At 49.5% G+C, this 41,266-nt stretch carries 36 protein-coding genes; 29 read left to right on the forward strand and 7 right to left on the reverse strand.

Annotated elements, in window-relative coordinates:
* Window positions 1-439: 439 nt before the first annotated feature.
* From mraZ to lpxC, 17 genes are all read left to right on the forward strand, one after another.
* The gene (gene mraZ / locus M0R47_RS15600) at window positions 440-907 is read left to right on the forward strand and encodes a division/cell wall cluster transcriptional repressor MraZ (RefSeq protein ID WP_292556470.1); all 468 of its coding nucleotides are present in this window, start codon (window positions 440-442) and stop codon (window positions 905-907) included.
* A gap of 16 nt (window positions 908-923) precedes the next feature.
* On the forward strand, window positions 924-1,898 hold the full coding sequence (gene rsmH, locus M0R47_RS15605; protein ID WP_292556472.1) for a 16S rRNA (cytosine(1402)-N(4))-methyltransferase RsmH: 975 nt from the start codon (window positions 924-926) through the stop codon (window positions 1,896-1,898).
* A gap of 24 nt (window positions 1,899-1,922) precedes the next feature.
* The gene (gene ftsL / locus M0R47_RS15610) at window positions 1,923-2,171 is read left to right on the forward strand and encodes a cell division protein FtsL (RefSeq protein WP_292556528.1); all 249 of its coding nucleotides are present in this window, start codon (window positions 1,923-1,925) and stop codon (window positions 2,169-2,171) included.
* Between the two features lie 135 nt (window positions 2,172-2,306).
* Complete coding sequence (locus M0R47_RS15615; RefSeq protein ID WP_292556530.1) at window positions 2,307-3,950, forward strand: penicillin-binding transpeptidase domain-containing protein; 1,644 nt, start codon at window positions 2,307-2,309, stop codon at window positions 3,948-3,950.
* Window positions 3,951-3,984: 34 nt separating this feature from the next.
* Window positions 3,985-5,487 carry a UDP-N-acetylmuramoyl-L-alanyl-D-glutamate--2,6-diaminopimelate ligase gene (locus M0R47_RS15620; protein ID WP_292556474.1) on the forward strand — a complete coding sequence of 501 codons (1,503 nt, stop codon included), beginning with the start codon at window positions 3,985-3,987 and terminating at the stop codon, window positions 5,485-5,487.
* Window positions 5,484-6,896 carry a UDP-N-acetylmuramoyl-tripeptide--D-alanyl-D-alanine ligase gene (gene murF / locus M0R47_RS15625; RefSeq protein WP_292556475.1) on the forward strand — a complete coding sequence of 471 codons (1,413 nt, stop codon included), beginning with the start codon at window positions 5,484-5,486 and terminating at the stop codon, window positions 6,894-6,896. The genes M0R47_RS15620 and murF overlap by 4 nt, the downstream gene beginning before the upstream one ends.
* Before the next feature lie 3 nt (window positions 6,897-6,899).
* Window positions 6,900-7,982 (forward strand): phospho-N-acetylmuramoyl-pentapeptide-transferase, encoded by a 1,083-nt coding sequence (mraY, locus tag M0R47_RS15630; RefSeq protein ID WP_292556477.1) that lies wholly within the window; start codon window positions 6,900-6,902, stop codon window positions 7,980-7,982.
* Between the two features lie 5 nt (window positions 7,983-7,987).
* Window positions 7,988-9,427, forward strand: a complete 1,440-nt coding sequence (gene murD, locus M0R47_RS15635; RefSeq protein WP_292556478.1) for a UDP-N-acetylmuramoyl-L-alanine--D-glutamate ligase — start codon at window positions 7,988-7,990, stop codon at window positions 9,425-9,427.
* A 109-nt stretch (window positions 9,428-9,536) separates the two neighbouring features.
* Window positions 9,537-10,697 (forward strand): putative lipid II flippase FtsW, encoded by a 1,161-nt coding sequence (gene ftsW, locus M0R47_RS15640; protein ID WP_292556480.1) that lies wholly within the window; start codon window positions 9,537-9,539, stop codon window positions 10,695-10,697.
* Window positions 10,690-11,760 (forward strand): undecaprenyldiphospho-muramoylpentapeptide beta-N-acetylglucosaminyltransferase, encoded by a 1,071-nt coding sequence (murG, locus tag M0R47_RS15645; RefSeq protein WP_292556482.1) that lies wholly within the window; start codon window positions 10,690-10,692, stop codon window positions 11,758-11,760. The genes ftsW and murG overlap by 8 nt, the downstream gene beginning before the upstream one ends.
* 67 nt (window positions 11,761-11,827) lie before the next feature.
* Complete coding sequence (gene murC, locus M0R47_RS15650; RefSeq protein WP_292556483.1) at window positions 11,828-13,288, forward strand: UDP-N-acetylmuramate--L-alanine ligase; 1,461 nt, start codon at window positions 11,828-11,830, stop codon at window positions 13,286-13,288.
* A complete protein-coding gene (murB, locus tag M0R47_RS15655) occupies window positions 13,285-14,157 on the forward strand; it encodes a UDP-N-acetylmuramate dehydrogenase (protein WP_292556485.1) in 873 nt (290 codons plus the stop codon). The genes murC and murB overlap by 4 nt, the downstream gene beginning before the upstream one ends.
* On the forward strand, window positions 14,154-15,086 hold the full coding sequence (locus tag M0R47_RS15660) for a D-alanine--D-alanine ligase (protein ID WP_292556487.1): 933 nt from the start codon (window positions 14,154-14,156) through the stop codon (window positions 15,084-15,086). Before murB ends, M0R47_RS15660 begins: the two co-directional genes overlap by 4 nt.
* Before the next feature lie 71 nt (window positions 15,087-15,157).
* Window positions 15,158-15,889, forward strand: coding sequence for a cell division protein FtsQ/DivIB (locus tag M0R47_RS15665; protein WP_292556489.1), 732 nt, complete (start codon window positions 15,158-15,160; stop codon window positions 15,887-15,889).
* Between the two features lie 28 nt (window positions 15,890-15,917).
* Entirely contained in the window at window positions 15,918-17,144 is a 1,227-nt protein-coding gene (gene ftsA, locus M0R47_RS15670; protein WP_292556491.1) for a cell division protein FtsA, read from the forward strand.
* A 36-nt stretch (window positions 17,145-17,180) separates the two neighbouring features.
* Complete coding sequence (gene ftsZ / locus M0R47_RS15675) at window positions 17,181-18,350, forward strand: cell division protein FtsZ (RefSeq protein WP_292556493.1); 1,170 nt, start codon at window positions 17,181-17,183, stop codon at window positions 18,348-18,350.
* A 94-nt stretch (window positions 18,351-18,444) separates the two neighbouring features.
* Window positions 18,445-19,368 (forward strand): UDP-3-O-acyl-N-acetylglucosamine deacetylase, encoded by a 924-nt coding sequence (gene lpxC / locus M0R47_RS15680; RefSeq protein ID WP_292556494.1) that lies wholly within the window; start codon window positions 18,445-18,447, stop codon window positions 19,366-19,368.
* Between the two features lie 31 nt (window positions 19,369-19,399).
* Here lpxC and M0R47_RS15685 read toward each other — a convergent pair whose 3' ends face one another.
* Window positions 19,400-19,909, reverse strand: coding sequence for a DciA family protein (locus M0R47_RS15685; RefSeq protein ID WP_292556496.1), 510 nt, complete (start codon window positions 19,907-19,909; stop codon window positions 19,400-19,402).
* A 215-nt stretch (window positions 19,910-20,124) separates the two neighbouring features.
* On the opposite strand from M0R47_RS15685, the gene M0R47_RS15690 reads away from it, so the two are divergent.
* The 6 genes from M0R47_RS15690 to hypB all read left to right on the forward strand — a co-directional run bounded on the left by M0R47_RS15690 (window position 20,125) and on the right by hypB (window position 26,501).
* On the forward strand, window positions 20,125-21,954 hold the full coding sequence (locus M0R47_RS15690) for an NAD(P)H-dependent oxidoreductase subunit E (protein ID WP_292556497.1): 1,830 nt from the start codon (window positions 20,125-20,127) through the stop codon (window positions 21,952-21,954).
* A gap of 2 nt (window positions 21,955-21,956) precedes the next feature.
* Complete coding sequence (locus tag M0R47_RS15695) at window positions 21,957-22,682, forward strand: 2Fe-2S iron-sulfur cluster-binding protein (protein ID WP_292556499.1); 726 nt, start codon at window positions 21,957-21,959, stop codon at window positions 22,680-22,682.
* Window positions 22,672-23,211, forward strand: a complete 540-nt coding sequence (locus tag M0R47_RS15700) for an NADP oxidoreductase (protein WP_292556501.1) — start codon at window positions 22,672-22,674, stop codon at window positions 23,209-23,211. The genes M0R47_RS15695 and M0R47_RS15700 overlap by 11 nt, the downstream gene beginning before the upstream one ends.
* 101 nt (window positions 23,212-23,312) lie before the next feature.
* Window positions 23,313-24,812, forward strand: coding sequence for a Ni/Fe hydrogenase subunit alpha (locus M0R47_RS15705; RefSeq protein ID WP_292556503.1), 1,500 nt, complete (start codon window positions 23,313-23,315; stop codon window positions 24,810-24,812).
* Window positions 24,805-25,299, forward strand: a complete 495-nt coding sequence (locus tag M0R47_RS15710; protein WP_292556504.1) for a hydrogenase maturation protease — start codon at window positions 24,805-24,807, stop codon at window positions 25,297-25,299. Before M0R47_RS15705 ends, M0R47_RS15710 begins: the two co-directional genes overlap by 8 nt.
* Window positions 25,300-25,727: 428 nt before the next feature.
* A complete protein-coding gene (gene hypB, locus M0R47_RS15715) occupies window positions 25,728-26,501 on the forward strand; it encodes a hydrogenase nickel incorporation protein HypB (protein WP_292556506.1) in 774 nt (257 codons plus the stop codon).
* Window positions 26,502-26,644: 143 nt separating this feature from the next.
* Here the strand turns inward: hypB and M0R47_RS15720 are convergent, their stop codons facing one another.
* The 5 genes from M0R47_RS15720 to M0R47_RS15740 all read right to left on the reverse strand — a co-directional run bounded on the left by M0R47_RS15720 (window position 26,645) and on the right by M0R47_RS15740 (window position 32,624).
* On the reverse strand, window positions 26,645-26,974 hold the full coding sequence (locus tag M0R47_RS15720) for a hypothetical protein (protein ID WP_292556507.1): 330 nt from the start codon (window positions 26,972-26,974) through the stop codon (window positions 26,645-26,647).
* A gap of 95 nt (window positions 26,975-27,069) precedes the next feature.
* Window positions 27,070-27,474 carry a large-conductance mechanosensitive channel protein MscL gene (gene mscL, locus M0R47_RS15725; protein WP_292556508.1) on the reverse strand — a complete coding sequence of 135 codons (405 nt, stop codon included), beginning with the start codon at window positions 27,472-27,474 and terminating at the stop codon, window positions 27,070-27,072.
* Window positions 27,475-27,604: 130 nt separating this feature from the next.
* Window positions 27,605-27,958 (reverse strand): hypothetical protein, encoded by a 354-nt coding sequence (locus M0R47_RS15730; protein ID WP_292556509.1) that lies wholly within the window; start codon window positions 27,956-27,958, stop codon window positions 27,605-27,607.
* A 491-nt stretch (window positions 27,959-28,449) separates the two neighbouring features.
* Window positions 28,450-31,545: an EAL domain-containing protein gene (locus M0R47_RS15735; protein ID WP_292556511.1), complete on the reverse strand. Its 3,096-nt coding sequence runs from the start codon at window positions 31,543-31,545 to the stop codon at window positions 28,450-28,452.
* A gap of 26 nt (window positions 31,546-31,571) precedes the next feature.
* Complete coding sequence (locus tag M0R47_RS15740; RefSeq protein WP_292556513.1) at window positions 31,572-32,624, reverse strand: phosphate/phosphite/phosphonate ABC transporter substrate-binding protein; 1,053 nt, start codon at window positions 32,622-32,624, stop codon at window positions 31,572-31,574.
* Between the two features lie 247 nt (window positions 32,625-32,871).
* Between M0R47_RS15740 and phoB the strand changes: the two genes are divergently transcribed.
* The 6 genes from phoB (at window position 32,872) to M0R47_RS15770 (ending at window position 39,420) form a co-directional block, all read left to right on the forward strand.
* Entirely contained in the window at window positions 32,872-33,588 is a 717-nt protein-coding gene (gene phoB / locus M0R47_RS15745) for a phosphate regulon transcriptional regulator PhoB (RefSeq protein WP_292556515.1), read from the forward strand.
* Between the two features lie 5 nt (window positions 33,589-33,593).
* Complete coding sequence (gene phoR / locus M0R47_RS15750) at window positions 33,594-34,874, forward strand: phosphate regulon sensor histidine kinase PhoR (protein WP_292556517.1); 1,281 nt, start codon at window positions 33,594-33,596, stop codon at window positions 34,872-34,874.
* Window positions 34,875-35,053: 179 nt separating this feature from the next.
* On the forward strand, window positions 35,054-37,630 hold the full coding sequence (gene clpB, locus M0R47_RS15755; protein WP_292556519.1) for an ATP-dependent chaperone ClpB: 2,577 nt from the start codon (window positions 35,054-35,056) through the stop codon (window positions 37,628-37,630).
* 134 nt (window positions 37,631-37,764) lie between these two features.
* A complete protein-coding gene (locus M0R47_RS15760) occupies window positions 37,765-38,010 on the forward strand; it encodes a type II toxin-antitoxin system prevent-host-death family antitoxin (RefSeq protein ID WP_292556520.1) in 246 nt (81 codons plus the stop codon).
* Window positions 38,010-38,390 carry a type II toxin-antitoxin system VapC family toxin gene (locus M0R47_RS15765; protein ID WP_292556522.1) on the forward strand — a complete coding sequence of 127 codons (381 nt, stop codon included), beginning with the start codon at window positions 38,010-38,012 and terminating at the stop codon, window positions 38,388-38,390. Before M0R47_RS15760 ends, M0R47_RS15765 begins: the two co-directional genes overlap by 1 nt.
* A gap of 268 nt (window positions 38,391-38,658) precedes the next feature.
* Window positions 38,659-39,420: a DUF2971 domain-containing protein gene (locus tag M0R47_RS15770; protein WP_292556524.1), complete on the forward strand. Its 762-nt coding sequence runs from the start codon at window positions 38,659-38,661 to the stop codon at window positions 39,418-39,420.
* Window positions 39,421-39,516: 96 nt separating this feature from the next.
* Here M0R47_RS15770 and uvrB read toward each other — a convergent pair.
* A partial coding sequence (uvrB, locus tag M0R47_RS15775; protein WP_292556526.1) for an excinuclease ABC subunit UvrB occupies window positions 39,517-41,266 on the reverse strand: 1,750 nt, incomplete at its 5' end.

A 41,266-nucleotide genomic window follows, 5' to 3' on the forward strand; every position in this document is an offset into this window, starting at 1 on the left:
GCTTGAGCTGCAGGGTGACTTGCAGCCTAGATGAATGACTGTTCTCGACAGAACCCGGCTTATAGGCCGACTCTTTCTTCCTTTTTCGAGCTTTTCGCTCAGTATTTTAAATCCCTAAACACGCAAAAGCCGTTTGATAATTATTGCGCCAGTCCTTTTTGATCCAGTCCTCATTTTTTACTTAAAAATTCAAAGTTTCGATAGCTTTTATACTTAAAGTTATTTCTCGCTAGATTAATTAACTTTTTGATAAAGAATAGAAATTATTTTGACATATTTTATGCAATTTTGTTCTGTTCGGATTGTGATGTAAGTCATTGTCGAAAAAGAAAGAATCTAAATGAAATCATTCTTGACTAGGGGTTATTAGAAATCTATAGTGGTCACAAGTGGAAAAAAGTGGGAAAAAAAGGTTTTTTTTGGAAATCTGGGGTAAATCTTGTTTCGAGGCATTAGCTCAATCAATCTGGACGGCAAAGGACGTCTTGCAATTCCTACCCGTTATCGGGAGGAGTTACAGGAATGTTGCGAGTGTCAGATGGTTGTGACAGTTGCCGTAAATGAGCGATGTGTTGGAGAGAATGGTTGCTTGTGGCTTTACCCGATGCCTGAATGGGAAAAACTTGAACAAACGATCAGTAAATTACCTACGTTGAATAAAATGGCAGGCAAGTTAAGGCGGTTTGTTATCGGGAATGCATCTGAATGCGAGATGGATGGGCAAGGACGTTTATTGCTGCCGGAAAAATTAAGAACATTTGCAAATGTGGACAAGAAAGTTGTCCTGGTTGGTCAGCTTAATAAATTTGAACTCTGGAATGAAGAAGCCTGGAGGGCAAAAGAGAGTGAATGGCTGGATGGTGACGATAATGAAGGGTTGGAAGACTTAGGCTCCTTATCCTTTTAATGCGGGAGATTTGTTAGTGGTACATTTGCCCGTGATGCTTGCAGAAGCCCTGCAGCAGTTGGCGATTAAAGAAGACGGCGTTTATTTGGATTGTACTTTTGGTCGAGGCGGACACAGCCAGGGAATTTTGAATCTATTAGGGCCATCCGGACGGCTATTGGCATTCGATAGGGACCTGGACGCAATTAATTCCGATTATGCGCAGGCCATGCTGGACGACAAACGGTTTAAGCTGAAGCATACGCCTTTCTCAGAGCTGGAAAATATAGTTGCAAGTGAAGGTTTGGCTGGAAAGGTCGACGGCATATTGATGGACTTGGGGGTGTCATCGCCCCAGTTGGACAATCCCGAAAGAGGCTTCAGCTTCTTGCGCGATGGGCCGTTGGATATGCGGATGGATGGCAATGCCGGCGTTACGGCTGAGCAGTGGTTGGCCGGCGTTGCTGAAGAGGACTTGGTTAAGGTTCTATTTGAATACGGCGAGGAGCGATTCGCACGACGCATAGCTCACGCGATTATTGAAAAGAGAGTTAACGCGCCAATTGCAACAACCAGAGAGTTGGCAAAGCTTATTGAAGACGTCGTGCCAATCAAAGAGAAACACAAGCATCCGGCAACCCGTAGTTTTCAGGCAATTCGGATAGAAATTAACAGCGAATTAGATGAGTTAAAAGCCGTTTTGCAACAGTCCGCCAGGATTTTGAAGCCATCTGGACGTTTGGTGGTTATTTCGTTCCATTCATTGGAAGACCGAATCGTTAAGCGCTTTATCAGAGCTGAGTCCGGAGCCAAGTATAACCCCGGAAGGCTGCCTATTAAGGAAATCGACATTGCTAAAGGCGTTTTGAAGAAAACGGGTAAAGCTCTAAAGGCAGGCCCGCAGGAAATTGCCCAGAACCCAAGAGCACGAAGCGCAATCATGCGAGTAGCCGAGAAAGTTTCGGCAACTGCTCCCTGCGTTGCTCTACCTCTCCCATCCATGGGGTCGTAAGTGGCAATAAAACGATATTTAGGGATGGGGGCGCTGATATCGGTGCTGTTGATATCTGCTCTTACTGTAATCTACAGCAAATATCAGTCCCGGTTAATTTTTATTGAGATTCAAAAGCAGGAAAGAGCGTTGGATCAGTATGAAGTGGAATGGGGGCAGCTGCAATTGGAGCTGACAACCTTGGCGGAACAGAATCGGGTAGAGCAAGTGGCGAGGAAACAATTGAAGCTGGTTATGCCGTTGCGGGAAAAAATTGTTTATATAAAGCCGTAAATGATTCATTTTCAACGCAGAAATACAACAAATAAGCCAGCCGGCAATTTTTCAGGACGATCGCACCGGTTCTCTACCGGCTCCGACACTTCTACCATCCATAGCGGCCGAAGGAAAATCGTGGTCGTTTTTATAATGGCCTGCATGGCGGTGCTGATAGGTCGGGCTGTCGATTTACAGGTGCTGAATAAGCAGTTTCTTAAGGATCAGGGAGATATGCGCCATGTCAGTGATGTGCCTGTTTCGGCATATAGGGGCATGATAAAGGACAGGAATGGTGCGCCGTTGGCGATTAGTACGCCTGTCGAGTCCATTTGGATGAATCCGCAAGAGGTTGATCCGGCAAAAGAACACGAAATCAGGCAAATGGAAAGCTTGTTGAATTTACCGAAAGGAAAGACCGTTGAGCTGATGAAAGGCGATGCGCATAGGCAGTTTGCTTATATTGCTCGCCAGGTTAGCCCGGTGGTTGCCGATCAGGTCAAGGCATTGAAACTTGCGGGGATTTATTTCGAGCGGGAGTTCAAGCGTTTTTATCCGGCAGGAGAGGTTTCCGCGCATTTAGTCGGTTTTACCGATATTGATGATGTGGGTCAGGCCGGGCTTGAATCGGGATATGAAAAATCGCTAAAAGGAATTCCAGGTAGCAAGCGGGTTATCAGGGATGGACAGCGACGAATTATTGAAGATGTAGAAAATATAAAAGAGCCGGTTGCAGGCAGGAGCCTGGAGCTAAGCATTGATCAGCGCATCCAATACTTGGCGTATCGTGAGTTGCAACTGGCCGTTAACCTTAACAAGGCCAAGTCAGCGGCGCTGGTGGTATTGGATGCACAGAACGGGGAAATTCTGGCGGCAGTGAATCAGCCGTCGTTTAACCCGAATAGCCGAAAAAGTTTAAAGGAAAGCCTGTACAGGAATAGGTCGTTAACGGATGTATTCGAACCCGGATCAACGATTAAGCCATTTGTCGTTGCAGCCGCCTTGGATGGAGGATATGTCAAGCCTAATGAAGTTTTTGAGACCCACGGGTTTATTGAGATCGGGCATCATCTGGTTAAGGATGTGCATAATTACGGAACACTGGATTTGACTGGGGTTTTAAAAAAGTCCAGCAATGTTGTGGTAAGTCAGATGGCATTGCGCATGCCTCCGGAATATTTTTGGGGAATTTATAACAAGCTGGGTTTTGGCGTTGCTGCCGGCTCGGGTTTCCCCGGAGAAGCCAATGGAAGTTTGCTTGATTACCGGAACTGGCATGATTTTGATAGGGCGACTTTGTCGTTCGGCTACGGTGTCAGCACTTCGGCACTTCAGCTGGCAAGAGCTTACACGGCATTGGCGGATGACGGTATTTTACATTCGGTCAGTTTGTTCAGGCGGGATGAGGATGTTGATCAACAACGAGTGTTTTCAGCCAAGACAGCCAAGAGAGTCAGAACCATGCTCGAATCTGTGCTTATGAAAGACGGCACCGCTTACGAAGGCAGAGTCGATGGCTACAGCGTAGCCGGTAAAACCGGGACGGTAAAAAAAGCCGGCGCCGGAGGCTATGTTGAAAAAAGTTATTTTTCCGTTTTCGCCGGTATGGCCCCTGCCAAGAATCCGCGATTGATTATCGTGGTTATGGTTGATGAGCCTTCCGCAGGACAATATTACGGCGGGATAGTCTCGGCCCCGGTATTTTCCAAAGTGATGGCGGGAGCGTTGAGAATGTTGGAGGTTGCTCCTGACCAGCAAGATAACATGCCTATCTTGTTGACAAGAAAAGGCCGCTAACATGATGGCTTCCAGGGATGCAGAAGGTGGAGTAATGCCGGAGCAATTGCCAGCGCTGAAAGATTTGCTAAGCGGGCTGGCGACGTTCCCAGAGCAATGCAATATGCCGGTTAGCGGATTGGCTTTGGACAGCCGGGAGTTGGCTTGCGGCGATGCATTTGTGGCATTGGCCGGGGCCAAGCAACATGGTTTGGTACATGGCGAACAGGCTATTAGTAACGGGGCTTGTGCAATTATTTTTGATCCGGCCGGGAATGGAAAGCAGTTGGCAGAGATCTTGCATCGTAGCGTATCTGCTTCTGTACCGATGATTGCGGTGGAAAATCTGGGTTTAAAGCTGGGCGAACTGGCCGCGCGTTTTTATGGCGATCCATCCCGGTCTATGGCCGTTATCGGCATTACCGGCACGAACGGCAAAACGTCCTGCAGCCAGTTTCTGAGCCAGATGCTTGATGATTGCGGAATTATAGGGACACTCGGCTGGGGAGAGTGGGGCAATCTCAACAAGACATTGAACACCACGCCGGACGCGCTGGCAATCCAGAAAATACTGGCCGAGTTATTAAAGAACAAAAAACGCATGGTAGCGATGGAAGTATCCTCGCATGGCTTGGAGCAGGGCCGGGTTAACGGGGTGGCGTTTAAGGGCGCGGTATTTACCAATATCAGCCGCGATCACCTGGATTATCACGGCACGATGGAGGCTTATGTACAAGCCAAGCTGGCGTTATTAAAACAGCCTGGTTTAGCTTTCGCGGTAGTGAATTTGGATGATGTTTACAGCGGGCAGATTATTGCCGCAGTCCCCGAATCGGTGCAGCTATGGACTTTTAGCGCCAAGGGGCAAGCATCGGATTCAGGCGAAAGTGTTCAAGCAGAAAATATAGTCCATAAAACGGATGGCATCGAATTTGATGTGCGCTGTAAAGGGCAAGTTAAGGGAATAAAAGTACCATTGTACGGAGACTTTAATGTAGAGAATGTGCTGGCCGTGTTAGCCGTCATGAGGGCTATGGATATTCCGTTGGCCGAAGCGGCTAAAAAACTTGCCGGTATAAAGCCGGTTGATGGCCGGATGGAGCGATTTGGGACGGAGAACGATCCATTGATTTTTGTGGATTATGCGCATACTCCCGACGCTTTAGACAAAGTTTTATCCAGCTTGCGCAAGCATTGCAAGCAGGCTTTGTGGGTGGTTTTTGGTTGCGGTGGAAACAGGGATACGGGCAAGCGTCCGCAAATGGGAAAAATTGCAGAATTTTGGGCGGATCATGTGGTTGTTACCGATGACAACCCGCGTTATGAAAACGGACTGGATATAGTTAACGATATTTTGGCAGGCTGCAAAACAGCCAAAATTGAAGTCATTCAAAACAGAGAGCAGGCGATACAAAAAGTGGTAACAAGTGCAACTAAAGGTGATTGCATCGTGATTGCGGGCAAAGGCCACGAGCAATACCAGGAAAGCAATGGCGTGCGCGTACCTTTCAGTGATCGACAAGTCGTGATGGACGCGTTGGGCAGGCGGAACAAATGAATATGATGCTGAGCGAGATTGCAGCATGCGTGCACGGAAAGCTGGTCGGGGAAGATGTTGCCATCTCATCGGTCAGTATAGACACAAGAGCGATAAAGCCGGGACAACTCTATGTTGCCATTAAAGGCCATAATTTCGACGGTAATGAGTTTGTGGCAGAGGCAGCGCAAGCAGGAGCCGTAGGGGCAATCGTACATCAAGGCATTGCCACGACCGCCAAGGATGGTGGAAGTGTCGCAATCAGTAGGGAACTGATGCGACCAACGATACCGCATATCGTTGTTGACGATACGCGGCTGGCATTGGCTGAGCTGGCAGGAGTTTGGCGAAAGAAAGCGACAGTGTCGGTCGTTGGCATCACCGGCAGCAACGGCAAAACAACCGTCAAGGAAATGGTGGCGGCGGTATTGAGCGTCAATGGCAAGACGCTGTTTACCCAAGGCAATTTGAATAATGAAATCGGCGTACCTTTGACTTTGTTAAGGCTGAACGAACAGCACCGGTACGCAGTCATCGAGATGGGCGCAAACCATCCGGGCGAAATTGAATATAGCAGCCAATATGCACAGGCGGATGTAGCGATCATTACTAATGTAGGGGCCGCGCATATAGAGGGTTTCGGCAGTGTAGACGGTGTCGCCAAAGCGAAAGGGGAAATTATCCAGACGCTTAAGCAAGACGGCGTGGCGGTTCTTAATCGTGATGATGTCTATTTCGACTATTGGAAATCAACAGCCGGCACAAGGAAAGTTATATCGTTCGGGATGGATGGACGAGCGGACGTGACAGCGCACTCTATCAAAGCGGAAATTGTTGATCATGCATTCGCCACGACCTTTGAATTAGTGGCGCCGGAAGGTGCATTGGCAGTACAGCTAAAGCTGGCCGGGCGACACAACGTCGTTAACGCACTGGCAGCAGCAAGCGCATGTCTGGCATTGGGCATTGATTTACAACAGATTAAACAAGGGTTGGAAAGCGTAAAACCGGTTACAGGACGTTTGCAGTCATTGGTAAGTCGTTTAGGCAATATCGTTATCGATGATACCTACAACGCCAATTCGGCGTCGCTTATAGCGGGACTGGACGTGTTGGCGAACTGTGAAGGCAGACACTGGCTGGTTTTAGGGGCTTTTGGCGAGTTGGGGGCTGAAAGCCCGAAAATACATGAACAAATGGGTGGAGTCATTAAATCAAGCGGTGTCGTACGTCTTCTGGCGGTCGGTTCTGATACTCGAAATACGGTAAAGGCTTTCGGTGAAGGAGCGACTTTTTTTGATACTCAAAACGATTTAATTGAAGTGTTAAGGCAAGAACTTAAAGGTGATGAAGCGATTTTGATCAAGGGGTCAAGGGCTCAGCGCATGGAGAATGTAGTAGCCGCATTGGTTGAAAACTTCAGGAAATAATTAATGTTACTTTATTTTGCAGATTATTTGATGACATTTGACGGCGGTTTCCGGGTTTTTCATTACCTGACATTTCGCGCCATTCTTGGGGCCTTAACCTCCCTAGTCATTTCTTTTGTTGTCGGACCTGTGATGATCAGAAAACTGAGCAGCAACAAGATCGGGCAAAGCATCCGCGAATTGGGCCCCCAATCGCATTACGAAAAGAAAGGTACGCCTACCATGGGCGGAGCGCTGATACTGATCGCTATTGCGTTCAGTACCCTGTTGTGGGCCGATCTGAGCAACCGCTATATATGGGTGATTTTGTTGGTGACCCTGGGTTACGGCATTATCGGTTTTATCGACGATTATAGAAAAGTGATCAAGGGCAACAGCGACGGCCTGTCAGCTAAAGCCAAATATTCCTGGCAATCGCTCATAGGTTTAGTGGCGGCTGTTTTTCTGTACAAAACCGCAATTTTGCCGGTGGAAACGCAATTGATCGTCCCGTTCTTTAAAGACGTCATGCTGGACATGGGCTGGATATACATAATTTTGACCTATTTTGTGATTGTCGGAACCAGCAATGCGGTCAACTTGACCGATGGGCTGGACGGACTGGCGATTATGCCGACTGTGATGGTCGCCACCGGCCTGGGAATTTTTGCTTATTTATCGGGACATGTGACTTTCTCGCAATATCTGGCAATACCCTATTTGCCTAATGCGGGAGAGCTCATCGTATTTTGTGCTGCTTTGGTTGGCGCCGGTTTGGGTTTTTTATGGTTTAACGCCTATCCCGCAATGGTATTTATGGGCGATGTCGGCGCGCTGGCGTTGGGCGCGGCATTAGGCGTGTTGGCGGTGCTGGTCAGGCAGGAAATCGTACTGGTGATTATGGGTGGGGTGTTTGTCATGGAAACGGTATCCGTGATTATTCAGGTCGCCTCTTTCAAAATGACCGGAAAGCGTGTTTTTCGTATGGCGCCGATACATCATCATTTCGAATTGAAGGGATGGCCGGAACCCCGCGTTATCGTGCGATTCTGGATTATTACCGTCATCTTGGTGCTGATCGGTTTGGCAACCTTGAAATTGAGGTAAGAAAAATGAATAAGGTTCACGCCCCTATGCATAGTTCAAAAAGCAAAACAGCCATCACCGCATTGTTGAAGAAGAATTTTGCTTTGGATCCGGAAACATCCAAAATTTTAGTGGTGGGTCTTGGCAATACGGGAATTTCGGTCGCGCATTATTTGCAAGGCCTGGGTTTCAAATTTGCCATCATCGATAGTCGCGCCAAACCCCCAATGATGGATGAGTTTTTTGAGCAAATGCCCGATACGCCGGTGTTTACCGGAGGGTTTGATGAGGCTGCGTTTAAGGTGGCGACGCATCTGGTGGTCAGTCCCGGAGTGTCGCTGAATGAACAGTCGATAATGAAAGCCATCGCCAACGGCTCGAAAATAGTCAGTGATATTGACTTGTTTGCCTGCTCTGTCAACGCGCCTATTGTTGCAATCAGCGGCTCCAACGGTAAAAGCACGGTGACTACCATGTTGGGTGAAATGGCCAAAGCGACCGGGATGAAAGTGGGCGTAGGCGGAAATTTGGGAACGCCGGCTCTGGATTTGCTGGAGCTAGACGCGCAACTCTACGTGCTGGAACTGTCAAGCTTTCAACTGGAGCGGACCTCAGCCTTGAACGCAGCCGCAGCGACTGTGCTTAATGTCAGCGCTGACCATTTGGACAGGCATGTTGATTTAGTCGAATACGCACGGGAAAAACAAAGAGTTTTCAGAGGCGACGGCATCATGGTCATCAATGCCGATGATCCCGTAGTCTCTGCCATGCAGGATGACAGCAGAAAGGCTTATACCTTTTCGATTAACAAGACAGCCGATTTTCATCTTGACTATCAGGGCGAGACAGAATGCCTGATGCACAATAAAACCTGCCTGATGCCGCTGGCTGAATTGCCGCTTGAAGGCAGGCATAACGCCGCCAATGCCTTGGCGGCATTGGCGCTGGGTGTGGCCATGGGGCTGGATGAGCGGATCATGTGCGAAGCCCTGCGACGATTTAAAGGGCTCAGTCACAGGATGCAGCGTGTCGCGGAAATACGCGGTGTTACCTGGGTTAATGACTCAAAAGCGACCAATATCGGCGCCTGCGTTGCCGCTTTACAAGGTTATGCCCGCAAGGTGATTCTGATTGCCGGCGGTGACGCGAAAGGCGCCGACATGAACGAATTGACGCCGGCGATCAAGGAAAAAGCTAAAAGCGTAGTGTTGATGGGCAAGGATGCGGGCTTGATAAAGCAGGCTCTGGATGGTTGCGTCCCTGTCTATTCGGCGGACAACATGGCGCAAGCGGTACAGATTGCGGCGGGCCTTGCCGATGCCGGCGAGAGCGTTTTACTGTCTCCTGCTTGCGCAAGTCTCGATCAGTATAAAAACTATCAGGATAGGGGCGAGAAATTTACCAAGGCAGTATTGGCGTTGGTTGACCGCTCAAGCAGTTATCCGCCATCCGTGGCGGCCGTATGAGCACGCAGCATTGGTTGCTTACAGATTGTAGCGCCTCCGCTTTTTTGTGTGGCCGGTCACGTTTGTTCCTTACAAATTGTGACACTTCCACCTTCCTTGGTGGTCGTAAATGAGATTGCCGCTAGCACGAATTGGCCGATTTCATTTAGATCCAGTGTTGTTGATCGTAAGCACTAGCCTGTTGTTGATCGGCTATGTGATGGTGGCATCCGCATCATTGCACCTGGGCATAAAAATGACAGGTAACGGTTTGTATTATCCGGTCAGGCAGTTATTCCACATCGGCTTGGGATTGTTCTTTGGCGGGATCGTGGCGGCCGTTCCAATGCGGGTCTGGGAAGAGAATGGCCCCCAGCTGTTTCTGGCGGGATTGCTGTTGCTGGTCATCGTGCTGATCCCCGGTTTCGGCGTAAAGGTAAACGGCAGCGTGCGCTGGCTATCGATTGCGGGAATGAGGATACAGGTATCCGAAGTGGTCAAGTTTTTTTCCGTCATCTATATGGCCGGGTATGTAACGCGTTATCAAGAGTCAGTGCAGAATGCGGCTTTTGGGTTAGTCAAGCCGTTGGGACTGTTTTCGGTGGCCGGCTTTTTGTTGCTGCTGGAGCCGGATTTCGGTTCAGCCGTAGTGATTATCATGATAGCCATGGGCATCATGTTTCTGGCCGGCGCGAGATTATCGCAATTTATCGTGCTGCTGGCGGTCGTTGGCGTACTGGCTATGTTGCTGGTTTATTTCTCGCCGTACCGTTTGGTTCGGGTCACCAGCTTTATGGACCCTTGGGCCGACCCTTTGAAAACCGGATTTCAATTAGTGCAGGCGCTTATTTCGTTCGGGCGCGGAGAATGGTTGGGCGTGGGCTTGGGTAGCGGTATACAAAAATTATTTTATTTGCCCGAAGCGCACACCGATTTTTTGTTTTCAGTGATAGCCGAAGAATTGGGTTTATTGGGCGTGGTTACTGTGATTGGCTTGTTTTCAGTGTTGGTTTGGCGCACTTTTGCAATAGCCCTGGCCGCCGAACAGGCCGGTCAACGGTTTTCAGCCTTTGTCGCTTATGGGCTGGGGATTTGGTTCGGTTTTCAGTCATTCGTCAACATGGGCGTCAATATGGGAATCTTGCCGACCAAAGGCCTGACTTTGCCGTTGATGAGTTATGGCGGCGGCAGCATGATGATTATGTGCTGTGCGGTTGCGTTGTTATTTCGGGTGCAAAGCGAAACCGCTGAGATCAATGCCGGTACGCCAAAGAGAAACCGTCATGGCTAAACGCATCGTAATTATGGCCGGAGGAACCGGCGGGCATGTGTTCCCGGCATTAGCGGTAGCTCAAAGATTGATTGAAAAAGGCTGGCAGGTAAGCTGGCTGGGCACGCAGAAAGGGTTGGAAGGCCGAGTAATTCCCGAGCAGGGCATAGAGATCGATTGGTTATCGGTTGCCGGCGTACGCGGCAAAGGTGTGCTGTCGAAAATAAGCGCCGGGTTGTTGCTAATCAAAGCCTGTAGTCAGGCCTTGAAAATATTGCGCCAGCGTAAACCCGACGTGGTGTTGGGGATGGGCGGGTTTGTCGCCGGTCCCGGCGGGTTGATGGCAAAACTGTTAGGCATACCGCTGGTCATTCACGAGCAAAACCGGGTGCCCGGAACGACTAACCGGCTGTTGGCGCGGATGGCCAATCAAGTGTTGGAGGCATTTCCGGACAGCTTTAATAAAAAAGTTAAGGCCAAATTTACCGGCAATCCGTTAAGAAAACAGTTTATTGGCTGCGCTGAGCGCAAAGTGGCGCACCAAGGCATTAACATATTAATCGTTGGCGGCAGCCAAGGGGCCCAGATATTAAACGAAGTCGTGCCTGATGCGCTTGCAGTCCTAAGCGCCGACCTGGCGAATGGAAACACGGTGCAAATAAAACACCAAACCGGCGCAGCGATGCAGAAGCAAGTCCAGAACAGGTATAAGGAACTAGGCGTAAATGCGGAAGCCAGCGCCTTTATAGAAGATATGGTATCGGCCTATCAATGGGCGGATCTGATGATTTGCAGGTCCGGCGCAATGACTGTCAGTGAAGTCGCAGCCGCAGGGGTTCCGGCTATTTTTATACCGCTGCCGAATGCGATTGACGATCATCAAACAGCCAATGCCCGGTATTTAGCTGATGCAGGCGCCGGATTGATATTGGTGCAAAAAGATTTGAACACAGCAACGCTGGTAGAGCATATAACAAAAGTAATTAACCAATTGGATGTCATGAGTAAAACTGCAAAAAAATACGCACGTTTGGATGCGACTGAAACCGTTGCCGGTGTTTGCATGGCTGAGGCGGGATTATGACAAATCGACAGGAAAGACGATTTGCAGGGCGCAGTCGCTCGCAGGGTAGCGTACTGGGAGGTATGTTATGACCATCCCTAAAAGCCAAATGCCCGCCCAGGCTTTGGGTAATGTCGACCGGATACATTTTGTCGGCATAGGCGGAACCGGTATGAGTGGCATTGCCGAGGTGTTGTCGAACCTCGGTTATCACGTCTCGGGCTCGGATATTAAAGAAAGCGCGGTAACCCAACGATTGGCAAGTTTAGGCGTGACCATCAACATCGGGCATAAGCGCGAAAACATTGCAGAGGTTGACGTGGTGGTCGCATCCAGCGCGATTGACCGCAGCAATGAAGAAATAGACGAAGCTTATATTCAAAGAGTACCGGTCATTCCGCGCGCGGAAATGCTGGCTGAGTTGATGCGTTTTCGGTTCGGCATTGCCGTTGCCGGAACCCACGGCAAGACCACAACCACCAGTTTGACGGCGAGTATGCTGGCCGAAGGCGGGCTTGATCCCACTTTTGTGATCGGCGGACGCTTAAACAGCGCCGGTAGCAATGCCAAATTAGGCCTAGGTCATTATCTGGTCGCCGAAGCCGATGAAAGCGACGCGTCGTTTTTGTATTTGCAGCCGATGATGGCGATAGTCACCAATATTGACCAAGATCATATGGCGACTTATGAAGGCAGTTATCAGCGGTTAAAAGATACGTTTAAAGAGTTTTTACATCATCTGCCTTTTTACGGGCTGGCGGTAATGTGCCTGGATGACGAAGGCATCAGGGCGATCCTGCCGGATATATCCAAGCCGGTAACGACTTATGGTGTTCATGAAGATGCCGACGTGCGCGCCACTAATATTAAGCAGGTGGGCATGCACACTTCTTTTGACGTCATACGAAGAGGCGACTATCCGTTGTTGCAAGTCACCTTGAATATGCCTGGTTGGCATAACATGCTTAACGCGCTGGCGGCTATTAGCATAGCCACTAAGCTGGCGGTCGATGACGCCGCCATTATCAAGAGCTTGGGGGCGTTTAAAGGCGTAGGCAGACGGTTCCAAATTAACGGCGACTTGCCGATGGATGGCGGCAAGCTGACTTTGGTTGATGACTACGGACATCATCCGCGCGAGATTGCCGCGACACTTGAGGCCTTGCGTCAGGCTTGGCCGGATCGGCGCAAAGTCATTGTCTTCCAGCCGCATCGGTACACGCGTACCCGCGATTTATTCGAAGATTTCGTGCAAGTGTTGTCGACCGTTGACGTGCTGATCCTGATGGATGTGTATTCCGCAGGCGAAACCTCGATCCCCGGTGCGGACGGTAGGGCATTAAGCCGTGCAATCCGTGTGCGTGGACAGGTTGATCCGGTATTTGTCGAAAACTGGGAAGAATTGCCGCAAATATTAGCGGGCATCGTAAACGCAGAGGATGTGGTCCTGACCATGGGTGCGGGCAATGTCGGGCAGATTGCCGCACAGTTGCCGCAGTTGCTGGCAGAAGCGTTGCAAGGCAAGGCCTTAGCAGGAAGTGAGAATTGAAAGGTCGGTTGCTAGTGCATGAAAAACTGGCGAAATATACCAGTTGGCGCGTCGGCGGCCCTGCGGATCGGTTGTATATCCCGCAGGATCGGCAGGACCTGATCGGATTTATAGCGGCATTGCCTGATTCGGAGCCGGTATTCTGGATGGGTCTGGGCAGTAATTTGCTAGTCAGGGATGGCGGTATACGCGGTACGGTGATTAACACTAAAGGACGATTAAAAGAGATGCGCTTGACCGACAACGGCTCGGTTTATGTTGAAGCGGGCGTTCCTTGTGCACATGTGGCGCGTTTTTGCGGAGAGAACGGTTTAATCGGGGCGGAATTTTTGGCTGGCATACCCGGCACCATGGGCGGAGCCTTGAAGATGAACGCCGGAGCTTTTGACGGGGAAACCTGGGCGATCGTCAAAAGCGTAGAAATGCTCGATACGGCGGGCAAGGTAACGCATAGAATGCCACAGGATTTCAAGGTGAGTTATCGCTCGGTAAAGGGCTTTGAAAACGAATGGTTTCTATCCTGCGAGCTGGCTTTGCAGCAAGGCGATACGGAAGCAAGCCAACAGAAGATCAAAGGTCTACTGGAAAAGCGAGGAGCAACCCAGCCGACCAATCAACCCAGCTGCGGGTCGGTATTTAAAAACCCCGAAGGCGACTATGCGGCCAGGCTGATAGAGCAGATCGGCTTAAAAGGCTACACCATCGGCGGCGCTTGTGTGTCGGAAAAGCATGCGAATTTTATCGTTAATACAGGTAATGCAACGGCAGCGGACATTGAAGCCCTTATTCATTATGTCCAGGATAAAGTTGAACAACAGCAGGGGATAGTCTTGCAGACAGAAGTTTGTATGGTAGGTGAAGCAATATGAAGGCAATGGTGATAAACAAGCCAGAGCAATTCGGTCGTGTCGCGGTAATGATGGGCGGTTCGGCAGCTGAAAGAGAAGTATCGTTAAGAAGCGGTGCGGCCGTTTACGAAGCTTTAAAACGTAAAGGCGTTGACGCGATTGCCATTGATGTAACGGGCAGCCCAATCGATGCATTGGCAGGGCAACAGATAGATAGAGTATTTAACATTATCCACGGCCGCGGCGGCGAAGACGGCGTATTGCAAGGAGTCCTGGAAGTGCTGGGGATTCCTTATACCGGCAGCCGGGTCATGGCATCGGCATTAACGATGGACAAGCTCAGGACCAAGCTGTGCTGGCAGGGTTACGGCCTGATTACACCAAAATGGCATGTGTTGAAAGATGAAGCCGATATTGATGCTTGCATCGAAAAGCTGGGCTTCCCTGTTATCGTCAAGCCGGCGCAGGAAGGCTCCAGTATAGGCATGAGTAAAGCCACTAACCGTAGCGAGCTGCAACAAGCCTTAACCGTGGCGGCAAAATATCGTTGCGACGTTTATGCGGAAGCGTGGGTGACCGGTAAGGAATATACCGTTGCGGTACTGGATGGCGAAGCGTTGCCGGTTATTCGCCTGGAAACCCCGAATGCCTTTTACGATTATGAAGCGAAATATCAGGCGACGACCACGCAATACCACTGCCCTTGCGGGCTGAGCCAGGACCAGGAACAGTTTATAAAGAACTTGGCTGAAACGGCTTGCCAGGTTGTTGGCGTTAAAGGTTGGGGGAGAGTCGATGTGTTTATCGATGATTTGGGGCAGTATCAGCTGATTGAGGTTAATACCGTTCCCGGCATGACTGACCACAGTTTGGTGCCGATGGCGGCCAGGCAGGCAGGCATGGATTTTGACGAATTGGTCTGGCGCGTTCTGGAAACCAGCTGCGGATAATGAGTCATGCGTAGCTCTTCCAGCCATGTTTCCTTACAGGCAACTGCAAATCAGTTTCAGGCGGAATTGTGATGGCCGTTGTAAAAGCCATGATCACAATGTTGCTGCTGGCTGGGCTGGTCTGGATGGTGGGATACGGCGTTAAGAGTATCCCGATTAAGTATGTGAGAACCGAAGGGGTTTTTCAGTACCTCAGCAAGGATGAGATAAAGACGGCTTTGCAGCCGTTGGTGATGAGCAGTTTTTTCGATGCCGATATGCAGGCTATTCATCAGGCTGTTTCGGAATTGGCTTGGGTAGATACCGTTTCGGTTAAACGAGTTTGGCCCGATGCGATTGATATAAAGATACGTGAAAAAAAGCCCTATGTGCGCTGGGGGCAACACAGTCTGGTCAGTACACGGGGCGAAATAATTACACCCAAGAATATAGATCAATTTAAGTATTTGCCCATATTGCAAGGCCCTGATCAGCAACAGTTGAAAACACTGGAAATAATGAAGGGCGTTAACACGGCATTAGCCGACCAGTCCATGAAAATGGCGGAGTTTGCGATTAATGACCGGTGGGCGTGGAAGATTAAATTAACAACGGGTTTGGAAATACTGTTGGGACGAAATGAACAGTTAAAGAAATTACAAAGGTTTTTGAAAACGCTGGAAGTCTTGGAACAAGAGCAGGTTGAGAAAATGGCAATAGTCGATTTGAGATATCCCAACGGATATGCAGTTTCATGGAAGCCGGATACTGAGGAAATCGACTGGAAAAAAATTGCCGATCCGCAACATGAAATAGACGGCTAATCATATAAGGTAATACAGAGTAAACAAAATGGCGAAAAAAGCAGAGCGTAATTTAATAGTCGGACTGGATATCGGCACGTCAAAGGTTGCCGCTATTGTTGGGGAGATTACCAGTGATGGCAATATAGAGATCATCGGTATTGGATCGACGCCATCGCGCGGTTTGAAAAAAGGGGTTGTGGTCAATCTGGAGTCAACAGTGCAATCCATCCAACGCGCTATTGAAGAAGCGGAATTAATGGCGGGATGTCAGATCCGGTCGGTTTATGCGGGTATTGCGGGCAGTCATATCAGAAGCCTTAATTCTCACGGCATCGTAGCCATAAAGGATAAGGAAGTAACCCAGTACGATATCGACAGGGTGATAGATTCCGCCCGTGCTGTGGCAATTCCTGCGGATCAGAAGATTTTACATATTCTGCCGCAGGAGTTTGTGATCGATCTCCAGGAAGGCATCAAGGAGCCAATCGGGATGTCGGGCATTCGCTTGGAGGCCAAGGTTCATATGGTCACCGGCAGTGTCAGTGCTTCGCAGAATATCGTCAAATGCATTCGGCGTTGCGGCTTGGAAGTTGATGATATTGTGCTGGAGCAATTGGCATCCTGCAATTCCGTACTCACGGATGATGAAAAAGAATTGGGCGTTTGCCTGATTGATATTGGCGGCGGAACTACGGATATTGCGATTTTTGTAGATGGCGCCATAAAACACACCGCAGTGATCCCCATCGCCGGTGATCAGGTGACCAATGATATTGCTGTCGCCTTGCGTACGCCGACCCTCAATGCCGAGGATATTAAACGAAAATATGCCTGTGCTTTAACGCAGTTGGCAAATGTGGATGAAGTTATTGAAGTGCCTAGCATCGGAGATAGAGCGCCTCGCAAGATTTCAACGCAAAACCTGGCCGAGATTATTGAGCCTCGGTATGAAGAATTAATGCTGTTGGTTCAGTCGGAACTAAGACGGAGCGGCTATGAGGAATTAATTGCCGCCGGGGTAGTGTTAACGGGGGGGAGTTCAAAGGTTAGAGGATTGATCGATTTGGCGGAAGAAATTTTCCATATGCCGGTGCGTATGGGCGGGCCGCAAAATGTGACAGGATTGACCGAGGTGGTAAAAAACCCGATTCACTCTACAGGGGTCGGGTTATTAATGTATGGGAAAGAACATCAAGGTGTTGGTCGGAGCATTGATTCTGACGGCCCCAGCGTGTTCTCAAGAATGAAGAACTGGTTTCAGGGTAATTTTTAATAGATTTGTAACTAATTAAGGGCAACGGCAATGGCTATGAAATATGAATTAATGGATATGAGCAATGAACATGCTGTCATCAAAGTGATTGGTGTCGGCGGCGGTGGTGGCAATGCGGTCAGCCACATGGTGGGAAGTCTTGTGGAGGGGGTTGAGTTTATCTGTGCAAACACCGATGCGCAGGCATTAAGAAAACTAAATATTGATACGATTATTCAGTTAGGCGTCGAATTAACCAAGGGTTTGGGTGCAGGCACCAACCCTGAAGTTGGCAGAATGGCCGCGGACGAAAACAAAGAGCGTATCAGGGAAGTTTTAGAGGGGGCCGATATGGTGTTCCTGACCGCAGGTATGGGCGGCGGCACGGGTACCGGCGCGATTCCTGTTATAGCCGAAATTGCCAGAGGCATGGGTATTTTGACGGTTGCCGTGGTGACCAAGCCGTTTGCGTTCGAAGGCAAAAAGAAGCTGGCAACTGCGGAGCAAGGTATAGCGGAGCTTGAAAAGTTCGTTGACTCCTTAATCACCATTCCAAATCAAAAATTATTGCCGGTGCTGGGTAGCGACGTGTCTTTGGTCAATGCCTTTAAAGCGGCTAACGATGTGTTGTTGGATGCTGTTCAGGGGATTACCGAGCTTATCGTCCATCCCGGCATGATTAACGTCGACTTTGCCGATGTCAGAACGGTCATGTCCGGCATGGGCGCTGCAATTATGGGTACAGGCTCGGCAAAAGGAGAATACCGGGCTCGCGAAGCGGCTGAGAAAGCCATTGCCTGCCCATTGCTGGAAGATATTAATTTGCAAGGCGCGCGCGGTATTTTGGTTAACATTTCTGCCGCCGATATGGGCATTGCCGAGTTCGATGAAGTGGGTAATATCGTTCATGAGTTTGCTTCGGAAGATGCAGTTATAAAAATCGGCATGTCCATCAATCCTGAGTTAGGCGATGAGATCAAAGTGACTGTTGTCGCCACAGGAATGGGATTACCGTCGCGCGTGGTTAAAATTGCGCCAAAATCAACCGCTGGATACATTAATCAAAATGCGGCAGGGGAAACAAGCTATGAAGGCTTGGATAAGCCTACGGTTATGCGCCAAGCCAAAACCGAAGGCAGAGAAACCCGTTTTGGCGCTCAACCTAAAAAAGACATGGATCTAGATTATCTGGACATTCCGGCCTTTTTAAGACGTCAAGCCGACTAGTGAGAGCACGTAACATACAATCAGTCTCCATTTTGGAGGCTGGTTGTGGTAATATTTGCGATTTTTGCCCTCCTTATTTGGCGTTATTGATTTTATGATTAAACAGCGAACTTTAAAAAACACAATCAGGGCAACAGGTGTAGGACTGCACACAGGCGATAAAGTCTATTTAACTTTGCGCCCGGCTGAAGCAAATACCGGGATCAGATTTCGCAGAGTCGATCTGGAAACTCCGGTGACCATTGAGGCAAAACCGGAAAATGTTGGCGAAACCATACTTTCGACAACCCTGGTTGCGGGTGATGTGAAAATATCAACCATAGAACATTTGCTTTCGGCTTTTGCCGGCTTAGGTATAGACAATGCCATTATCGATGTCAGTGCCGCGGAAGTTCCGATTATGGATGGCAGTGCCGGGCCTTTTGTATTTTTGCTCCAGTCTGCTGGGGTTGAAGAGCAGGATAGTCCGAAGCAATATATCCGTATAAAACGCAGCATAAGAGTTGAAGACGGCGATAAATGGGCTTCTTTTGAGCCATTTAAAGGATTCAAGGTTACTTTTACGATTGATTTTGAGCACCCGGCTTTTGAAGACCATGTGAAAACCGCGACCATGGATTTTTCATCGACAACGTTTGTCAAGGAAGTCAGTCGGGCCAGAACTTTCGGCTTCATGAAAGATATTGAAATGCTGCGCCAAAATAACCTGGCTTTAGGTGGAAGCCTTGATAATGCTATCGTGGTTGATGATGATAAAGTTATCAATGAAGACGGGCTGCGTTATGCCGATGAATTCGTTAAGCATAAGATTCTTGATGCCATCGGTGATTTATATCTGTTAGGGCATAGCTTGATTGGCGAATTTACCGGTTATAAATCGGGTCATGGCTTAAACAACAGATTGCTTCGCGCTTTATTGAACGATAAGGATGCGTGGGAAATGGTTACTTTTGACGATGAAGAAAATGCCCCGATTTCTTTTATGCGTTCTGCCGAAGCACCGAGGTCTGCCGCATAAAACTACTGCGAGCGCCAAGCTCCGGATTGATTTATCTGTCCGGGGCTTGATGCTTCGACAGCTTTTCCAGCGTTGCACTTAGCCTCAGCAGCGCGGCTTTCAATTGCTCATCCGAAACAGTGAGACTGTGATTATGGATGAACGCTATTTTTTCCGGCGAAGGAATATTTGCTTTTTTGCCGGGATGCATCGTTTGCAAAGCTTCATTTCCCGACTTCCGCCTACGCTCTGTAGGTAACGCCTCTGTCCTAACTTTAATCTGCATAATCGAGACCGACTCTCTGGTTACCGGAGCGATAGCTGTGAGAATCGCGCGGTTATAAAAGCGCAGTTGCGATGCCCATGCGGCCGTATCGGTATAAATCAGCAGTTTCTTGCCATTAACAACGCAATGCAGGGCGTGTTCGGCTATTGCTATTGGCAACACTTCATGGATACGCTGCAAAACTTGTTTTTGCTGCGCAATCTGGCTGCAATAGTAAGCGATAGTGCCGTTTGGAAATGACAATGCAGCTTTAAAAGAGGTTAATTTTTTTGTCATGAGTCTTTGTCTGGCAATTAGCGGCGGAAAGTCTTTTTAGCAAGAGGTTGGTTTATTTAAAATAGTGGGATATAGTTAGGCGCTGTAGGGAATCGGCAGCTCTAAAACATGCTCTTCCTGCTCCTGCTCAGACCCCTTATCTACGCATGTAGGTAATGAAATTCGCTAGCATCATCATATCCACAATCATCCAAAGATAAAGCTGGGGAGATAAAGTGAGACAAATTATTCAGGGTATTGCAGAAAGCAGCCACTATCGGGCAACGCATCTGTTGCAGATCCTAAGGCAGATCCAGTTCCGTTATCATTATATACCGCAGGCAGCGATAGAACAGTTGTCGGACCTGCTAAACATTCCCCGGACGCAAATCGTCAGCGTCGTTGAATTCTACAGTTTTTTTCATCTGACACCCAGAGGGCAATATGAGCTCTTGATCAGCGATTCAATAACCGATCACATGCTGGGCAAGAAAGAATTGATCGGTTACCTGGCAAAGAAACTGGATGTGGCTATTGGCGAGGTCAGGAAAGACGGCGTGGTCAGCCTGGATAACACATCATGTACCGGTATGTGCGATCAGGGTCCGGCCGGCTTGGTTAACGGCTATGCATTGACCCGGTTGGACCATGCCGGGATCGATAAAATCGCAGAGCTGGTTAATCAACAAAAGCCGCTGAACGAATGGCCGGCCGAGCTGTTTCAAGTCGATGACAATATTTACAAATCCGGTTTATTGCTGAATCAACAAATTGAGCAAGGCGCGGCACTCAGATCGGCCTTTAAACGAGGCGTCAATGAAACACTGACGGAAATTGATAAATCAGATTTGCGGGGTCGAGGCGGCGCCGGATTTAAAACTGCGATGAAATGGCGGTTTTGTTCGGAAGAGCGGCAGGCTGAGCGTTATGTCGTTTGCAATGCCGACGAAGGCGAGCCCGGCACGTTTAAGGACAGAGTGCTGTTAAATTCCTATGCCAACCAGGTTTTTGAGGGCATGACGGTATGCGCTGCGATTGTTGGAGCCACGCAAGGTTTTTTGTATTTGCGCGGCGAGTATTTGCATCTTTTAGACAAACTGCAAAGTATTTTGGACCAGCGTCGTCAAAACGGCTTACTGGGCAACAACATTCTCGGTGCCGGGCTGGATTTTGATATTGAAATCCATTTGGGTGCAGGCGCTTATATTTGCGGTGAAGAATCCGCGTTGATCGAATCATTGGAAGGCAAAGCCGGTATTCCGCGCAACCGTCCGCCTTATCCCGTCACCCACGGCTATTTGGGCAAACCGACCGTTGTCAATAATGTCGAAACGTTCCTGGCTGCGGCCGGCATTGCGGCCAATGGCGGCGACTGGTTTGCAAGTATCGGCACCGCAAAATCAAAAGGTACAAAAATACTCAGCATCAGCGGCGATTGCGCGTATCCCGGTATCTACGAATATCCTTTCGGAGTAACAGTACAAACCATTCTTAATGATTGCGGCGCCGACGATGTGTTGGGCGTGCAGGTCGGCGGCCCGTCCGGAACCTTTATTTCCAACCAGGAGTTTGACCGCAAGCTGGCTTTTGAAGATTTGGCCACCGGCGGATCGTTCATTATCTTTAACTCCAGCCGCAATATTCTCGACGCGGTTCATAACTTCACCCATTTTTTTGCCCACGAGAGCTGCGGATTTTGTACGCCATGCCGGGTCGGCACCTCGTTATTGAAAAAACAGGTCGATAAGATTGTCGAAGGCCATGGCGCGGCGGGCGATATTGTTGCGCTTGAAGAGTTGTGTCAGCTGGTTAAAAACTATAGCCATTGCGGGCTTGGGCAAACCGCTGCTAACCCGATATTGACAACATTGGAGCGCTATGTCGATTTGTATGAAAAGCAATTAAAAGACATCAGTTTTGAGCCGGGGTTTGATTTGGATGGTTCACTGGAAACAGCACGGCGCATGGCTAACCGGGACGATGTCGGGGCGCACTTGGCTCAGACGGCCGCAACCGGTTCCATACCGACCGCGACTTTTCCACCCTCTCTGGCAGGCGGAGAATGAACATGAGTAAAACGATTACCCTTGATGGAAAAGTTATCCCTTTCGAAGACGGCCAAACCATTATGGATGCAGCAATGGCCGCCGGCATCTATATTCCGCACTTATGCCATCAGCCGGAATTTACCCCACACGGCAGTTGCAAGCTGTGTACGGTCAAAGTCAACGGACGCAACTGTTCTGCCTGTACCTTTCCGGCAATGGAGGGACAGGATGTGCTGAGTGAAACCAAAGAGTTGATCAATGACCGGAGAAGAATCACCCAGATGCTGTTCGTCGAAGGCAATCATTTGTGCCCAGGCTGCGAAAAAACCGGCAACTGCCAATTGCAGGCTGTCGGTTATCATTTGAATATGCTCGACAACCACTTTCCGCTGTTTTACCCGGGCCGGGAAGTGGATGCCTCTCATCCTGATGTGATGATTGACCGGAACCGCTGCATTCTTTGTACATTGTGCGTTCGCGCCAGTCAGGAAAAAGACGGTAAAAATGTGTTTGGCGTCAGTGGGCGAGGTATCGGCAAGCATTTAATCGTTAATGCTGAAAGCGGGTTGTTAAAGGATACTAATCTGGAAGCGACGGATCGGGCAGTGCACATTTGTCCTACCGGTGCGCTGTTAATTAAACGTACCGGCTATCGGGTGCCTATCGGTCAGCGTGTTTACGATCATAAAGAAATCGATCAAGTCAGTCTGGAAACGGAAACGGAGACTCTTAAACATGGCGGATAAAATTAAAGTAGCAACAGTATCACTGGCAGGCTGCTTCGGTTGTCACATGTCGTTTTTAGATATAGACGAGCGGCTGCTGCAATTGGTTGAAGTCGTTGAGTTCGACCGCTCGCCGCTTACCGACATAGAACACTGCACTAACTGCGACATAGGCCTGATTGAAGGCGGCGTATGCAATTCCGAAAACGTGCACGTATTGCGGGAGTTTCGTAATAACTGCAAAGTCCTGGTTGCGGTCGGCGCCTGCGCAATTAATGGCGGACTGCCTGCCTTGCGCAACCATATCCCGGTTGAGGAATGTCTGAATGAGTCGTATATAGACGGCATTGGCGTGGAAAATCCAAAAATTCCCAATGACATAGAATTGCCGTTGCTATTGGATAAGGTGCATCCGATTCATGAAGTCGTCAAAATAGATTATTTTTTGCCCGGCTGCCCGCCGTCGGCGGATGTGTTCTGGAAGTTCCTGACCGATGTGATTGAAGGGCGTGATCCTTCGTTGCCTAATGAGTTGGTTCATTACGATTAAGTTCCGTAGTTTCGTAGGTCGGATTGCGTTAGCGCAATCCGACAAACCCCTATCGATAAAATGCCGGGTTGTTAGCCCGGCCTGCAAATACGAGAAGAATCATGTACGAACATTTAGAAACAGCTGAAAATCGGGGCAATTTAAGACGCGTTGCCGTTGACCCGGTGTCGCGCGTTGAAGGGCACGGCAAAGTCACTTTATTACTGGATGCGGATAATAAAGTCCAGCAAGCCAGATTGCATATCGTTGAGTTTCGCGGCTTTGAGCGGTTCATTCAAGGAAGGCCGTATTGGGAGTTGCCGGTTTTGGTGCAGCGTTTATGCGGTATCTGCCCGGTCAGTCATCATTTAGCCGCCGCCAAAGCCATAGACCAACTGGTCGGTATCGATCCTGAAAACTTGCCCGTCTCAGCGGACAAATTAAGACGCCTGTTGCATTTTGGGCAAGTGCTGCAATCTCACGCCCTGCATTTCTTTCATCTATCCAGCCCGGATTTGCTGTTCGGCTTTGAAAGCGACATCAGCAAGCGTTCGATTGTTGCGGTATTGAGCGAATATCCCGAAATCGGCGTACAGGGCGTAAAACTGCGCAAATACGGACAGGAAGTCATCCGCATGGTGTCGGGCAAACGTATTCACGGCACCGGCGCGATTGCCGGGGGCATGAATAAATCGCTGACTAAAGCCGAACGCGACTACCTGCTGGAAGACATCGACCAGATGATAACCTGGGCGGAAGGTTCGGTCGCGTTGATAAAAAAAGTGCATTGCTCCAACCTGCCTTATTACGATGATTTTGCCACTATACGCACCAATTACCTGGGGTTGACCAAACCGGACGGTGCGCTGGAGCTTTATCATGGCGGCATCCGCGCCAAGAATGCGAATGGCGAAACCATTATCGATCACATCGATTATTGCAAATATAACGATTATATCCATGAAGAAGTCCGTTCATGGACGTACATGAAATTCCCTTACCTGCTGTCGCTGGGGCAAGAACAAGGCTGGTATCGGGTCGGGCCGTTGGCGCGGGTCAATAACTGCGACTATATCGACACGCCGCTGGCGGAAGCCTCTCGCGTCGAGTTTAAGGCGCACAGCGGCGAAGCCATGGTGCATAGCACGCTGGCGTTTCACTGGGCGCGCCTGATTGAAGTCTTGCATTGCGCGGAAAGCATTAAGCAGTTGCTGCATGACCCGGACATCATGGGCCACGATCTGGTGGCGCAAGGCGAAAAACGCTATGAAGGCATAGGCGTGATCGAAGCGCCGCGCGGCACTTTGTTCCATCACTATCAGGTCGATGAAAACGACATCGTCACCAAAGCCAATTTAATCGTATCGACGACCAGCAACAATATGGCGATGAACGAATCGGTACGGCAAGTGGCGGCGGAATATTTGTCCGGCCGGGAACTGACCGAGCCCTTGTTAAACAATCTTGAAGTGGCGATACGCGCTTATGATCCTTGTTTGTCCTGCGCCACCCATGCAGTCGGCAAAATGCCGCTGCAACTTGAGTTGGTTGATGCCGAAGGCAAACTGATCGACAAGTTGGTCAAACACAGTGACGGTCAAATTGAGCGGGAAAATGCCTAAACCGGTTTTACTGTTCGGCTACGGCAATCTTAGTCGCGGCGACGACGCGTTAGGCCCGATGCTGCTGGAATACGTTGAAAGCCATGGCGGCTTGGATGCGATTGAAATATTGTCTGACTTCCAACTGCAAATCGAACATGCGCTGGACCTGGAAAACAGGCGTTTGGTATTGTTTGTTGATGCATCCGTCGCCTGCGCTAATGCGTTCGATTTTACGATGCTGGAGCCGATCCGGGATAAAAGCTACACGACCCATGCAATGAGCCCAGCGGCAGTTTTAGACGTGTATCAATCGGTCAAAAAGCAAACGCCGCCGCCGTGTTTTTTGCTGAGTATTAAAGCCGAAAAATTCGAATTGGGCGATGGCTTAAGCGCCAACGCCGAAACGAATTTAACTAAAGCATGCTCTTTTGCAGAGAGCTTATTAAGCAATCCCGATCTTGATTTTTGGTTAGGGCAAGCAAAGTTGCATGGCAATAACCATTGATTTAAGCCGTATCACCACGAAGACACGAAGACACGAAGACACGAAGACACGAAGACACGAAGACACGAAGAACACGAAGAACACGAAGGAAAGCCAAGGTAAAGACTCCGTGTTCTCGGCAACTGCTCCTGCGTTGCCTACAGGGATGTAGGTACTCAGCGTGAGCAGGAGCGGAAGCTGCGCCTCGGCAATTGCTCCTGCATTGCTAAACCACAGGGATGTGGCGAATGCAGAAAACGCAGGAGCGGTTTTCTGCCTACCTCCTGCATCCTTGCAGTCGTAAAGCGCCTACTGTTGGTGCTCTACCCCCTGCATAACCCACAGGGATGTGGGTTATGCAGAGAAATGACTGGATCATTTCCTGTCCATGCAGTGGTTCGTGCTTTCGTGGTGAATAAAAATACTTACACTATTACAGGTCACCATTTATGTGCGGAATATGCGGTTGCAGCCAGCCAGGTAAAGTTAACAAACTCCGGCCTTTAAACGGACAGGTTCATCAGCATGACCATGATCACGGTCATCACCATCACGACGCAGAGCGCTTGGTTAAAGTCGAGCAGGACTTGCTCAGTAAAAATAATGCTTATGCGGAGCAAAATCGGACGTATTTTCGGCAGCATCATATTTTTACGTTGAATCTGGTTTCCAGTCCCGGTGCCGGTAAAACCACGCTGCTGGTAGAAACCATTAAGGCCTTGAAAGACCGCTTTCCAATTGCAGTCATCGAAGGCGACCAGCAAACCGAGCATGATGCGGATCGAATCCGGGCCACCGGTGTGCCCGCGTTACAAATCAACACCGGCCGGGCTTGTCATCTCGACGCGCACGGCATCGGTCATGCGATTATGGAACTGGGCGTAAAAGCCAACAGCCTGCTGGCGATTGAAAATGTCGGGAATCTGGTCTGCCCGTCGTCGTTCGATTTGGGCGAGGCGCATAAAGTCGTCGTGTTGTCAGTCACCGAAGGCGACGATAAACCGCTCAAATATCCGGATATGTTTCATGCTGCGGATTTAATGATCATCAATAAAACCGACTTGCTGCCTTATGTCGATTTTGATGTGGAACGCTGTATTAATTATGCCCGGCAAGTCAATCCCGGCATCCAAATCATCCAGCTGTCATCCACTAAAGGCGATAATTTTTCAGCCTGGACCGACTGGCTTGAAGAGCATGTTAAGCAGGAACATCAAGGGTAGCTTTATGGTCTGGCTAGGGAGATGGCCGCTTCAGAAGTTTCAGTAAGTGGGGTTGAGTTTTAAGGGTGCTAAAAAATATTGCTTAAGCAGCACTATCTTGCGTGTTACCTCTTTTACCTTTCCAGCAAAGAGCTTTTTCGTCATCAGCGATTCAAATCGTTTCTTGGCATTGTCCACTCAGAGCGGTTCAAACCGTTTCCTGACATTGGCGACTCCAAGCTATTGGTAAATTCTTCCTGTCTCGCTTGCCGTTCACGATGCCTGTTAACATTAAGTTGCTTTAGCCTCCGCTCTTCGCGCTCCTGCTGTTGTTGCAGGTAACTTCTGGTCTCTTCTTGTTGCTGTAGTTGCTGTTGTAGCATTTGCTGTTGATGGCGGCTGCGCATTTCCAGCATTTGCTGGTTCATGTATATAAGGTCAGCCATAATTGCTGGAGAGACCGACAAAAGCAATGCTGTAAGTAAATATTTCATATTCTTAGTCCTGTCTTAAAATAGTTGGGCTTATTACTAAAACGACTAACTTACAAAACCTCCCGCTTAACGATACCCAGCTCTCAATTGACCGGTTATTTTCTCTCCTTGAGCAAATCCCGGATTTCGGTTAACAGCAGTTCTTCTCTGGAAGGCTCCGGAATGACTGCGGGTGCCGCAACTTCTTTTCTCTTAAGCGTATTGATGAACTTTATGGCCATAAAAATAGCAAAGGCAATAATCGTAAAATCAACCAGGGTTTGAATAAAATTGCCGTAATTAAGCGTTACGGCAGGCGTATTGCCGGCGGTTTCTTTCAGGGTAAGAGCCAGCTTGGTAAAGTCTACTCCGCCGACTAATACGCCAATCGGCGGCATGAATATATCGGCAACAAGCGATGAAATCACTTTGCCGAAAGCGGCGCCTATAATGATGCCCACAGCCATATCAATGGCATTGCCCTTGATAGCGAATTCTTTAAACTCTTTTAACATGCTCATAATCGGTATCCTTTATTTTTGTTGTGTTTTCAAGGCAGATATCTTACTTGCCTTCGGGACGAGCGGTGGGATAGTTTCGTGTTGCTTGGCTTTGAAACTTATGGTTTCGGTATTCGCTTTCCGGACATATCTATTTCCTATGTTCTTGTCTATGTTGCATCTTTTGTTGGCCATGTTGCTTCATTTGAGCATGGTACGTTTTCATCAGTTCCAATTGCTTGTTCTTTAATTCTTCTTTTTTGGCGGGATCTTTTTCCGACAAGATCTGATTGGAGAGATCATGCATCGTCAACATGTGCTCCTGCATGGCACGCATGTGTTCGCTTTTTTGTTCTTCAGTCTGGCAGCACTCCATGCCTGAGCCTTGATGAGTGCCCATTTCTTTTAGTGGGTCGGCGGATTTTTTCGGTTCTTCGGCAGTACTCGTCATGCTCATGGGTAATAACAGTAATAGAACGGCAGTTGATTTATAGAAGTGTTTCATCGTGATTGCCTTTGGGAGTGAGTTAAATGGAAGCCAAGTATATATGATCAGAGCTCTGCTGAAGTAAAAGATAGCTTTTGCCGAACGAATAAACAGCACAGGTCATTTTATATTTATTTGATTATACTTCAATAAGTTAAAACACCTAGGTGAGTCGTTTTAACGGACCCATATTGCGAGTAAGGCTACCCTTTCCGCAGGAAAGGGCACCAGATTAAGTTACTGCCGATGCATCAAACTGAAAAAGATTGGGATGTTATTGCGCTCAAGTCGTGTCGCATTCTAAAGCTGGATGCAATGTTATCAGTGCGCTTGTGATAATCCGGCAGGTTGCTGATGCTATTTCGTCTTGTATTTGGACTGGGTTGCCAGCCCCTAAACAGATCGTTAGTTCTTGGCAATTGACCGGGATAAATGACGATTTTAAGCATTTTTCGCTATTGAAAGAATTTGTCCTGTACCTCTTGTTTGTTATCTTGACGATATAGGGATTAGCCTACCACACTATCCATCGCGTTATGCGCTAACGAATTTTTCGCCAGTCTTGTCAACAGGCTTTGTTTGAAGTCATCCGCCGGAACTGGTCGGCCGAATAAATAGCCCTGGAATTTTGGACATCCGTAACTTGTCAGAAGCTCGCGCTGCGCCTCTGTTTCCACCCCTTCGGCAATGACGTTAATGCCAAGATTTTTTCCCAGCGCCAGAATGGTTCGGATAATAGCGGAGTCATGGGTGTTAAAGGCCATGTTTTTGACGAAGGATTGATCTATTTTCAGCTGCTCCAGAGGCAGTTTTTGCAGGTAAGACAGCGAGGAATAACCGGTGCCGAAATCATCCATTGAAAAAGTGATTCCCAAACCCCTGATAGCATGCATTTTAGCAATAGTGTCTTCCACGTTATCCAGGACCACTGACTCGGTAATTTCCAATTTGAGCAAAGCGGGGTTGGCCCCGGTTTCCGCTAACATGGAACATACCTGCTCAACAAAGTCAGGCTGACTAAGCTGCCTGCTGCTGATATTCACCGCCAGTTTCAACTCGCGAGTTTCAGGATATTTTGCCCAGTCAACCAGCGTTTTACAGCCTTGCTGCAATATCCAATGACCAATGGGCAGAATCAGGCCGGTTTCTTCGGCGAGTGGAATAAATTCGGCTGGAGAAAGCATGCCCCGTTCGGACTGAACCCACCGAATCAGTGCCTCCGCACCTACCGGTTGTCCTAATTCATCTACCTGTACCTGATAATGTAAACTTAATTCGTTGCGATCCAGCGCATTGCGCAAATCGGTTTCCAAAGAGGCCCGTAAATTCAGGGCTTGCTGCATTTCAGGAACAAAAACCCGTATCGCATTTCGACCGGCTTGTTTGGCCTGGTACATGGCGACATCGGCGCGTTTAAGCAGCTCTTCGCTGCTGGTTTCGTGACCCAGGAACAGCACGAAACCAATGCTGCCCGTGGAATAATGTTTGACATAAGGTTGTAGTTTATTGTCGACTGCCAGGGATGGCGGAAGTGTCGCGGTCGGTAGGGAACCGACGCGATCGGAATTGCTGTTCAACAGGTAGAATTTAGCCAGATTGCTGCGAATCTTTTCCGCAACTGCGAAAGCTTGGCCGGTCGCCTCAGTTTCCTGTTCATCGAGAAACTCCAGCATGACCACAAACTCATCGCCGCCCAGCCTGGCTACGGTATCAACGTCCCGCACACAGCTTTGCAAGCGTCGTCCCACTTCAATCAGCAATTGATCGCCCCGATCATGACCCAAGGTATCATTAAGCGTTTTAAAATTGTCGAGATCGAGGAACATTAACGCGCCGTAAGTCTTGTTGCGGTGGCTGAAGTTAAGCGCCAGGTTGAGACGGTCAAAGAGCAAAGTGCGGTTGGGGAGCGTGGTCAAGGGGTCGTAATAAGCTAGATTCTTAATGCGCTCTTCATCAGCCTTGCGCTGGCTAATGTCGGTGAAAGTACCGACATAGTTGGTAATTGCGCCTTCATGATTGGTAATAGCCGTTATGCACAGCCAGTCAGGACAGATAACGCCGTTTTTTCTTTTATTCCAGATTTCGCCCTGCCAGTATTTATCCCTGATAATGCTTTTCCGCATAGCGGCATAAAACTTACTGCTTTGTTGATCGGATTTAAGTATGTCGGCGGGTTTCCCGATGATTTCCTCGGCACTGTAACCGGTTAGCTTGATAAACGACTTGTTGACGCGCAGGATATTATTATCGGCATCAGTGACAATGATGCCTTCCTGAGACTCAAACGCCGCCGCAGCAATACGCAGTTCATGCTCGGCCTTCAGCCGCAATTTTTCGCGGTCGAAGTTATCCAGCGCATAGGAAATATCGTCCGTCAGCCCGCGCATCAGATCAATCACGTCGGGAGTAAAGTAATCCTGTTCGGACGAATAAACCGATATAGCGCCGATGCAGTGACCGCCGCGCATCAGCGGGAAAGCCGCCGACGCATGAATGTTTTCCGCAGCGGCGACAGGTTGCCAGGGCAGCGTACTGGGTTCATTAAGAAAGTTATTAAGGATTTTCGGCACGCCTTCCCGAATTGCCGTGCCCGTCGGCCCGCGACCCTCCGGCAAGGCTGCATCGGTCGAGATTCTGGTATTGCCGAGCAGTGGGGAGTCGGGATGACTGGCCGCCACTGTAGACACCCAACTGTCCGATTCAGCCATGCCTACCCAGACCAGTTTAAAGGAAACATGATTGGCGATGATTCGGCATACCTCATTCAGTAACTTAACCTCGTCCGACTCGCGAACAATGATATCGGCGCTTTGGGTCCAGGCCGCGTATAAGTGATTGATGCGTTCTCGCTGCTGCTCAGAACTGGACAGAGCGTTCAGCATTTGATTAAAACCGTGCGCCAGTACGCCAACCTCATCCTTGCCCGAGATATGGGCCCGAACGTTAAGGCTGCCTTTCTCGACCTCGGCGGCTATGCGCATCAGGTGATGCAATCTTCTGGTAAGTCTTCGCGCCAGGAGTACTGCCGCACTTACTACGGCAAGCGCCGCAAACATAATAAAATTGGCGCCGGTAATTACAACGGAGCGGAGATTGGCGTTGACTCCGTTCATGGACATCTCCACCCGCGCCCATCCGACATGGCGCAAACCGGCCATGACGGGGGCGGCAACGTCAATTTGCTGAGTATTGGATAGCAGCACTTGAGTTGCCGGCGCAGAGCTTAGCAGTTTTTGGCTCTGCGCGTCGGTAACGAATAGCCCGGCTTCCCCAGGTTGGGTGGAGCTCAGCACTTCGCCGCGCAATGATAAAATATAGGCCCGTTCGAGATCGGGCAAGCCAACGAAGCCCTGTAATACTTCCTTTAATCCGGCAATATCGTTGGCTAATACCCATGATGTGCTGCTGCTGGCTAGCGACGTGCTCAGCGATTTACTCTGCTGCATGGCGGCGCTATAAAGAAAGTCACGTTGACGATCGAATAACAGGCTTCCAAGCCCTATCATCATGATGAGCGCGACACTGCCGAATGACCATGCCAATTGCTGACGAATGGAGCCGTTAAAAAAAGCCCTTTGCCTTTTTGGGTTTCGATTACTATCCATTGCCATTCTGTCCATTTATTTCAAGTTCAGTCTAAAGGCCGCACTGTTTTGATGAAAGTCGTGATAAAGGTCTTTACCGGTTTATAACTATCATCGTTAGCCGGATCAAAACGGCTGACAGGGATGCGCGCCAACATTTCCCTGCCTTGTTCATGCTGGTCAAGATTAAACAACAATGCGGCAAACTTATTCGTAATCTCCGCCGGCACGTTCTTGCGCATTACCCAACCGTTGTTTTGCAGCGGCTCGGTTTGCCATTTAACTTCGAGTTGGGCTGCTAACTGGGGATTTTCCTTGCTGAATGTTTTCCATGGCACCGGCCAGGTTGCTCCGGCCGCGACATGGCCGCGCAGCACATTGATAATAGAGGATTCCTGTGAACCGACATAGCGGTTTTCGATGTCATGATTAACATCAATGCCGTGGGTATGCAGGTAGTATTGGGGCATCATGGTCGCAGCCAGCGCAGTTGCCGCAGGATAGGATACGGCTTTGCCCTTGAGGTCGGCGACCGTATTAATGCCGCTGTCGCGACGCACTAGAATGATGCCGCGAAAGTCATCGTCATCGGACATCTTGCCGAACACGCGATAGCCGTGCTTAAGCGAGACGACGGTTTGATAGGGATTGGGCATTGCAAAATCAAAGTGCCCACTGTAGAGCTTCCGGTCAAATTCTTCATAATTACGCGATGCTTCTAAAATAAAGTCCGCTTCGGGTATGTTGCTGTTAAGAAAATCGACGATGGGGCCGTAAATCTCAAACAGTCGTTTGGGGTTGTGCAAGGGGTGGATGCCGATTGTGTATTTGGGGACTTTGGATTTGCTTTGCGCATTGAAGCTGGGTTCGTAAATGTCATCGGAGTTTTTATTCAGGCTTGCAAGCCATGGTAAATCCAACAAGAAGTCCCACCATTTCATGGGGGCAGTTTCTTGGTGTTCGTAACTCTCTTTCGATGCTTGGGCAGTTTGGGCTTTGCTGGTTACAGATTCCAAAAAGGGAAGAGCATCGGCAGAAGCAGTGATGTTAAAAAGCAACAGCAGCGTTATCAAGCTATATCGGCGTAAAATTTCAATCATTATCTAAGGTTGAAGCTCTGCGGTAACGGTAATTGAGCAACGCTACATTAATACGTCTAAGACACGTATTATTGCGTAGGTGAGGCGAACGAGATAATACTAATAATAGATAAGTTTTGGAATTTTTTTGAAAGCTTTTGCGAGGTGGGTGCAACTTTACTATGGCAACTAGTCAAATCCTGTTTGTCATAAAAAGGTAATATGTCTTTGCTAAGATAGCTTGTTTATTCTTTATTCCAATTTAATTATGCCTAATTTAAATATTCTCGTTGTTGAAGATGAAGATGCTATCAGAGAGATGTTGATGATGGTACTTGAGCAGGCCAACTTTAGCTCGATTGCGGCTGCGGATGCGGAAGAGGCGCAAAAAGCCCTGGATGAGGCATTGCCGGACTTGATCCTGCTGGACTGGATGTTGCCGGGCGTCAGTGGCGTCGAATGGGCCAGACGCTTAAAGAAAGATCCCATGTATCGTGAACTGCCCATTATTTTACTGACGGCGCGGGGCGAGGAAGAGGATAAGGTTAGAGGCCTGGAGATCGGCGCCGACGATTATATGACCAAACCTTTTTCACCGAAGGAACTGGTGGCGCGTATCCGTGCAGTTTTGCGCAGAAGCGGAAAAATACACGATCTGGCGCAAATCACCTTGGGCGATCTGGTGCTGGATACCGAACAGCACCGGCTCAGCATCGGCGATAAACAGCTGGAAGTGAGCCCGACCGAATTCCGTTTAATGCAGTTTTTTATGACCCATCCCGATAAAGTATTCAATCGCACCCAATTACTGGATCAGGTCTGGGGGCGTAGCGTGTACATCGAAGAGCGCACCGTTGACGTGCATATCCGAAGATTACGGAAAATTCTGGGTGAGCATGGCCGTGAGGATTTGGTTCAAACCGTGCGCGGTTTCGGTTACCGCTTTTCCGTAACAGATCCGTCGACTGCGCCCCTATCGTCGTAACCGCTATGGGGGTCTGGCAAAGAGAACTCATTATCGGCTTGCTGCTGCTGGTGGCTGTATCGATCATAGGCGGCATGACCGGGCTTTTTATGCCTTTGATGCTGTTGCTGACGTTGGGCATGTTAATGCGTCAATTGTTCCAGATTAACCGCTTTGAAAAATGGATACGAACCGGGGGCAGGGCCAAATATCCCAAGACCAGCGGCATTTGGGAAGAAATTTATTACCATGTCTACCGCATTAAAAAGAATGAAAAAAAACGCAAAAAGAAACTGGGCAAAATGGTTGATCAGTTTCGCCAGTCCACCGAAGCGTTACCGGATGCTGCCGTCGTTTTAGGTGCCAACGACGAGATTGAGTGGGCGAACAAGGCGGCCAGAGAAGTGTTCGGCTTACAGCAATCCGATAAAGGCCAACGTATTCCCAACCTTATCCGATTCCCAGAATTTATACGCTACCTTAAATCCGGAAATTATAACGAACCCGTCATATTGCCTTCCCCGATAAACCATCGCATCACGCTGGCTGTGCGAATTATCACATACGGCGCAGGCTTGCGCCTGTTACTGGCCCAAGACGTTACCGAATTGAAAAAAATGGAACGGATGCGCAAGGACTTTGTCGCGAACGTGTCGCATGAGCTCAGAACGCCTTTGACCGTATTAAAAGGTTATCTTGAAACCTTGCAAGATATGGATGACGGCGAATCCCCGTTATTAACCACCTCGTTTCAGCAAATGCAGGGGCAGACTGAGCGGATGCAGCATCTGGTCGATGACTTGCTGTTGCTGACACGCCTGGAAACCGGGCAGAAGAAAACCGAGTGCGTTAATGTCCCTGCGTTATTAATACAAATTTGCAAGGAAGCCGAGGCTTTGCATGGCGGCGATTCCGCCCGGATCGAATTGACCCTGGGTACAGATGCGCATATTGTCGGCGAGGAGCAGGAATTGCGCAGCGCCTTCACCAATCTGCTGGGCAACGCGCTTAAATATTCACCGGAAGATTCCGTGGTCAAAGTGCATTGGCGCCGATCCCATGAAGATATAGTGCTGGATGTTGAAGATCAGGGCGAGGGGATTGCGGCGGCCGATATTCCCCGGGTTACCGAACGGTTTTACCGGTCCGAAGTCAAGCGCAACAAAAAAGTGGGCGGCACCGGCCTGGGCTTGGCTATCGTCAAGCATGTGCTGATGCGGCACGATGCCAAATTGAATATAGCCAGCCAATTGAACAAAGGTAGTCGTTTCAGCTGCCATTTTCCGGGTAAACGGGGTTGTAATTAAACCTCGCTCCCGGAGTGGACCTGGGAGCCCGGGCAATCGTCTTTAATAGCTATGGGCTTGCTTTCATTCAATCTGGTATAGCATTTTATTATTTGCCTCGACTCAACCTCTGCTTGAAAACAATCAGACTATCCCCCATGTTAGCAGTAACTTAAAAACTCTTAGATGAGGCAAATATTATGCGTATGGACAAATTAACCAGCATGTTTCAATCGGCATTGGCTGATGCGCAAAGCATGGCTTTGGGCAAAGACCATCAATTCATTGAGCCGGCTCATGTGCTGTTGGCGTTGTTGGATCAACAGGGTGGCAGTATCAGGCCGTTGCTGGCCCAGATGGGTATCAACACGCAGCTGCTGCGCACCGAACTGGTTAGGGAACTGGATCGCTTGGCAACAGTTAGCGGCTCCGGCGGCGACGTGCAGATTTCCAATGAATTATCGCGCTTGCTGAACTTGACCGACAAACTGGCGCAAAAGCGCAATGATAAGTTCATTTCCAGCGAGCTGTTCTTGTTGGCGGCCTTGGAAGAAAAAGGGGGGCTTCAGGACCTGCTTAAAAAAGCCGGGGTCAACAAACAGGCGGTCGAAAGAGCCATCGATGCGATGCGCGGCGGCCAGCCGGTAGACGATCCCAATGCCGAAGAGCAGCGTCAGGCCTTGAAAAAATACACCATCAACCTGACCGAGCGCGCCGAACAAGGCAAACTGGACCCGGTGATTGGGCGGGACGACGAGATACGTCGGACCATCCAGGTCTTGCAGCGGCGCACCAAGAACAACCCGGTGCTGATCGGCGAGCCGGGCGTGGGCAAGACCGCGATTGTCGAAGGCTTGGCGCAGCGCATCGTCAACGGCGAAGTGCCGGAAGGCATCAAGGGCAAGCAGGTGTTGGCGCTGGATATGGCAGCGCTGATTGCCGGAGCCAAGTTTCGCGGCGAATTCGAGGAGCGCCTGAAAGCGGTATTAAACGATCTCGCCAAGCAGGAAGGGCAGGTTATTTTGTTTATCGACGAGTTGCATACCATGGTCGGCGCGGGCAAGGCGGAAGGCGCCATGGATGCGGGCAACATGCTGAAACCGGCGCTGGCGCGCGGCGAACTGCATTGCGTCGGCGCAACGACGCTGGATGAATACCGCAAATATGTCGAAAAGGACGCCGCTTTGGAGCGCCGCTTCCAAAAAGTGCTGGTCGATGAGCCATCCGTTGAAGATACCGTGGCGATTTTGCGCGGCCTGAAAGAAAAATACGAAGTGCATCACGGCGTCGATATTACCGATCCGGCCATTATTGCGGCGGCCAACCTGTCTTATCGTTATATTTCCGATCGGCAGTTGCCGGATAAAGCCATCGACCTGATCGACGAAGCGGCCAGTCGTATCCGCATGGAAATCGACTCCAAGCCGGAGGAAATGGACAAACTGTACCGGCGCTTGATCCAGTTAAAAATCGAGCAGGTCGCGCTGAAAAAAGAATCCGATGCGGCGTCCAAAAAACGCCTGGAAATTCTGGAAGAAGAGATCGCCGATCTGGAAAAAGAATATTCCGACCTTGAAGAAATCTGGAAAGCCGAAAAAGCCTCGTTGCAGGGTTCGGCATCGATCAAGGAAAAGCTGGAGCAGGCCAGAACCGAACTGGAAGCGGCCAGCCGCGCCGGTGATCTGGCGAAGATGTCCGAGTTGCAATACGGCATTATTCCGGCGCTGGAAAAACAGCTGCATGCGGACGTACCGACAGAAGAGCACAAGATGACCTTGTTGCGCAACAAAGTCACCGAAGAGGAAATCGCCGAGGTGGTGTCGAAATGGACCGGCATCCCGGTATCGAAAATGATGGAAGGCGAGCGCGACAAGCTGTTGCGTATGGAAGAGCAACTCAGCAAGCGGGTCGTCGGTCAGGAAGAGGCACTAAAAGCGGTCAGCAATGCAATCCGCCGTTCAAGGGCCGGATTATCCGATCCGAACCGCCCGAACGGCTCGTTCCTGTTTTTGGGGCCGACCGGCGTCGGCAAAACCGAGCTGTGCAAGGCGTTGGCCGAATTCATGTTTGACACGCCCGATGCGATGGTGCGCATCGACATGTCCGAGTTTATGGAAAAGCATTCGGTGGCGCGTCTGATCGGTGCGCCTCCGGGTTATGTCGGTTATGAAGAAGGCGGCTACCTGACCGAACTGGTCCGGCGCAAACCGTATTCGGTTATCCTGATGGACGAAATCGAAAAAGCCCATCCCGACGTGTTCAACATCCTGTTGCAGGTGCTGGACGATGGCCGCCTGACCGACGGGCAGGGCCGGACCGTCGATTTCAGGAATACCATCGTCGTGATGACCTCCAATCTGGGCTCTGACATTATCCAATCGCTGTCGGGCGAAGCGCACTATTCGGAGATGAAAGCAGCGGTCATGGAAATTGTCAGCACCAAGTTCCGTCCCGAATTCATCAACCGGATCGACGAAGCGGTGGTGTTCCATTCCTTGGGTCGCGGACAGATTAGGGCTATTTCCAAAATTCAAATCGACTACTTGCGTAGACGGTTGCAGGATCGCGAAATCGGCTTTGAAATTTCGGAAGCAGCGCTGGATTTATTAGGCGAAGCGGGATTCGATCCGGTCTACGGCGCAAGGCCGATGAAACGCGCTATCCAACAGCAGCTTGAAAACCCGCTGGCGCAGCAGATATTGGCCGGCAATTTTGTTGCCGGGGATATCATCAAAGTCGATGTTGAGCATGAGACGTTGCGGTTTTTGAAGGGGTAAGGCTCGGCAGGTTGGATTGCGAAAAGATGCAACCGCAACTTGCGGCTGCATCTTGTGTGTAAATTTCGGGTAAATTGACGTTTAATCGTGTTAAGTTCATACTTTGAAAAAGCAACTTAATACGAGGTGTCAATATGAAAGCTACCGCAAAAGATCTTAGAATTCATTCAAAAGGGCTGCTTGACGCTGTAAGCAAGGGTGAAGATGTTGTGATTACTTTCAGGGGTAAACCTTGCGCCAAGCTTGTGCCTTATGAACAAACTGATAAGCCGGCTAACAGGGATACCAAGAATGATTTGTTCGGGATATGGGCGGATCGTACCGATATTGAATCGGTAGACGAGTATGTGCGGAACCTGAGAAAAGGCCGGTTTTTTTGATGTTGGTCGATACCGATGTGCTGATCTGGTATTTAAAAGGCAACGACAAAGCGCGGCATGAAATAGAAGTGTTGCCGGGCTTTTTTATTTCGGTGGTGACTTATATCGAGTTGGTTCAGGGGATGCGGAATAAACAGGAACTTGTTGCATTAAGGCGGGCGTTAAGATTGTGGAATGCAAAAATGCTGTACATTTCCGAAGATATTTCCGCTAAAGCGATGTTTTATGTTGAGCAGTATTATTTGAGTCATTCAATGCAGCTTGCCGACGCATTAATCGGCGCGACAGCCGTTGCAAACGGCCTCGACCTGTTAACCGGCAATGCCAAGCATTATCGAGTCTTGAAAGATATTTCGATAAGAGAATTTAAACCGGTTTAAAGCACTAGAGTTATATTGAGGTAGGGTGCGCATCGCGCGCCATTTTCGGGTTTCATAAATGTAAGCAGTATCGAAAAGGCGCGCGATGCGCACCATGGCTTGGAAAAAAGACTCTATTTTGAGGGGTCCCGCTTTTGTTTTGTGGTTGTACTATAGCTGACTACACGCTCAATAAAGTCAGTCGTAGGATAAGTTGATTAGAAATATGCGAGAATTGAATTTTCATAAAATAATCGATGTCGTAAGTGTATATATTTAATAGCAAATTATGGTTGATCACTCACAAAAACAACAAGAAAACAAACTTGAACATCCATGTTTTCCACAGCCGCCCGATACTTCCGTTCGTGTATGGCGCTATCTTGATCTCGCAAAATTCATTTGGCTTTTCGAAAACAAAAAACTCTATTTGTCTCGCCTAGACCTGCTAAACGATCCACACGAGGGAACCACCCCGCGTCTACTTGCCTTTCTAAGAGACCAGCAATTGCGCGAGCTTGGCGCTGAGCAATTAGTGACTCAAACTCCGCTCATAAATCAACAGAATCGCAAGTCGATGTACATCAACTGCTGGCATCTAGGAAATACTGAGTCAGAAGCCATGTGGCGCCTTTACTGCCCAAACGATGGCGGTGTTGCAATCCAAACTACATACCGAAAGCTTGTGGCCTCAATTGAAGATGACCCCTTCTGTTATATCGGTTCAGTTACCTACATTGACTATGAATCACAAGGGTTCCCTTTAAACAATGCCTTTCATCCTGTTATGCACAAACGGGCTAGCTTTGCGCACGAACAGGAAGTGCGTCTTGTGAAATCCTTCTCTGAGTATTGGGGGTTGGGTGCGCCCGAAAGTCCGGCTGGAATCACCGTCGGCTGGTCACCCGAAGCCACGGTGGATGCTGTTTATGTTAATCCTTATGCGCCGGAGTTTTATCATGACGTAGTTCGTTCAATTGTACGCCGAGTCGCGCCAGTTCTCGAGCAACAAGTTCGCTGGTCTCAGATGCGCGCCGCTCCGGTCTATTAACCATGCGAGTCTAACAGCAGGACGGTATTATTATCTTGACCGAAATGTTTGCGTTAGCTACTTAGGTCGGGTTACTAATGCTTTTCGTAAGCCAGCTTACCCCAACATCAACCCCTGCAATACCTTAATTTCATCCCTAATCTTCGCCGCCTGCTCGAATTCAAGATTTTTTGCATGCCGGTACATGGTTTCTTCGAGCTGCTTCAGTTTTTTACCTGCTTGCTTGGGCGTCATGGCCGCTTTATAGTCGGCCGGGAATTCCGCGACTTTATCCAGCAGTTTATTGGCGCTGGTCATGCCTGCACCGGGGATCGATACCTGAAGAATGTCATTGACCGACTTGAAAATGGTCTTCGGTTCTATATGATGCTCGATATTAAACTTGTGCTGCTTCTCGCGGCGGCGCTCGGTTTCGTCTATCGCCTGCTGCATCGATTTAGTGATCTTGTCGCCGTACAAAATTGCCTTGCCGTTGACGTTTCTCGCCGCCCGGCCGATGGTTTGCACCAGCGACACGACCGAACGCAGGAAGCCTTCCTTGTCGGCATCCAGTATCGCAACCAATGACACTTCCGGTATATCCAGCCCTTCGCGCAACAGGTTAATGCCGACCAGCACATCGAACTGACCCAGCCGCAAATCGCGGATGATCTCGACCCGTTCCACGGTATCGATGTCGGAATGCAGGTAACGCACCCGCACCCCGTGTTCCATCAAATACTCGGTCAAGTCTTCCGACATTCGTTTGGTCAGCGTGGTCACCAATACGCGCTCTTTTATCGCAACACGCTTGATGATTTCCGACAGCAAATCATCGACCTGGGTGGTTGCCGAACGCACTTCCACGACCGGATCGAGCAAGCCGGTCGGCCTGACCACCTGCTCGGCAAAAACGCCGGAATGCTCCCGTTCGTAGGGCCCCGGCGTTGCCGACACATAAATCCTCTGCGGCGCTCTCGCCTCAAATTCGTCAAACATCAGCGGGCGGTTGTCCAGCGCGGACGGCAACCGGAAACCGTATTCGACCAGCGTTTCCTTACGCGACCGGTCGCCTTTATACATCGCGCCGATCTGCGGCACGGCGACATGACTTTCATCGATAATCACCAGCGCATTGTCGCGCAAGTAATCGAACATGGTTGGCGGCGATTCGCCCGCGCTTCTTCCGGACAAGTGGCGGGAATAGTTTTCGATGCCGGAGCAATAACCGATCTCCAGAATCATCTCAATATCGAACATCGTCCGCTGCTCCAACCGTTGCGCTTCGACCAGTTTATCCAATGAGCGCAAATGCTCAAGGCGTTCCTTGAGTTCTATCTTGATCTTTTCAACCGCTTCCAATAACTGCTCTCTTGGCGTGACATAATGACTTTTTGGATAAACCGTAAAGCGCGCCAGCCGCCGTGTGATTTCGCCGGTCAGCGGATCGAATAACGACAAGCGCTCCACCTCGTCGTCGAACAGCTCTACCCGTAATGCCTCGCTGTCCGATTCGGCCGGGAACACATCAATGACTTCGCCGCGCACCCGGTAGGTCGCCCGGCGCAAGTCGATGTCGTTGCGGGTGTATTGCATTTCCGCCAGTCGCCGCAGGATGTCGCGCTGGTTGATCATGTCGCCCTTGACCAGATGCAGCACCATCTTGAAGTACGATTCGGGCTCGCCCAAGCCGTAAATGGCCGAAACCGTGGCGACGACGATAGTGTCTTCCCGTTCGATTAGCGCTTTGGTAGCCGACAAGCGCATCTGCTCGATATGCTCGTTGATCGCCGCATCCTTGTCGATGAAAGTATCCGATGCCGGGACATAGGCTTCCGGCTGGTAATAGTCGTAATACGAGACAAAA

The sequence above is a fragment of the Methylobacter sp. genome, from assembly GCF_023227905.1.
Classification (GTDB): Bacteria; Pseudomonadota; Gammaproteobacteria; order Methylococcales; family Methylomonadaceae; genus Methylobacter_A.

Excerpts from the sequence above, each read along its gene's own strand:
- phoB (WP_292556515.1), top strand. The coding sequence starts at position 32,872 with ATGCCTAATTTAAATATTCTCGTTGTTGAAGATGAAGATGCTATCAGA.
- mscL (WP_292556508.1), bottom strand. The coding sequence starts at position 27,474 with ATGAGCATGTTAAAAGAGTTTAAAGAATTCGCTATCAAGGGCAATGCC.
- M0R47_RS15735 (WP_292556511.1), bottom strand. The coding sequence starts at position 31,545 with ATGGATAGTAATCGAAACCCAAAAAGGCAAAGGGCTTTTTTTAACGGC.
- M0R47_RS15665 (WP_292556489.1), top strand. The coding sequence starts at position 15,158 with ATGGCCGTTGTAAAAGCCATGATCACAATGTTGCTGCTGGCTGGGCTG.
- M0R47_RS15770 (WP_292556524.1), top strand. The coding sequence starts at position 38,659 with ATGGTTGATCACTCACAAAAACAACAAGAAAACAAACTTGAACATCCA.
- M0R47_RS15730 (WP_292556509.1), bottom strand. The coding sequence starts at position 27,958 with ATGAAACACTTCTATAAATCAACTGCCGTTCTATTACTGTTATTACCC.
- ftsZ (WP_292556493.1), top strand. The coding sequence starts at position 17,181 with ATGAAATATGAATTAATGGATATGAGCAATGAACATGCTGTCATCAAA.
- M0R47_RS15740 (WP_292556513.1), bottom strand. The coding sequence starts at position 32,624 with ATGATTGAAATTTTACGCCGATATAGCTTGATAACGCTGCTGTTGCTT.
- mraY (WP_292556477.1), top strand. The coding sequence starts at position 6,900 with ATGTTACTTTATTTTGCAGATTATTTGATGACATTTGACGGCGGTTTC.
- ftsL (WP_292556528.1), top strand. The coding sequence starts at position 1,923 with ATGGGGGCGCTGATATCGGTGCTGTTGATATCTGCTCTTACTGTAATC.
- M0R47_RS15765 (WP_292556522.1), top strand. The coding sequence starts at position 38,010 with ATGTTGGTCGATACCGATGTGCTGATCTGGTATTTAAAAGGCAACGAC.
- M0R47_RS15695 (WP_292556499.1), top strand. The coding sequence starts at position 21,957 with ATGAGTAAAACGATTACCCTTGATGGAAAAGTTATCCCTTTCGAAGAC.
- murC (WP_292556483.1), top strand. The coding sequence starts at position 11,828 with ATGACCATCCCTAAAAGCCAAATGCCCGCCCAGGCTTTGGGTAATGTC.
- M0R47_RS15710 (WP_292556504.1), top strand. The coding sequence starts at position 24,805 with ATGCCTAAACCGGTTTTACTGTTCGGCTACGGCAATCTTAGTCGCGGC.
- M0R47_RS15705 (WP_292556503.1), top strand. The coding sequence starts at position 23,313 with ATGTACGAACATTTAGAAACAGCTGAAAATCGGGGCAATTTAAGACGC.
- phoR (WP_292556517.1), top strand. The coding sequence starts at position 33,594 with ATGGGGGTCTGGCAAAGAGAACTCATTATCGGCTTGCTGCTGCTGGTG.
- M0R47_RS15685 (WP_292556496.1), bottom strand. The coding sequence starts at position 19,909 with ATGACAAAAAAATTAACCTCTTTTAAAGCTGCATTGTCATTTCCAAAC.
- M0R47_RS15660 (WP_292556487.1), top strand. The coding sequence starts at position 14,154 with ATGAAGGCAATGGTGATAAACAAGCCAGAGCAATTCGGTCGTGTCGCG.
- M0R47_RS15700 (WP_292556501.1), top strand. The coding sequence starts at position 22,672 with ATGGCGGATAAAATTAAAGTAGCAACAGTATCACTGGCAGGCTGCTTC.
- M0R47_RS15720 (WP_292556507.1), bottom strand. The coding sequence starts at position 26,974 with ATGAAATATTTACTTACAGCATTGCTTTTGTCGGTCTCTCCAGCAATT.
- clpB (WP_292556519.1), top strand. The coding sequence starts at position 35,054 with ATGCGTATGGACAAATTAACCAGCATGTTTCAATCGGCATTGGCTGAT.
- M0R47_RS15615 (WP_292556530.1), top strand. The coding sequence starts at position 2,307 with ATGGCCTGCATGGCGGTGCTGATAGGTCGGGCTGTCGATTTACAGGTG.
- M0R47_RS15760 (WP_292556520.1), top strand. The coding sequence starts at position 37,765 with ATGAAAGCTACCGCAAAAGATCTTAGAATTCATTCAAAAGGGCTGCTT.
- murD (WP_292556478.1), top strand. The coding sequence starts at position 7,988 with ATGAATAAGGTTCACGCCCCTATGCATAGTTCAAAAAGCAAAACAGCC.
- murF (WP_292556475.1), top strand. The coding sequence starts at position 5,484 with ATGAATATGATGCTGAGCGAGATTGCAGCATGCGTGCACGGAAAGCTG.
- M0R47_RS15620 (WP_292556474.1), top strand. The coding sequence starts at position 3,985 with ATGCCGGAGCAATTGCCAGCGCTGAAAGATTTGCTAAGCGGGCTGGCG.
- lpxC (WP_292556494.1), top strand. The coding sequence starts at position 18,445 with ATGATTAAACAGCGAACTTTAAAAAACACAATCAGGGCAACAGGTGTA.
- murG (WP_292556482.1), top strand. The coding sequence starts at position 10,690 with ATGGCTAAACGCATCGTAATTATGGCCGGAGGAACCGGCGGGCATGTG.
- ftsW (WP_292556480.1), top strand. The coding sequence starts at position 9,537 with ATGAGATTGCCGCTAGCACGAATTGGCCGATTTCATTTAGATCCAGTG.
- hypB (WP_292556506.1), top strand. The coding sequence starts at position 25,728 with ATGTGCGGAATATGCGGTTGCAGCCAGCCAGGTAAAGTTAACAAACTC.
- ftsA (WP_292556491.1), top strand. The coding sequence starts at position 15,918 with ATGGCGAAAAAAGCAGAGCGTAATTTAATAGTCGGACTGGATATCGGC.